A 55,954-nucleotide genomic window follows, 5' to 3' on the forward strand; every position below is an offset into this window, starting at 1 on the left:
CGGGCTCCGCCGGCGCTGACGGCGACGTAGTCGTGCTCCAGCCGGGTGGTGCCGCCGACCGCGGTGCCCAGCGACACCCCCACGCGCCAGGGGTCCTCCTTCTCCGGGTCGAACCCGGCGTCGGCGAGGGCCTCCCGGGCGGCCACCATCGCGAACTGGACGTAGCGGTCCGCCCGGGCGACCTGGTCGGCGTCCAGCCCGTGCGCCACCGGGTCGAAGTCGCACTCGGCGGCGATGCGGGAGCGGAAGCCGGTGGGGTCGAAGAGCGTGATGCCGCGGGTCGCGGTCCTTCCGTTCGCGAGAAGGTCCCAGAAGGCCGGTGCGCCGATGCCACCGGGCGCGACGACACCGACGCCGGTGACCGCCACGCGTCGGGTCATGAGGGGGCCTCCGTCCGCTCCGGCGGCATGACGCGCTCGGCGGACCCGGTGTGTTCGGTGTCGACGTGGCCGAGTTCCGGGCGCGGGGCGAGCGGGCCGAGATGGAAGACCATGCGTGCCTCGACATCACCGACGTTGCGGAACCTGTGACGTACGTGGGGAGGGATCAGCAGCCCCTGGTCGGGCCGCATCCGGTACGGCTCGTCGTCCAGGTCCACCTCCAGCAGGCCGTCGACGACGTACACGAACTCCTCGGAGTACGGGTGGTAGTGCTCGCCGATGCGGTCGCCGGGCTGGACGATGGCCAGCCCCATGAAGCCGCTCGTGGCTCCCACCGCCGTCGGGGTGAGCATGGCGCGGAGGTCTCCCCCGCGCCTGCGGTTGGGCTGCGTCTCGCTGAGGTCCACGATGCGTGGCCGGTGCGTGGTCATGTCTGCTTTCCTCCTGGCACATTGCGCGTTGTAGTGACGGGTCGAGCGAGAACCCCCCAGGGGGCGCGGATGCCCGGGTCAGGACTCCGAGGCCCGCCGATCGGTGATCAGGGTCATCTCGGCCCTTCCGAGGAAGTCCGGGATCAGACCGTCGTCGGTGGGGACGGCGTTCGCGGCACCGTCGAGGAGACGTCCGAGCCGGGCGAGCTTGCCGGGGCCGTCGATGCCGACCGCCTGGGCGGGGTGCGCGCCGATGGGTCCGGCCGCTTCGAGGAGGCGGACCACGACGTCGTCGCGCTGGAAGATGGTGCTGCTGTCGATGATGCTCGCCGGGTCGTCGGCCGCCTCCTCGTCGTGCGCGGCGAGCAGCCGGGCGAGTGCCATGCCGCAGCCCTCCTTCGCCTGGTAGAAGAGCGCGCGCCGATGTACGTCCTCGGCCTTGTGCCGGCCCGCGCTGACGTGGTGGACGGTCGGGAGCGCCGCCCGGGTGAAGAACATCCGCGCGGAGTCCGGGTCGCTGAGGTCCCGGTCCTGCTCCAGATACGGGTTGATGGCCTCTTCGACGGCCCGGACCTCGGGCTGCCTGGCGACGTGGCGCAGGGCCGCGAGGAGGTCGCCCTCGACCTCGACGGCCCGCACGACGCGGTTTCCGTGCATGAAGAGCGAGGTGCGGCGCAAACGGGTGTCCTCGTCGACACGCGCGTTCGGGGACTCGTAATCGGCGAGGATCTTGGCCACGATGTCCTCGCTGCCGGGCTGGACGGTGAACGTGAGCGCGTGGCGCACCACCCCGTCACCCAGGCGGGGGGACGCCTGAAGCTTCCCCTTGACCGTCTCGGGCGCCGCCTCGAACGCCTTTCCGGTCTCCCGCAGGACGCTGAAGCGCAGCGAACGGGTGTCGCGCACGCAGTTGTGCAGCGGCTGGACCGTCGCCACGTGCTCCTCGCTGTTCACCCAGGCGAGGAACGGCGGGGCGCTCTCCCACTCGCTGGTGATCAGCCACTGCGAGGGGTTCTCGATGGACTGGCACAGCTGGTCGCTGATGTGCCCGGGGACGGACGCCACCTGGCTGCGCATGTGTTCGTACGCCTCCAGGAACTCCTTCTGGGCACCGTCGTACAGGTCCAGCAGCAGCACGACCCGCAGCCTGGACCCGTCGAACGCGGACTGGGAGATCCGTTCCGAGAGGGTGCTGGTCATCATTCGGTCTCCTTCGAGACGGTGTGGTGGGCAGCGCGGAGGGCATGCCGTCCACCGTCGGTTGGCGAGTGGATTCGGAGCGGGGACTCTCCCGGCGGATGTGAGCGGGCCGCCCTCGTCACGGCGGGCATCGTCTCCGTGACCGATCGTGAAACGCTGGTCCGGGTGGCGCGAGATTTATGAACCGTTCAGGTGAGCGGCCGTCCGAACCCCTGCGACGAGGGCATGGAACTAGTGCTGCGACCGGAAGACCTCACCGGCTCGCGACTCCCGGCACGACACCTCGCCGCGTTGTCGCATCGCCCGAGTGCGTGTCTCGTACGAGGGTGGCTCCCCGCCCCGCGAGGCGCCGCGCCGGACGCCGCGAGCTTCCCCCCGGAACCCTGCTTCCGGACACAGCGTCAGGCAACCGAACGGCGTCCGAGCTGGAGCAACTGATGAACGAGAACGTCGACATCCGCGTACCTGTCCTCATCGTGGGCGGCTCCCTGGTGGGCCTGTCCACGTCACTCTTCCTCGGCCGGCTCGGCATCGAGCACCTGCTGGTCGAGAAGCACCGGTCCACCTCGACGCATCCGCGTGGCCGGGGCAACAACGTGCGCACGATGGAGGTGTTCCGCACGGCGGGCGCCGAGCCGGGCATCCGGGCGGCTGCGTCGGTGCTTGCCGACAATCACGGCATTCTGCAAGCGGGCTCGCTGACCGGCGACGACCAGGAGTGGCTGTTCAAGGAGATCGACCCGGGGGGCGGTCTCGCCCGCTTCAGCCCGACCGGGTGGTGCCTGTGCAGTCAGAACGACCTGGAGCCCGTGCTGCTGGACCTTGCCCGCGAGCAGGGCGGTGACCTGCGCTTCCGCACCGAGTTGCAGAGCTTCGACCAGGACGCCTCGGGGGTGGACGCGGCTCTCAAGAGCCGGGAGACCGGTGAGCACATCAGTGTCCGGGCGGACTACCTCGTCGCGGCGGACGGGGCGCGCAGCCCGATCCGTGAGCAGTTGCGCATCGGCCGGACCGGTCCCGGCGATCTCTTCCACAACGTCAGCATCACCTTCCGTTCACGGCGGCTCGCCGAGGTCCTGGGCGACCGCCGTTTCATCGTCTGCTACCTGACCAACCCCGCGGCGGACGGTGCCCTGCTGCCGGTCGACAACGAGAAGGAGTGGGTGTTCCACGCCCCGTGGCAGCCCCAACTCGGTGAAATGCTCGATGACTTCACCGACGAGCGGTGCGCCGGGCACATCCGTGCGGCGGTCGGCGCTCCGGACATCGACGTCGAGATCACCGGGAGGGCGCCGTGGCACGCGGCCGAACGGGTGGCACAGCGGTACGGGTCCAGAAGAGTGTTCCTCGCCGGGGACTCGGCGCACGAGATGTCACCCACCGGCGCGTTCGGTTCCAACACCGGCATCCAGGACGCGCACAACCTCGCCTGGAAGCTCGCCGCCGTGCTGAGGGGCGAGGCGGGTCCCGGGCTGCTGGACACCTACGAGGCGGAGCGGCTGCCGGTGGCGCGGGCGACGAGCGCGCGCGCCTCGGCCCGGTCGAGCGAGCACAGCCACCCCGGATACTCCCCGGCCCCGGGCGCGGGCGGCGGCGGCAGACAGGGCGGCATGCTCACCGTGGCGCTGGGCTACCGCTACGTCCGGGGCGCGGTGCTGGGCGCCGACCCGGACCAGCCGGTGGTGCCGGAGAGGATGGAGCTGGACGGCCGGCCCGGCAGTCGCGCGCCGCATCTGTGGGTACGTCAGGCAGGTGTGCGCAAGTCGACGCTGGATCTGTACGAGAGCACGCTCGTCCTGCTCGTCGACGGCACGGACACGGTCTGGCGGCGGGCGGCCGAGCGGGTCGCCGCGCGCCTGTCGGTCCGGCTGCGGGTGTACGGCTTCGGCCCGGGGGCCGATCTGGAGCCCGAGGGCGGGGCCGACTGGGCCGGGGCCCACGGCACGACCCCCGAGGGAGCCGTGCTGGTACGCCCCGACGCCTTCGTGGCCTGGCGGTCGACGGGTCCCGCCGCGGATCCGGAGAGCACGCTCCAGGAGGTCCTGACCTCGCTGCTGCACCGGTCCTGACCGGGCCGGGGCGCTCCCCGGCCGACGCGGTACGTCCAGCCCGGACGTACCGCGGGAGGGGCGAGGCGAACCCGCCGCGTCGCCCCTCTTGCCACGGGCCGGAACATCCTGCATTACTTCTCCCGAAAGATCGACCGAATGATCGGTCGCCTGCTCGGAAGAGGGAGATCCGGATGACGGCTCTGCTGGACTCGGCGGAACGACTGGGCCGGGACGAGCTGGAGGCGCTCCAGCTGGAGAGGTTGCGGACCACGCTGCGCCACGCGTACGAGAACGTCGGTCACTACCGGGCGGCGTTCGACGCGGCCGGACTGCGCCCGGACGACTGCCGCTCGCTCGCCGGCCTGGCGCGTTTCCCCTTCACGACCAAGGCGCATCTTCGGGACAACTACCCCTTCGGCATGTTCGCCGTGCCCGAGGAGCGGGTGGCCAGGATCCACGCGTCCAGCGGGACGACGGGCCGCCCGACCGTCGTCGGCTACACGCGGCGGGATCTGGACACCTGGGCGGATGTGGTGGCCCGCTCGATCCGCGCCGCCGGGGGCCGCCCCGGGCAGAAGGTCCACGTGGCCTACGGGTACGGCCTGTTCACCGGTGGCCTGGGGGCGCACTACGGGGCGGAGCGGCTCGGCTGCACGGTGATCCCCGCCTCCGGAGGAATGACGGGGCGTCAGGTGCAGCTGATCCAGGACTTCCGGCCCGAGATCATCATGGTGACGCCGTCGTACATGCTGACCCTCCTCGACGAGTTCGAGCGCCGGGGTGTCGATCCCCGGTCCACGTCGCTGAAGGTCGGGATCTTCGGCGCCGAGCCGTGGACCGAGGAGATGCGGCGCGAGATCGAGGAGCGGTTCGCGATCGACGCGGTCGACATCTACGGGCTGTCGGAGGTGATGGGGCCGGGCGTCGCGCAGGAGTGCGTGGAGACCAAGGACGGGCTGCACGTCTGGGAGGACCACTTCTATCCCGAGGTCGTCGACCCGGTCACCGGGGAGGTCCTGCCGGACGGCGAGGAGGGCGAGCTGGTCCTCACCTCGCTCACCAAGGAGGCGATGCCGGTGGTCCGCTACCGGACGAGGGACCTCACCCGGCTGCTGCCGGGCACCGCGCGGGTGTTCCGGCGGATGGAGAAGGTGACCGGGCGCAGCGACGACCTGGTGATCCTGCGCGGGGTGAACCTCTTCCCGACGCAGATCGAGGAGATCGTGCTGGGCACCCCGGGAGTGGCGCCGCACTTCCAGTTGCGGCTGACCCGCGAGGGCCGCCTGGACGCCCTGACCGTACGGGCGGAGGCGCGGGCGGATGCCGCACCGGAGCAGCGGGTGGCCGCCGCGTCGTCGATCGTCGCCGCGGTGAGGGACCGGATCGGGGTGTCGGTCGGGGTCGAGATCGTCGATCCCGAGACGCTGGAGCGCTCGGTCGGGAAGTTCCGGCGGATCGTGGACGAGCGCGGCGGGCGGTAGGCGCCACCGTACGGTTCCCGGGGCATCGTGGCCGCCCCGGGAACCGCACGGCACTGGTCGCGGCACTACGCGAACCGGTCGCGCAGCTCCCGCTTGAGGATCTTCCCGCTGGCGTTGCGCGGCAGCCCGTCCACGAACAGGACCCGTTTGGGGGCCTTGAAGCGGGCGAGCCGTTCTCGCGCGTGGGCGAGGAGTTCGGCCTCCGTCGTCTCGCCGCGCAGCACGACCACGGCGGTCACCGCCTCGATCCAGCGCTCGTCGGGCAGCCCCACGACGGCGACCTCGGCGACCGCCGGGTGGGTGTAGAGGGCGTCCTCGACCTGGCGGGAGGCGACGAGGACACCGCCCGAGTTGATGACGTCCTTCACCCGGTCGACGACCGTGAGGAAGCCCTCCGCGTCGCGCACGGCCAGGTCGCCGGAGTGGAACCAGCCGTCCCGGAACGCCTCCGCGGTCTCCTCCGGCTTGTCCCAGTAGCCCTCGCACAACTGGGGCGAGCGGTAGACGACTTCACCTGCCGTGCCGTCGGGCACCTCCTTGCCGTCCTCGTCGACGACCCTGGCCTCGACGAACAGCACGGGTCTGCCGCAGGAGTCCATCCGGCCCTCGTGCTCGTCGGGTCCGAGGACGGTGGCGAGCGGCCCGATCTCGCTCTGTCCGAAGCAGTTGTGGAACGCGAGTCCGGGCAGCCGGTCGCGGAGTCGTTCCAGGACGGGCACGGGCATGATCGAGGCGCCGTAGTACGCCTTGCGCAGGCCGGAGAGGTCCCGGGTGGTGAATCCGGGGTGCTGGGAGATGCCGATCCAGACGGTCGGCGGGGCGAAGACGCTGTCGGCCCGTCCCGTCTCGATCAGGTCGAGGAGCCGGTCCACGTCGGGTGTGTCGAGGATGGTGTTCGACGCGCCGACCGCCAGATAGGGCAGCAGGAAGACGTGCATCTGCGCCGAGTGGTACAGCGGCAGCGAGTGGACGGGCCGGTCGTCGGCGCGCAGGTCGAGCGCCGTGATGGCGCTGACGTACTCGTGGACGAACGCGCCGTGGGTCATCATCGCGCCCTTGGGGAGCGCGGTGGTGCCCGAGGTGTAGAGCAGTTGGACGAGGTGTCCGGCGGACGGCTCGTGTTCCGGGACGAACGGGCGCGGGGTGGCGAGGGCGTCGAGGAGGGATCCGGGTGCGTCGCGCAGCGCGCGCACGGCGAAGCGGCCCGGCACCCGGTCGGCGAGGTCCGGGTCGGTGAGGACGAGGGCGCTGCCTGACTGGTCGAGGAGATACGCGAGGTCGTCGCCGATGAGGTTCTGGTTGACCGGCACGTGGACCAGGCCCGCGCGGGCGCAGGCGAGGAAGCCGATCAGGTACGCGTCCGAGTTGTGCGCGTAGGAGGCGACCCGGTCGCCGGGGTGCAGCCGGTGCTCGGTGGTGAGGACGGCCGCCGCCGTGCTCACCACCGCGTCAAGTTCGGCGTAGCTCCAGGACCGCTGCCCGTACCGGACGGCGGTGCGCCCGGGGGTGCGGCGGGCGCTGCGGGCCACGACACCGTCGACTGTGCTGCTCCGTACACCTGTCATGGCGTGATCCTGTGCGGCCGGGCACCGGTGGTCAAGGGGCGCGACGCCGGCCCGGTCCGGCGGAGGGAACGGAGCGGTGGTGCCGGGGCCCCGTCAGAGGAATGCGGCGAGGGCGGTCGCCGTGACGGCGGCGACCACGCCGCCCACCGCGGCGACCAGGACCTTGACGTGACGCAGGCCGAACGAGGGGGCGCGGGTCGTCGCGTCCTCGGGGTTCCGGGCGCTGTAGTACACCGTCTGGAGATCGCCCTCGGCCAGGGAGAGGCGTGCCTGCCGTTCCTCGAAGGCGACGGTCCGTCCGTCGGCCGTGCGGAACTCCAGGGTCGGATGGGTCTGGACGATCGGGACCCCCTCGACGTCCTGGATCTCCTCGGTGCGCAACCGTGTGCACCGGGCCTCGGCGGTGAGGCCCTCCGCCCAGGCGGCCCGCAGCCGGGGGGCCTCAAGCTGCCGGTCCAGGGCCCTGCCGTAGGCCACGGCCGCGCCCGTGGAGGCAACGAAGTAGACGAGGGCGATGACCATGGTTCTCCCGGAACTCTGTCGGCTCTGTCGACGTCTGCGCCGTCGAACGGCCGGACGACGCCTGGGCCGTCATGATTCCGTGGACGGCGGCGAATCGGCAAGGGCCGGTCCCGCCGCGACACGGTCGTGCGCGCGGTCTCCTCGCCGGTGCGTCACACGGCGCCCGGCCGGTCCTCCCAGTACGGCTCGCGCAGCCGCCGTTTGTACAGCTTGCCGTTGGGATCGCGGGGCATCTCCTCGATGAAGTCGATGCTCCGGGGGAGCTTGTATCCGGCGAGGCGGTTCTCGCAGTGGCGCAGGATCCCGGCGGCGAGGGTGTCCCCCGCCTCATGGCCCGGTGCCGGTTCGACGACGGCTTTGACCGCTTCGCCCCAGTCGGGGTGGGGGATGCCGAAGACCGCCGCGTCCGCGACCGCGGGGTGGCCGAGCAGGACGCCCTCGATCTCGGCGGGGTAGATGTTGACGCCACCGGAGATGATCATGTCGATCTTGCGGTCGCGGAGGAAGAGGTAACCGTCCTCGTCGAGGATGCCGAGGTCGCCCACGGTGAAGAAGTCGCCGATCCGGTTCTTCGCCGTCTTGGCCTCGTCCTTGTGGTAACGGAAGCCGCCGGTGCTCATCCGCATGTAGACGGTGCCGAGTTCACCGGGCGGCAGGCGGTTGCCGTCGTCGTCGAACACGGCGAGTTCGCTGATCGGCCAGGCCCTGCCGACGGTGCCCGGCTTCTTCAGCCAGTCCTCGGCGGTGGCGAAGGCGCCGCCGCCCTCGCTCGCCGCGTAGTACTCCTCGACGCATCCGCCCCACCACTCGATCATGGCGCGTTTGACGTGGTCCGGGCAGGGCGCGGCGCCGTGGACGGCGTGGCGCATGGCCGTGACGTCGTGGCGCCGCTTCACCTCGTCGGGGAGGGCGAGCAGACGGTGGAACTGGGTGGGGACCATGTGCGTGTGGGTGCACCGGTGGGTGTCGATGAGCCGCAGCATCTCCTCGGGTTCCCATTTGTCCATCAGGACGAGCCGGTGGCCGATGTGCAGCGACGCGCCCGCGAACTGGAGGACGGCCGTGTGGTACAGCGGCGAGCAGACCAGGTGGACGTTGTCGGCGAAGGGTTTGATGCCGAAGATGCCGAGGAAGCCGCCGAGGTGGCTCTCCTCGGGGAGCCGGCCGGGCAACGGGCGGCGGATGCCGCGCGGTCGGCCGGTGGTGCCGGAGGTGTAGTTCATGACCCAGCCGAGGGTGCGGTTCTCGGGCGGGGTGCCGGGCTGTCCGTCGAGCAGGTCGGCGTACGGCCGGAAGCCGTCGACCGTGCCGACGGCGTAGCGGTGCGCGGCCGGGAACCCGGCTTCGTCGGCGGCGGCGATCGCCGCCGCGGCGAACCGCTCGTGGGCGATGAGGACCTTGGCTCCGGAGTCGGAGACGATCCAGGCGATCTCGGGGCCGACGAAGTGGTGGTTGACGGGGACGAGGTAGAGGCCCGCCTGGGCGGCGGCGAGGTAGGCGGTGAAGAACTCGACACCGTTGGGCAGGACGACCGCGAAGGCGTCGCCGCGGCGCAGTCCGGCGGCGCGCAGTCCGTGGACCAGGCGGTTGGCCGCCGCGTGGAGTCGTCCGGCCGTCCAGTCCTCGCCGTCGGGCGCGGTCAGTACCGTGCGGTCGGGGTCGGCGGCGGCCTGGGCCCAGAATCCGTTGGGGGGCTGTGTCATGAGACGCTCCGTCCGGCGATGCGGTTGATCCGTTCCACGGCGCGTTCGAACCCCCGGGTCAGGTCGTCGAAGACGGCTTGTACAGGGCGTTCGCTGTTCATCCGGCCGACGATCTGGCCGACCGGGGTGCCGAGCAGTGCTCCGGTCTCGTACTTCTGGATGCGGGACACCGCCTCGGCGACCAGCAGCCCCTGGAGCGGCATGGGCAGGGTGCCGGGGCCCGACGGATCGTCCCAGGCGTCGGTCCACCCGGTGCGCAGCTGGCGGGCGGGCTTGCCGGTGAGGGCGCGGGAGCGGACCGTGTCGCCGGAGCCCGCGGCGAGGAGTTTTCGGGTCAGCGCACGGGAGTGCAGGTCGGCCTCCGTCGTGGTCAGCCAGAGCGAGCCGAGCCAGACGCCCTGGGCGCCCAGGGCGAGTCCGGCGGCGATCTGTTCGCCCGATCCGATGCCGCCCGCGGCGAGGACCGGGAGCGGTCCCACCGCGTCGACCACGTCCGGGACCAGGACCATGGAGGCGATCTCGCCGGTGTGGCCGCCCGCCTCGTAGCCCTGGGCGACGACGATGTCGATGCCCGCGTCGGCGTGGTGGCGGGCGTGCCGGGCGCTGCCGGCGAGCGCGGCGACGGGGACGCCCCGGTCGTGGGCGCGGTCGACGACGTCGGCGGGAGGTGATCCCAGCGCGTTGGCGAGGAGTTTGATGGGGTGGTCGAAGGCGACGTCGAGCTGGTTGCGGGCGACGTCCTCCATCCAGCCGGTGATGCGCCAGCCGGATGCCTCGCCCTCGTCGAGCTCCGGTACGCCGTGCTCGGCCAGGGTGTCCCGGACGAACTGACGGTGTCCGGCCGGGATCATCGCCTCGATGTCGTCCTCGGTCACCCCTTCCACCTTCGTGGCGGGCATGACGACGTCGAGGCCGTACGGCTTGCCGTCGGTGTGCTTCTGCATCCAGTCGAGGTCGCGCGCGAGGTCGTCGGGGGCGGTGTAGCGGACCGCGCCGAGCACGCCGAATCCGCCGGCCCGGGTGATGGCGGCGGCCACCGCCGGGAAGGGCGTGAAGCCGAAGATGGCGTGCTCGACTCCCAGTTTCTTGCTCAGCTCCGTCTCCATGGGGCGCAGGATGCCGCAGCCGGACCACCGAGGGAAGAGGTTTTCTGATGCAGTGTCAGATTCTTTGTGCGGCCGGAGTCCTCCCCGGCGGCGGCGGTGACAGTAATCTCTGCGGCGGAAAGAAGTTTCATCATCGGACGTGATTTCGAAAATTACTTTCGCACGGTGGGAAGGGGTTCCGGATGACCGAGGACGCGACGGGCGGCAGAGGGATCAGCCGACGTGGGCTGGGCGGTGGCATGCTGGCCCTGGGCGGGGCACTCGCCCTGGCACCGCTCCCCTTCGCGGGGCAGGCGTCGGCCACGGAACCGGGGACGGGTTCGGCGGGAAGAGGCGCGGAAGTGGGAGCGGAGACGGCGTCCGGGCGGTCCCGGCCGACGCTGCGGCGCGGATCCGCGGCCCGGGCGGGGCTGTTGGGCGAACACCTGGACCACCTGGTGGCCGACGCGGAGAAGTACCTCGCCCCCTCCCCCGAACACCCCTGGTACGCGGGTGCGGTGCTGCTGGCCGGCCGGGGCGGCACGGTCGCCCTGCACCGCCCGGTCGGCAAGGCCGTCCGCTACGCCGCGTACGACGAGAAGACCGACACCGGGGTGGAGTTCCCGCCGGAGCGGCAGATCGCCATGGCCGAGGACACCGTCTTCGACCTGGCCTCGGTGTCCAAGCTGTTCACCTCGATCCTCGCCGTGCAGCAGATCGAGCGCGGGACGCTGGAGCTGGAGGCGAGGGTCGCCTCGTACCTGCCCGATTTCGCCGGTGGCGGCAAGCAGGACATCACGATCCGGCAACTGCTCACCCACACATCGGGGTTCCGGTCCTGGATCCCGCTGTACGACGCCCCGGGCCGGGAGGGGAAGCTGGAACTGCTGTGGAAGGAGGCGCCGGCCAGTCCGCCCGGCACGGTCTACCTCTACTCCGACCTCAATCTGATCTCGCTGCAACTGGTGCTGGAGAAGATCACCGGCCGCGCCCAGGACGTCCTGCTCCGCGAGGAGATCACCGCTCCGCTCGGGATGCACCGCACCCGGTACAACCCGCCGGCCTCCTGGAAGCCGAAGATCGCGGCGACGGAGGACGCCCGCGCCCCGTGGTCCGGCCTGGACCGCGGACTGGTGTGGGGCGAGGTGCACGACGAGAACGCGTACAGCCTGGACGGAGTGGCGGGACACGCCGGGGTCTTCTCCTGCGCCTGGGACCTCGCGGTCCTCGCCCGCACCCTGCTCAACGGAGGGGTCTACGGCCGCGCCAGGATCCTCTCCGAGGAATCGGTGGACCTGCTGTTCACCGACTTCAACACCGCGTTCCCCGGTGACGCGCACGGTCTCGGTTTCGAGCTCTACCAGCACTGGTACATGGGCGCGATGGCGACACCGCGCACGGCCGGACACACCGGCTTCACCGGCACCAGCCTGGTCCTGGACCCGACCACCGACTCGTTCCTGATCGTCCTCGGCAACTCGGTGCACCCGGTGCGGAACTGGCGTTCCGGCAGCGCGCCGCGCGTCGCGACCGCCAACCGGATGGCACGGGCCGTCGCGGTCCGTCCCACCACCGGACGCACGGCGTGGTTCTCGGGCATGGCGAGCGCCGCCACCGCCACCCTCACCCTGCCCGCACTGCGTCTCGCCGCGTCCCGGACGGCCCGGCTGCGCTGTGCCCTGTGGTGGGACACCGAGCCCGGCTCCGACTTCCTCTTCCTGGAGGCCTCAGCGGACGGCGGAACGACCTGGCGGCCGGTGCCGTTCACCACCGCACCGCGGGCCGGGCACGGCCGTCCGGCGCCCGAACCGCATCCGGCCGGGTCGGTCTCCGGCTGGTCCGGCCGGATCTGGCACCGGCTGGACGCCGACCTCGCCCCGTGGCGCGGCAAGGAGGTCCGGCTGCGCTGGCGTTACACCACGGACCAGTTGTACGTCGGGCGCGGGGCGTACGTGGACGCGGTCCGGGTCGAGAGCGGCGGCCGCACGGTCTTCGACGAGAACAGGCATGCGGACGCGGCCCGGATCGAGGCGCTGGGCTGGACCGCCTCGGCGGACTGAGGGGCCGGCCACAGCACCAGTGGGCGACGCGGGTGCGGGCCGACCGGTCCGCACCCGCTCCGCACGCCGCCGCCCGGTGCGGGAGAATGCCCCGATGACCACATCCGCGCGGAACTGGGCACGTGCCGAGCGCCTCGACGCCCACCGCCTCTCGGAGGCCCTGTACGCGAGGACGGGTGTCCGGCTGACGGTGGAGGGGGCGTGTCCGGGCGGCGAGGTGGGTGCCGCGTACGTGCGGTGGCCCGACGGGCGGCGATCCGTGCTGAAGTCGCGGCCGGACACCCGGATCGAGGAGTTGCGGACGGGTGCGCTGGCGGTCTGCGAGGTGCTGCGGGAACGCGGGTACCCCTGTCCGTCGACGGAGTTGGCGGTCCAGGTGGGCAGCGCGGCGGTCCTGGTCCAGGAGCTGCTGCCGGGCACACCGGTGACGCGTCCGGACCACACGGATCTGGACCGGGCGCTCGCCCTCAACGAGGCGCAGACGGGGCTGCTGGCCGACCGCGCGGACATCCCGGAGATGAACCTGTACCTCCTCGACGACGGTCCCGGCTACTGCCTTCACGAGCCGCTGCGCCGGCACGGTCGGCGCAGCGGTGACCTGGAGCGCCGGATCGCCGCGCTCGGGGCCTCGCATCCTCGTCGGCTGTCCGGCCGGGACGTCGTGCACCACGACTTCCACCACGGCAACCTGCTCCGGACAAACGGTGCGGTCACCGGTGTCATCGACTGGGACGGGGCCTGTCGCGGGGACCGCCGTTTCGACCTGGTCACCCTGCGCTTCGGTCTGCACGCGGACGAGCAGGCCCCGGGGATCGTCGACCGCCTCGACGAGATCCTCGACGGTCTGCCCGACGACGTCCTGCGCCTGTCGTGGGCGCACATGGGGCTGCGGATGGCCGACTGGGCCATCCGGCACTTCGCCCCGGGGGACGTGGACCACTGGCTCGACCTGGCCGAGCAACGCCTCTGACCCGGGCGCGAGCCGACGCCCGGAGCATGCCGCCTCCGCTCCGGCGCCGTCGTGGCGGCGGCGGTCCTCGGCCTCCGCGTGCGCGACGTGTACCGCGTCAGCCGTCTCCGAGCCCGGGGCCCGCACGGCGCCGCGCCCCGGCGGGCCGGCCTGCGTGGCGGCGGGGCTCAGTAGGAGTGGTCGGCGGTGACGTCGGCCGACAGGTGGAGGGTCCGTCCCGCCGCGGCACAACGGAGCGAGAACAGGGTCTGGGCCAGCGCGCCGACGGCGACCAGACGGGCGATGCGGCTGGCCGTGGCCTCCAGCCCGAAGACGGCGTCGCGGAGAGCGAACCCGTCACCGGCCCAGCGCCGCCATCGCGGCGTTGTGGCCGGGCACCCCACTGACCCCGCCGCCGCGCACCGCGCCCGCCCCGCACAGCAGGATGTTGGCACGGTCCGTCTCCACCCCCCACCGGCCGGTGGACCCGGTGGCGTGCGGGAACGCGAGATCGCGATGGAAGATGTGGCCGCCGGGGAGTCCCAGTTCCCGTTCCAGGTCGAGCGGCGTCTTCGCCTCGACGCACGGCTCGCCGTTGCCGTCGACGGCAAGGCAGTCGGCGATCGGCTCCTCCAGGTGCGCGTCGAGCTGGGCGAGCGTGGCGGCCAGCGACTCGGCACGGGCCGCCGCGTTGTCGGCGGCGAACAGCCGGGCGGGGGCGTGCAGGCCGAAGAGGGTGAGGGTGTGGTGGCCGCGGGCGGCGAGATCGGGGCCGAGGATCGAGGGGTCGGTCAGCGAGTGGCAGTAGATCTCGGAGGGAGGGGCGGCGGGAATCCGGCCGGCCGCCGCCTCCCGGTAGGCGGCGGCGAGTTGCCCGTATCCCTCGGCGATGTGGAACGTCCCGGCGAACGCCTCGCGCGGGTCCACGGACCGGTCGCGCAACCGGGGCAGCCGGGTGAGCAGCATGTTCACCTTCAGCTGTGCGCCCTCGGCCGGGGCGGGCGGATCGTCGCCGAGCAGGGCCGCGAGGGCCTGCGGCGACGCGTTGACGAGGACCCTGCGGGCCGCGACGACGTGTTCCCCCTCGGGTGAGCGGACGGTGACCTCGGCCCGTGTCCCGTCGGTGTCGATGCGGGTCGCCTCGTGCCGGACGCGAATCCGTGCCCCCGCCCGCCGGGCGGCGAGGGCGAGGGCGTCGGTGAGCGCCCCCATCCCTCCGACCGGTACGTCCCAGTCGCCGGTGCCGCCGCCGATGACGTGGTACAGGAAGCAGCGGTTCTGGCGCAGCGACGGATCGTGCGCGTCGGCGAAGGTGCCGATCAGCGCGTCGGTGAGCACGACACCGCGGACCAGGTCGTCGTCGAAGCAGCGCTCGACGGCGACCCCGACGGGCTCCTCGAAGAGTGTCCGCCAGGCTTCCGCGTCACCGATCCGTTCCCGCAGCGCGTCCCGGGTGGGCAGGGGCTCGGTGAGTGTCGGGAAGACCCGCTCGGCGACGCCGCTCATCATGCCGTGGAACCGCTGCCACGCCTCGTGCTCCCGGTCCGAGCCGGTGAGCGCGGCGAAGGAGTCCCGGGTGCGGCCCGCGCCGACGAGCAGCCCGGTGGCCCGGCCGCCCCGCACGGTCGGGGTGTACGAGGAGATGGTCCGCCGGCGGACCGCGAAGTCCAGACCGAGATCACGGACGATCTTCCGGGGCAGCAGGGACACCAGGTACGAGTAGCGCGACAGCCGGGCGTCGACGCCGTCGAAGGGCCGGGTGGAGACGGCCGCTCCCCCGGTTCCGGCCAGGCGTTCCAGGACCAGGACGGACTGTCCTGCGCGGGCGAGGTAGGCGGCGGCGACCAGGCCGTTGTGGCCGCCGCCCACGATCACCGCGTCGTAGCGGTCGGGTGCGGGCATGGCCCTTGGTAGCACGTGGCACTCATCCGTGACCAGAGGCGGTGGTGTCCGGGCCGCGCGGCGCCCCGTCGGGCCCGCCGCGCAGTGCCGCGACCCGGCGGTACAGGTCGACGGCCTCCGTTCCGCGGCCCACCTGTTCCAGGCAGTGCGCCTCGTCGTTGCGGGCGGCGAGGGTGTCGGGGTGGCCGGCGCCGAGTACGCGCTCGCGGGTCTCCGCGACCTGTCGGTAGCGGACGAGGGCGTCGCTCCAGCGGCCGAGCCAGCCCAGACCGACGGCGACCTCGCGGTGGCTGACCAGGGTGTCCGGATGCCCGGGGCCCAGAACCCGTTCCCGGATCGCGCAGACCTCGCGCGCCTCGGCGAGCGCCTCCTCCCAGCGGGCGAGACGTCCCAGGTTGACGCCGAGGCCGTGCCGGGCCCGGAGCGTCTCCGGGTCGGCGGGGCCACCGACCCTGGTCCGGTCGTCGACGAGGGCGCGGTACAGCTCCAGGGCCTCGGCGCTCCGGCCCAGTCGGCCGAGCCCGATTCCGGCCTCGTGACGGGCGGCGAGGGTGTCGGGGTGGTCGGGCCCCAACGTCCGGACCCGGCCCCGGACGACCTCCTGATAGGTCCGCAGCGCTTCCGTCCACCGTCCCAGCCGCCCCAGCGCGTACCCCACCTCGTAGAGCGTGATCAGGGTGTCGGGGTGGTCGGCCCCGAGCACCCGGGCGCGGGCGGACGCCACGTCGCCGGCCATCCGGTGGGATTCCTCGAGGCGGCCGAGCCGGCTGAGGTTGAAGGCGAGATTGTGGCGGCAGCGCAGGGTGTCGGGGTGGTCGGGACCCAGCGAACGCTCCCGGGAGGCGAGGACCGCGGCGTACACCTGGTGGGCCTCGACGTGCCGGCCGAGTTGTCCCAGCGCGTACGCCGTCTCCTGACGGGCCGCCAGGGTCTCCGGGTGGTCGGGGCCCAGGGCCCGCTCCCGGCCCCGGGCCGCCCGGCCGAACTCCCGCAGCGCGTCCTGCGGCCGGCCGGTGCGGGCCAGGGTGAACCCGGTCTCGTACCGGCTGGAGAGTGTGTCGGGGTGGTCGGGGCCCAGGACGCGCTCGCGTTCGGCGGCGACCGCGCGGTGCACCTCGCCGGCTTCCTCCCAGTGGCCCAGTCGGCCCAGGTTGAGGCCCGCGTCGTGCCGACTGGCCAGGACGGAGAGGAGTTCCGGCGCGGGGGTGGGCCGTTCGGCCCCGGCCGACGGCAACTCCTCGACGGGGCCGCTGAGGTGCCGCGTCCCGAAGGCGGTGGTCCACACTCCGGTGAGAGCCGGGGCGTGGCCGGTCGGGGTGCCCTCCGCGAAGCCGCCCACCACCTTGTGTCCGGTGGTCATGCCGCGGGTCCATCCCGGCAGTTCGGGCTCCGGGCGCATGACGGGCACGGGCGCCGCGAGCGGGACCCCGGCACCGGGCCGGTGCTGTTCGCCGATGCGGCCCGTGACGATCCGCCGGCGCAGGTCGCCCGCGTCGGCGGGCCGCTCGGCGGGGGCCTTGGCCAGCAGGTCCAGCACGACGCTGTCGAAGAATCCGGGGAGTTCGGCGCGGCGGGTGCGTGGCGGCTCCGGCTCGGTGTCGCGGTGTCCGACGAGCACGCCCCAGGTGTCGTCGAGGTCGAACGGCGGGGCCCCGGTGGCGATCTCGTACAGGACGCAGCCCAGGGAGTAGAGGTCGCTGCGGTGGTCGACCTGGCCGCCGCTGATCTGCTCCGGCGACATGTAGTGCGGGGTCCCCATGGCGATGCCGGTGCCGGTGAGGCGGGAGGTGAAGCCGATGTCCCGGCCCAGCCTGGCGATGCCGAAGTCGCAGATCTTCACCGTGCCGTCGGTGAGACGCATGATGTTCGCGGGCTTGAGGTCGCGGTGCACGATGCCCTGCTGGTGGGTGTAGCCGAGGGCGTCGGCGACCTGCTCGGCGATGTCGACGACGTCGGGCACCGGCAACGGGTGCCGCTCGTTGTCCTCCAGGAGCTGGCTGAGGTTGCGGCCGTCGAGGAGTTCCATCACCAGGAAGAGGACGCCCTCGTCCTCACCGAAGTCGTGGACGACGGTGACACCGCGGTGCTGGAGAGAGGCGGCCACGCGGGCCTCGCGGCGGAAGCGCTCGCGCAGGACACGGGTGAACGACTGGTCGTGCTGGGAGCCCAACGGCTTGAGGCACTTCACGGCCACCTGGCGGCCCAGCGACTCGTCGCGGGCCCGCCACACCTCGCCCATGCCTCCGCGCCCGATCAGATCGAGCAGTCGGTACCGGCTCTGGACCAGCCTGGTGTCCGCCATGTCCTGTTGTCGCCCCCGTCGCTGTGCCCACTACCTCTGCGCCCTCCCCGGCCCGTCCAGTATGGCGGCCCGGCTGCGCAGTTTGTACGCGGCGGGGCGGCTTCCGGGACCGAGTCGGGCCATCGCGTTCATGATGTGTCCGGGCGGAAGACGCCAGCGGAGCCGGGAGGGAACGCGGCGCAGCACGGCCCCGGCGGTGCGCAGTCGGCGGTCGACGCGGGGAGCGGGGGGCGCGGCCCGCCCGTAGAGCTCATGGGCGTACGGGGGCAGTGACTGGTAGGCGAGCGTGGCGACGTGTCGCCACAGCAGGGCGCGCGCCGGGACGAGCGGTGCCGGAACCGGTGGCCGGCGCAGGAAGTCGTCGACGTCCAACGCCTCCGGGGTGGTGGCGAGTCGGGGCCGGACCGCTTCGAAATAGGCGGCGAGTTGCGCGGTCGTGGCCGGTACGTCGGCGGGGTCGAGGCCGACGAGCCGGGCGCTGTGGCGGTGTTCGTCGACGTAGCGGTCGGCCTGCGGGCCGGTGAGCGGGAAGCCGGAGCGGCGCTCGACCTGGAGATAGGAGTCGACCTCCGCGCAGTGCACCCACAGCAGCAGTTCGGGCTCGTCGACCCCGTACGTCTCCCCGGTCGCCGGGTCGGTGGCCTTCAGGAGGCGGTGGATCCTGCGGACCCGGGCGCCCGCCCGCTCCGCCGCCTCCGTGGTGCCGTAGGTGATCGTTCCGACGAAACCGGCCGTCCGCATCAGCCGTCCCCAGGCGTCCTGCCGGAAGTCGGAGTTCTGCATGACACCGCGCACGGCGCGCGGGTGCAGCGCCTGGAGGTAGAGGGCACGTACCCCGGCGACCCACATCATCGGGTCGCCGTGCATCTGCCAGGTGACGGAATCGGGCCCGAACAGCCCGGGGTCGGCGTCCTCCACGTCCGTTCGCTCCTCCCGGATCGGCGGCTCCACCCGAGGATAGGACCGGCGGACGGCGCGCGGGACCCCCGGGCACCGGGTTGCGTCGCGGTCAGTCGGACGCGGGCCCGGCGGGGGTGCCGCGGGTGTGCGTGAGGAAGATCGCGCCGCTGTCGAGGACGTGGAGTCCGGCGAGCTGCCGGGTCCGCGGGCCGAAGCCGTGGCCGTGGTGGCCGAAGAGGGGGATGCCGGCGCGGAGGGTCATCGCACCGCGGAGCGCCTGCGCCTCAGCGGCGGCCGGATCAGCCAGACCGTCGCGAAGCCCGAACGCCGCACCGGCTCGCCGCTGTTCGAGCGGAACAGCCGCCAGGTGCGGCCTACCGAGATCGGCCGCCGTCCGTACGACGACGTCGCGCCGCTTCACCGGGCGATCCGTGCGGCGTTCGCGCGGGCCGCGTCCGCCGAGCACGCCGCCCGCGACGCGCTCCGGGTGGGGTTCCCGATCCCCGACGGCGCCCCCGCCGAGTTCGCCCCGGTGTGGTCCGCGGCGCGCGAGAACGAACAGATCCGCGCCTTCGCCGCCGCGGCCCTCTCCCTGCCCGGCCGGTGACGTCCCGTCGGGGCGTGGGCGGGGGTCCGGTCAGCCGCCGACGTAGGCCGCGAGGTGCTCGCCGGTCAGGGTGGAACGGGCGGCGACGAGATCGGCGGGCGTGCCCTCGAAGACGATCCGCCCGCCGTCGTGGCCGGCGCCGGGTCCGAGGTCGATGATCCAGTCGGCGTGCGCCATGACCGCCTGGTGGTGCTCGACGACGATGACGGACTTGCCGGAGTCGACGAGCCGGTCGAGCAGACCGAGCAACTGCTCGACATCGGCGAGATGCAGGCCGGTGGTCGGCTCGTCGAGGACGTAGACGCCGCTCTTGTCGGCCATGTGGGTGGCCAGCTTGAGCCGCTGCCGCTCGCCGCCCGAGAGGGTGGTGAGCGGCTGCCCGAGGCTGAGGTAGCCGAGCCCGACGTCGGCGAGCCGTTCGAGGATGCGGTGCGCTGCCGGTGTGCGCGCCTCGCCGTCGCCGAAGAACGCCGCGGCCTCGGTCACCGGCATGGCGAGCACCTCGCTGATGTCACGGCCCGCGAGGTGGTGGTCGAGCACCGAGGCCTGGAACCGCTTGCCCTCGCACTCCTCGCAGGTGGCGGCGACCCCCGCCATCATCGCCAGGTCGGTGTAGACGACGCCGATGCCGTTGCAGGTGGGGCAGGCACCCTCGGAGTTGGCGCTGAACAGCGCCGGCTTCACGCCGTTGGCCTTGGCGAACGCCTTGCGGATCGGGTCGAGCAGACCGGTGTAGGTCGCCGGGTTGCTCCGGCGGGAGCCGCGGATCGGACTCTGGTCGACCGACACCACGTCGGCGCCGGCGGGGATCGATCCGTGCACGAGTGAGCTCTTGCCGGACCCCGCGACGCCGGTGACGACCGCGAGCACCCCGAGCGGGATGTCGACGTCGACGTCGTGCAGGTTGTTCGCCGTCGCGCCCCTGATCCCCAGCACGCCGGTGGGCTCGCGCACCGCCTCCTTGACGGCGACCCGGTCGTCGAAATGACGGCCGGTGACGGTGCCGCTGCCCCGCAGTCCGGCGACCGTGCCCTCGAAGCAGACGGTGCCGCCCGCCGTTCCGGCGCCGGGGCCTAGGTCGACGACGTGGTCGGCGATGGCGATGGTCTCCGGCTTGTGCTCCACGACGAGCACCGTGTTGCCCTTGTCGCGGAGCCGCAGCAGCAGGTCGTTCATCCGCTGGACGTCGTGCGGGTGCAGGCCCGCGGTGGGCTCGTCGAAGACGTAGGTGACGTCGGTGAGCGAGGAACCGAGATGGCGGATCATCTTGGTGCGCTGCGCCTCACCGCCCGACAGCGTGCCCGACGGCCGGTCGAGCGAGAGGTAGCCCAGCCCGATCTCCACGAACGAGTCGAGTGTCTGCCGGAGCGACGCGAGCAGTGGCGCCACCATGGTGTAGCCGCCGCCCGTGGAGTGCGGGGAGGACGTGCCCAGGCCGCGGACCCAGGCGGCCAGGTCGCTGATCTGCATCGCGCAGGCGTCGGCGATGCTGATGCCCTCGATCTTCGACGACCGGGCCGCCTCGGCGAGCCGGGTGCCGTCGCACTCGGGGCAGGTGGTGAACGTGACCGCCCGGGCGACGAACTCCCGGATGTGCGGCTGCATCGCTTCCGGGTCCTTGGAGAGCATCGACTTCTTGAGCCGCGGGATCAGTCCCTCGTAGGTCATGTTGATGCCCGCGATCTTCATCCGGGTCGGTTCGAGGTGCAGGAAGTCCGCCAGTTCCTTCTTCGTGTAGGCGCGGATCGGCTTGTCGCGGTCGACCAGTCCCGATTCGCTGTAGAGCCGGTGGTTCCAGCCGCCCGCCTTGTAACCGGGGATGGTCAGCGCGTCCTCGGCGAGCGACTTGGAGTCGTCGTAGAGCTGGGTGAGGTCGATGTCGGAGACCGTTCCCCGGCCCTCGCAGCGCGGGCACATGCCGCCCGTGCGGTTGAACGTCGCCTTCACCGCCTTCTTGGCACCGCGCTCGACGGTGATCGCGCCGCTCGCCCTGACCGAGGGGACGTTGAAGGCGAACGCGCCGGGCGGGCCGATGTGGGGCTCGCCCAGTCGGCTGAAGAGGATGCGCAGCATCGCGTTGGCGTCGGTGGCGGTACCGACCGTGGAACGGGGGTCGGCGCCCATGCGCTGCTGGTCGACGATGATCGCGGTCGTCAGCCCGTCGAGCACGTCGACCTCGGGCCGTGCGAGCGTCGGCATGAAACCCTGCACGAAGGCGCTGTACGTCTCGTTGATCAACCGCTGCGACTCCGCGGCGATCGTGTCGAAGACCAGCGAGCTCTTGCCCGAGCCGGAGACACCGGTGAACACCGTCAGCCGGCGCTTCGGTATCTCGATGCCCACGTCCTTGAGGTTGTTCTCGCGCGCGCCGTGCACGCGGATCATCTCGTGGCTGTCCGCGACGTGCGGCTCGGGCGGCGTGTCCGGCGTCGTGGCCGTGCTCATCGTCTCTCCATCTGTTCGTGCGGGACCGTCGTCGTGTGCGTGGGGGGCCGTCGTCGTGGACCGGCACCGACCGAGGGTACGCGCGGCGCGCGGCCCGGGCGTCCGTACCGCTTCCGCCCCCGGGCCGCCGATCGGCGCGGACGGGCCGGTCGGCGGTCGTCGTGTTCCGGTGTCACCGCTCGCGGGGCTGGGTGAGGCGCACCATGTTGCCGGCGGGATCGCGGAAGGCGCAGTCACGGACGCCGTAGGGCTGGTCGACCGGTTCCTGCAGCACCTCGCCGCCCGCGGCGCGGACCTGTTCGAAGGCGGCGTCGCAGTCGTCCGTGCCGAAGACGACTCCGCGCAGCAGGCCCTTCGCCAGCAGTTCCGCCAGGGCCTGCCGGTCGGCCGGCGAGGCGTTCGGGTCCGCGAGGGGAGGTTCGAGGACGACGCTCACGCCGGGCTGGGAGGGCGCGCCCAGGGTCACCCAGCGCAGCCCCTCGAACCCGACGTCGTTGCGTACCTCCAGGCCCAGGGCGTCCCGGTAGAAGGCGAGCGCCTTCTCGTGGTCGTCGACGGCGATGAAGCACTGTGAAATGTTGATCTCCATGCGCTTCACGCTACGGGCGCGAGAGGTGTTTGGCTTCTCCGTTCCTGACCGGTCGCGTATAGATCTTGGCGATGCAGGCCGGGACGGCGGCACCCTCGTCGTGGCGGCGGGCCCGGTACGCGCTCGGGCTCTCCCCGACCAGTTCGGTGAAGCGGGAGCTGAACGACCCCAGCGAGGTGCAGCCGACCTCGAAGCAGACCTCCGTCACCGTCCGGTCGCCCCGCCGGAGCAGTGCCTTGGCCCGCTCGATCCGGCGCGTCATGAGGTAGCTGTACGGCGTCTCGCCGAAGGCGGCGCGGAAGCTGCGCGAGAAGTGGCCCGACGACATGAGCGCGACGCGCGCCAGGGCCGGGACGTCGAGCGGCTGTGCGTAGTCGCGGTCCATCAGGTCACGGGCCCGGCGCAGCCGGACGAGATCCTCCACCATCATCCGACCACCCTCCCACACGGCCGGACGTCGAAGGGCCCGGCCCGGGCCCGCACCGGCGGTACCCGGGCTCCGCCGGTGGCACCGGGAAAGTCCGGTACGGGCCCGCCCGTGGCCGCGGTCGCCGTGCCCGTCGGGCGGGTCCGTCCGTCAGCGGGCCGTCAGGCCGAGTGCCGCCAGTTGCCGGGCTTCCGTCGCCTCGACGCGTGCTGCCTGCGGCCGCGTGAGCACGTCGCACACCCAGTCCCAGTGCAGGGACACCACGTCGCCGCGGGCGAGCCCCGGGATCAGCGAGCGGCCGCCCGTCGACCAGCGCACGGACTCCGGGCGCGGGGCCCCGTGGACCAGGTGGCCGCCCGTCCAGCGCAGGGGGCGGGACTCCACCGTGGCGAACTCTCCGCCGACCGAGCGCACCACCCCGGTGCGGATGCGGCACCGGTCGAGGACGTCCAGCGGTGCCCGGCTGTCCGAGGTGCCGAGCAGGCGGGCCCAGGGGTACACGTCGAAGACCTGGAAGCTGTGGTGGGCGCGGGCCCGGTCCGCGGCGTCCTGCCACGTCCCGCCCCACTGGCCGCGGAAGCGGTCGCGCAGGCGGGCCAGCAGGGCGGCGGGATCGGTCCGGTCCAGGAGTTCGTTGCCGATCCAGTACGCCTCGACCACCCGTTCGTCCAGGGGATCGGGGAGCCCGGCCGTCTCGGCGAGCAGTTCGAGGTAGCACCAGGCTCCCTCGAACCGGCGGGCGTGGCGCTCGACGAGTCCGGTGTCCTCGGGACGGAGCAGTGCCGTGGCGTCGGCCGGGCCGCAGTAGCCGAGTTCGTTGGGCGGATAGGCGTACCGGGCGAAGAGGACGGCGCCGCGCTCGCTCACTCAGCAGATCCTCGGGAGTTGCTCACCGACCGGCAGTCCGACCACGCGGGAGCCGCCGAGACCGGTCCTGGCCACCACCATGCCGGGATGGTCCGGCACACAGGTGCCGATCCGTCGGGCCGCCCGGCCCAGCGGGTGCGAGGTCAGGGCCGACAGGACCTGCTCGGCGGATTCGGCGGGCACGACGGCGATCAGTCTGCCCTCGTTCGCCACCTGGAGCGGGTCGAGCCCCAGCAGGCCGCACGCGTCGCGCACGGCGGCCGGTACGGGCAGGTCGCGCTCGACGAGTTCGACGCCCACACCGGCGGCGCGGGCGATCTCGTTCAGCGAGGCAGCGACGCCGCCGCGGGTGGGATCGCGCAGGACGTGCACATCGGCCCCGGTGGCGAGCATCGCGGCGACGAGGCCGTGCAGCGGGGCGGTGTCGCTCTCCACCGACGTGCCGAACTCCAGGCCCTCCCGGCAGCTCATCACCGCGATTCCGTGCAGCCCGATGTCCCCGCTGATCAGCACCGCGTCCCCCGGTCTCGCGCGTTCGGGGCCGATGCGGACCCCGTCGGGGACCGCGCCGATACCGGAGGTGTTGACGTAGACGCCGTCGCCGCTGCCGGTCTCGACGACCTTGGTGTCGCCGGTGACCAGCCGGACCCCCGCCCCCTGCGCCGCCGCTCCCATGTCCTGTGCGATCCGCCCGAGGTCGGTCAGGGCGGTCCCCTCCTGGAGGATGAACGCGCAGGACAGGAAGAGCGGCACGGCGCCCGACATGGCGAGGTCGTTGACCGTCCCGTTCACCGCGAGGTCGCCGACGGACCCGCCGGGGAAGAACATCGGCTTCACCACGAACGAGTCGGTGGAGAAGGCGAGTCGTGTGCCGTCGCCGACGGTCAGCACGGCCGAGTCGCCGAGTGCGGGGGCGGCCGCGGAGCCGAAGGCGGGGAGGAAGAGGTGCTCGACGAGTTCGGCGGTCATCGCCCCGCCGCCGCCGTGGCCCATCACGACCATCGGGGTCTCGCGCAGGGGAACGGGGCAGACCCAGCCCTCGAAGTCCGGACCTGTGGTGGGGGCCGGGGCCGGTGCGGGTACCCGCTTCGTCGTCTCAGTCACTTCGCATCGACCAGTTCCAGTCGGCGGTACGCGTGGTACGCGGCACACGCGCCCTCGGAGGACACCATGGTGGCGCCCAGGGGATTTCTCGGGGTGCACTCCTTGCCGAACGCCTGGCACTCGTGCGGTTTGATCAGCCCCTGGAGCACCTCGCCGGAACGGCACAGCGACGACTCGGTGGTACGGATCGCCGCCACGTCGAACCGGCGTTCGGCATCGTATTCCGCGTACTTCGGGGACAGCCGCCAACCGCTCCCGGGAATCATCCCGATGCCGCGCCAGGTCCGGTCGGTGACCTCGAAGACGTCGCGCAGCATGTCGATGGCGGGGGAATTTCCCCCGTCGGGCACGGCCCGGGGATAGGCGTTCTCCACCTCGTACCGGCCCTCTTCGAGCTGGAGCACCGTTCTGCGGACGCCTTCGAGGATGTCGAGCGGCTCGAATCCGGTGATCACGATGGGAACCCGGTACTTCTCGGCCAGCGGTGGGTATTGCGAGGTCCCCATCACACTGCACACGTGTCCGGCGGCCAGGAACGCCTGCACCCGGCAGGTGGGGGATTCCATGACGGCCGCCACCGCGGGCGGTACGAGAACGTGCGAGACGAGCAGGGAGAAGTTGCGCACGCCCAGCCGCCGCGCCTGATGCACCGTCATGGCGTTGGCGGGGGCGGTCGTCTCGAAACCGATGCCGAAGAAGACGACTTCCCGGTCGGGGTTCTCCCGGGCCACCCTCAGCGCGTCGAGCGGGGAGTACACGACACGTACGTCGGCGCCCGCGCTCTTCACGGTGAACAGGTCCTGACCGCTGCCGGGCACCCGGAGCATGTCGCCGAAGGAGCAGAAGATGACGCCGGGGCGGGCGGCGATGGCGAGCGCCCGGTCGATGGTCTCCAGCGGGGTCACACAGACGGGGCATCCGGGGCCGTGGATCATCTCGACGCAGTTGGGGAGCAGTTGGTCGATGCCGTGCCGGATGATCGAGTGGGTCTGGCCGCCGCAGACCTCCATCATCACGGCCGGCCGGGTGGCGGCCGCGTGGATCTGGTCGAGCAGTCGTTCGGCAAGTCGGGGGTCGCTGAACTCGTCGAGGTATTTCACCGGTCGGTTCCTTCTCCCGGGACGTGTTGTCGGGCGGCCGAGGCCAGGCCGTCGCCGAACTCCTCCTCCAGGAGTCCGAGCCTCTCGAAGTTGGCGAGGGTTTCCCTGGCCGAGGCCTCGTCGAGCCGCTGAATGGCGAAACCGACGTGGACGATGACGTATTCGTCGGTCGTCGCGTCGGGTACGTACTGGAGGCAGACCTCCTTGCGCACACCGCCGAAATCGACCTCCGCCATCGGGACGCCGTCGACCTCGACGGTACGGAGCACGCGCCCCGGGACTGCCAGACACATGGTGTCTTCCTTCTCTGCGGGTCTTGTGGATTGGCTCGCGGGCATCAGCCGGATGCCGCGATCAGCAGTTGCCCGAAGGCGAGGCCGCCGTCGTTGGGCGGCAGCAGCCGGGGGCGCAGGACGGTGAAGCCGTCCGCCGACAGGGAGGACTGGGCCGCTTCGAGGAGAACGGCGTTCTGGAAGACGCCGCCCGACAGCGCCACCACGTCGATCCCGGTCCGCTCCCGGCACAGGGCGGCGAGATCGGAGACGAGGAGGGCGACCGCCGTGTGGAACCGCGCGGCGATCAGCCCGGACGGCACGCCGGACCGCACGTCGGACACCACCGCGCGGATCACCGGTCCGGGGTCGGCGATCACCGGATCGTCGGCGCCGCCCGCGGTTCTCGTGCCGAACGCGTAGCCGTTGCCGACGGGTTGCGGTGGCGCGGCCCTGGCCAGGCCCTCCAGCAGGATCGCCGCCTCCGCCTCGTACGCCGCCTCGTGCCGGACGGCGGCCAACGAGGCGACCGCGTCGAAGAGACGGCCCATGCTGGACGTGGGAACACACCCGAAGTCCGTCTCGAACTGGTGGGCCAGTACGACGCGTTCGGGCTCCGGGCAGGCCGCGACCGGGGGCAGGCGCTCGTCCCAGGCGACACCCGCGGCGTGCAGGTGGGCGAGTGCCATGCGGTACGGGCGCGCCACACTCGTGTCGCCCCCCGCCAGCGGCACGTACGCCAGGTGGGCAGCCCGCCGGTAGGACGCGTAGTCGGCGATCAGTACCTCGCCGCCCCACACCGCGCCGTCGGCGCCGTGACCGGTGCCGTCGAAGGCGAAGCCGATGACCCGCTCGCCCCGTCGCACCCCGTGCTCTCCCAACACGGACGCGATGTGGGCGTGGTGGTGCTGCACGGTCCGCACCTCCCGGCCCCCGGCGTGGGCACGGGCCCAGGCGCCGGTGTGATAGCCCGGATGGCGATCGGCGACGAGTCGTCCCGGTTCGACGCCGGTCAGCAGTGCGAGGTGGTCCGCCGTGCGGGTCAGTGTCTCCAGTGTGGAGAGGTCGCCCATGTCACCGATGTGCTGGCTGACCCAGGCGCGGGAGCCCTCGCCGAGCGCGCAGGTGTTCTTCAGGTCGGCGCCGACGGCCAGCAGCGGCGGCACCTCGAAGGGCAGGGCGAGTGGGAGCGGCGCCCTGCCGCGCGATCGGCGCACGGGCAGTTCGGCCCCCGCGACGAAGCGGCTGACGGAGTCGTCGCACGGCACCTGGATCGGTCGGTCGTGCCGCAGCCAGGCATCGACCAGCGGCGCCAGCTCGGTCAGCGCCCTCCCGTCGTCCGTGACGATCGGTTCGCCCGAACGGTTGCCGGAGGTCATCACCAGTGCGTCGGGGCCGGGGGCGTCGCCCTCGATGCCGAGCAGAAGAACGTGCAGGGGGGTGTACGGGAGGAGCAGTCCGAGGTCCGGGCTGCCCGGCGCGACGGCCTGTGCGACACCGGCCGCGGGTGCGTCCCCGCGGCGGGGCAGCAGCACGATGGGCCTCCTGGCGTCGGTGAGCAGGCCCTTCTCGTCCTCCGTCATGGTGACGAGTTCCCCCGCGACGTCGAGGTCGGCGACCATGACCGCGAAGGGCTTTCCTCCGCGGCGCTTGCGGCGGCGCAGTCGGCCGACGGCGGCTTCGTTACGGGCGTCGCACGCGAGGTGGTAGCCGCCGAGCCCCTTGACCGCGACGATCCGCCCCCCGGCGAGCAGCTTCCGGGCCTCCCGCAACGCCTCGTCGCGGTGGAGCGGCGCCCCGCCGCCCTTCCGGACCAGTTCGAGACGCGGGCCGCAGGAGTGGCAGCAGATCGGCTGGGCGTGGAAGCGGCGGTCGTGGGGGTCCCGGTACTCCTCCCGGCAGCTCTCGCACATCGCGAAACGCGCCATGGTCGTCGCCGCGCGGTCGTAGGGGAGGCCGGTGACGATCGTGAAGCGCGGCCCGCAGTGGGTGCAGGTGATGAAGGGGTGGCGGTGACGACGATCGGACGGGTCGCGCAGTTCGGCCAGGCATTCCCGGCAGGTCGCGGTATCCGGGGAGACCAGGGTGCGCGCCCGGTCGCTCGCGCCGGATTCCTCGATGGTGAATCCGGCACCGCCGCAGAGCGGCCGGTCCGTCTCGGTGACGGACTCCACCATCGCCAGCGGTGGTGGTTCGGCCCGCAGCCGCCGGCCGAGCTCCGCCACCGCGTCGATGTCGCCCTCCGCCTCGACGACCACCCCGTCGGCGGTGTTGGCCACCGATCCGGTGAGGGCGAGGTCGGCCGCGGCGACATGGACGAAGGGCCGGAAACCCACGCCCTGCACGACCCCGCGCACCTCGAACCGGCGGCGGACGGCGCCTCGTCCCGGATCCTCGGCGGCGTCCTGCCGGACACCGCTGCCCATCATCGTCAGCCCCGACAGGGCGGACGCCGCCTCGGCCTCGCCGATGACCCGCAGGGCGAAGCCCATGTGGAGCAGCACCCAGTCGTCGGCGGCCGGAGGCGCGTCGAGCATGCCGATGTTGACACGTCTGCGGACGCCCTCCACGTCGACGAGGGCGAGCTGGCCCGCGTATCCCTCGACGATGTCGACGACTCGCCCGGGGATGCCGAGACACATGATCAGGACCTCCGGAGCGGGTGGGGTGCGGGAGCGGCCTCCCGGCCGGTCGGGACCGGGGAGAGCCGTCGGGTCAGCGTCCGAACCGCGTCCACCGCCCGCGGGACGGCCGCGGCGACCGCGCCGCTGAGACCGATGCCCTCGCCGGTGTCGGCGGGCACGCAGCCCACGACGTGAGTCAGCGGAAGCGTACCGCCCAATTGATCCAGATTTGCCAGCACTGCTACCGGATTCATCCCATGTGCATCGAATGCACCTGTGCCGAGATCGTCCGGCCCCACTTCCAGGATGGTCAGGCTCCCGGGCGGCCCGTCGCCCGGGCAGGCGTCCACCAGCACCAGCGCGTCGTATCCGTCGAGCAGGTCGTACGCGAGATGCATGCCCCGGATGCCGTAGTCGACGACGCGGACCCCGTCCGGAAGCGACGGCGGCCCGGGGTCGGCGGCCAGACGGCGCACGACCTCCGGGCCGAAGCCGTCGTCACCGAGGAAGAGGTTGCCGACGCCCGCCACGAGCACTCGCCCGGGCACGTCAGGGCCCTTCCGCCGCGGGCGTCGTGCGGTCCTCCCGGGTGCGTGGCGCGTTCACATGGAGCGCATTTCGAGGTACCTGCGGATGTCGGGGATCGACCGTACGCCGATGACGACGGCGGCCACCGCGAGGGCGGCGGCCACCCCCGTCGTGACCAGTCCGATGGTTTTCACGAGGAGGTCTCCTTCTGGGACGACGAGGGGTCGGGGGCGTCCTGCCCGCTCCCCGCGACGGGCAGCGGTTCCAGTTCGTCGGGGGTGAAGTAGAAGTAACGGCCGTACCAGTCGTGCAGGTCGGCGGCCGGGTCGTCGACGAGCACCAGAGCCACGTGCACCCCGCCGTCGACATCGCGCAGCACTTTGGTGACCCGTGCGGTCCGGCCGGCGAAGAAGAGGTCCTGCGCGTCGGCGCGCCGGGTGGGACGCACACGCACCAGGCTCCCCCTGGCCACACGCACACCGGCGACCGGGACGGAGTCGGACTCCGGCGGCACCGCGGCCCCGGCCGCCGGATCCCACCAGGGGGTGTCGTCGATGTCCGGTCCCGTCGAAGCGGTCCGCGCGGCGGGCGTGTCGGGCGGGGCGTGCGGATCCCGGAGCAGTCCGTGGAGCAGGTGCAGGTCTCCCGGCTCCGTCGCGTCGCACCGGTCGACGATCTCGCGGGCCCGGGGGTCGGTGGCCCGGGCCTCCGCCTTCTCCTCCTCCGTCATGGTCATCACCCTCAGCGTCAGGATCTCGTCGATCTCGGTGGAGTCGAACAGGTCGCCCGCGCTCTGCTCCGCGATCTCCGGATGGTCGTAGAGGATGATCGGGGCGCCCATCACCGTGTCCGTGGCTCCCTTCGGCCCCGCCAGGACCGGCCAGCATCGCCGCTGTACGCACCGGGCGGCGGCCGGGGCCGCCTCGTCCGGGGGCTCGCGCAGGGAGACGAACCGCGCGCCGTGCGCGTGGAGGAGCAGGTGCGTGCCGATCAGCGACACGCGGAGCGCGGATTCCTTGTCACCGGCCGTACCCGCGTGCGCGTTGTCCACCGACACCGAGAGCCGTACGAAGCCGTCGTCCTCGGTCACGTCGGTCCGGATCCTCACCGTCAGCGGCTCGCGCCGCCGGACGATCCGCCCGGCCTCGGCCCCGGACGCGTCGGTGAGCGGCTCGGTCTCCTCGCCCCCGGCGACCGAGCAGACCCGATCGGTCGGCCCGGTCAACGGGACCGGGCCCGCCTCGATCTCCCGCTCCACCGCCTCGTCCCAGCTCAGCACCGTCGTGCCGTCCACCGTGAGTTCGGCGACGTCGGTGTGGCCGCCGCCCTCCTCACGTCTGCGCACCCGGCGCACCTGGTGCTGGAGGAAGCGCAGGCGGAGCGTCACCCCGGCCGTCCCCGGCGCGTCGTCCGGGACCGAGAGCAGGCACTGCATGGCCATGCCCGGTTCCTCCGCGAAGCACGCGGGCGCCGCCGAGGGCGGCCCGAGGACGCCGAACTGCCAGCGGGACCTGTTCTTGCGGGCGCTGGCGCGGTACGGGTAGAGCAGATAGCCCTCGTACAGCACCGCGTCGGCGATCCGGCGCACCTGATCGAGGTCTGTCGGGGACGTCCGGGTCACCGGTTCACCTCGCTGGGCTCTGCGGCGGTGCCGTCGCTCGTTTCCGACAGCAGCGTGCGGACCGTCTCGTCCCAGCTGATGAGTCCGCGCCGTTCGCGGAACGCGGCGAATTCGGCGAGGACGTCGTGGTCCATCCTGATCCAGCCCGTGTGGGGGAAGTGGAGGGAGATCATCTGCCGCCATACTCCGACCGGCAGTTGGTAGCCCGCCTCACGGTCCCAGGGAATCTGCCGCACGCCGAAGCCGCCGCGGTCCCCCGGCCCGGTGAAGACGGTGCCGGAGAAGAGCAGGCGGACGGGTACCGCCCCGCCGCCGAGTGCGTGCAGATACCGGGAGCCGACGACGTCGAAGTCGTAGCTGCAGGGCAGCGCGAGGTCGGTCTCGGTCGATCCGGTGAATCCCTGCACCGTCGTGTCGCACTGCATCCACAGGAGCGGGCGCATGGTGTCCGCCCACCGCGCCGGTTCGCCGAACAGGCCCCGGAGCGCCTCCTGTTCGGCCCGGTCGTAGGCACGGCGCCGCGGTTCGATACGGACCTGGCAGCGCAGGACGATGGCGTGCACGCGCTCGCCGGTGCGGTCCTCGATCCGCAGTCGCGCGGTGAGACGCGGCGTCGCCGTGTAGGGCTCGGCGACGATGTCCCGTACGGAGAACTCCGGGCCGGGTGCGTCGGGCCGGTTCATGAGGGCCCCTCCGGGTGCGTCGTCCGCGCGGTGTCCGCGGGACGGCTGCGCGCCCGGACCCGTGCGAAGAACGCGTCGATCGCGGCGTGGGCCTCCCGCCCGCCGTCGAAGCCGCGCCACAGGGTGCGCAGCCGGCCGACCAGTTCGTAGCAGGCGTCGATCGGGACCAGATGGCACGACGTCACGTCCTCGCGGCCTCCGCCACCGGTCCGGCGGACGAGGAGTGCCTCGACGTCGGGGCGCAGTACCGACAGCTCGGGGGCGGTCGCCAGCAGCGTGGACCAGGCGTCGAGAGGCAGCTCGGACTCCGTCGCCCCGGCGGGGCCGGGATAGAAGGCGACGGTGCGGCCCCGGGCGGAGTGGTGGAACAGGAAGGCAAGGCCCACCGGGATCTGCAGTTCGTCCCATGTCCGGGCGTCCGTCGGGACTCCCCCGAAGTGCAGGTACCTGTCGGGAACCGTCCGGTGGCGCAGCCTCGCCCCGTCGGCGGTGAACAGCAGGCAGCAGGGCCGGCAGCAGCACAGCAGCCGGCGGCTCTCCAGGTCCACCACGTGCTGGTGTTCCTCGCCGAGGGGCTGGGCGCACATGTCGCAGCGCTCCGCGGCGTCCGGCTCCGGGCGTCCGCGGCGCACCCGGAGCAGTGCGGCGACCGGGGATCCGGAGCGCCCGGCGGGCGCGCTCACGCGGTGGCCACGGGCGCGGTCGGTACGGCGACCGAGACCGAGGCCCCGTCCGCCAGCAGGGGCAGCGGGTCCAGGTGCGCCCCGTCGGCGTCCGCGTCGAGACAGGCTCCGGCCCGCCGGACGTCGTAGTGCGCGCGGCACCGGGAGCACCGCAGGACCCCGTCGCCCGGGTCGCCGCCCAGTCTTCGGGCCAGCGTCGCCCCCTCCATGGGGCGCTCGCAGCGGGCGCAGCGGTCGCGGAAGGCGAACAGTTCGGCGCCGAGCCGGCAGGCCACCAGCGGGAACCCTTCGGCGCTCAACCGCGCGACCCCGCCGGGTTCGAGGCCGGTCAGGGCCGGCAGCGGCTGCCAGAGCGCGCCGTCGCCGTCCGCCCCGGGTGCGCGTGTCTCGTGGAGTCGGGAGAACAGCGAGTCCACCGGCAGCAGCGGGCCCGGCGCCCCGGTGGGCTCCGACGCGGGCTCGACCTCGATCGCGGTGATCTCCGGTGCCGCGGCCTCGACGGCGCCCCGCACGGCGAGCCCGAGCGTGGCGGACGAGGACGGGCAGCCGTCGCAGGTGCCCACCAGCCGCAGCCGCGCCGCCCCTTCCTCGGTGATGCCGAGCAGTTCCACGTCACCGCCGTGCGAGGCGAGGTACGGCCGGACGCTCTCCAGCGCGCCCTCGACGCGGTCCGCCACGCCGTACGGGTGCAGACCGTGCACCAGGAGCAGTCCGGCCACCAGCTCGTCGGCGGCGAACGCGTCCAGGACCCGGTCGGACAGCCCTCCGTGCTCATGAACGAGGTCGAGCAGTCGTTCCAGTCCGGCGCCGTAGAGGTCGGTGACGAGCCTGACGAGTTCCTCGCCGCGCTCGCGGGCCGCGGCGCCGCCCGCCGCACCGGCGTCGATCAGCTTCTCGATGCGCTCGCCGGTCCCCCGCCAGGTCTCGGGCGGCGCGGACGGTGAGGTCGGCTGCTCGGTCATGTCATTCACTGCCCGCGGACTGGGTGGGCGTGTGCAGCAGTTCCAGCTTCTTTCCTCCGCCGAGGTACATGTGCACGCCGCAGGGCAGGCAGGGGTCGAAGCTGCGCACCGTGCGCATGATGTCGATCCCCTTGAAGTTGTCCCGGTCGTTCTCCTCGAAGACCGGCTGACCCTGCACCGCGTCCTCGTAGGGTCCCGGGGTCCCGTAGGTGTCGCGCGGGCTCGCGTTCCACGGGGTCGGCGGATAGGGGTGGTAGTTGGCGATCTTGCCGTCCCTGATCACCATGTGGTGCGACAGCACACCGCGTACGGCCTCGGTGAAGCCGCAGCCGATGCCCTCCTGCGGCACGTCGAACCTCTCCCAGGTCTTCGTCCGGCCGGCCCGGATCTCCGCGAGCGCCTTCTCGGCGAAGTGCAGCGCGCAGGCCGCCGCGTACGCCTGGAAGTAGGTGCGGGCCCGGTTGCGCTCCAGGGTGTTGCTCCACCGCGGGATGTGCCACTCCAGCTCCACGGGCCCCTTGAGCGCCGTCTTGGGAAGATGGATCTTCACACTCCTGCCGGTGGCCCGGACGTACCCGATGTCCACCAGGCCCGCCAGCGCCGTGGACCAGAGCCTGGCGAGCGGTCCGCCGCCGGTGTCGAGTGCGAGGTAGTCCTTGCCGTCGAACCAGCGGGGCGACATCACCCAGCTGTACTTGTCGTCCAGGTCGCGCTTCTGCGGCTGCGGGTTGGTGTGCTGGTTCCAGGGGTGCCGCCGGTCGACCGGGTTGCCGAGCGGGTCGTGCGTCACGAACATCTCCTGCTCGTCCCAGTCGTTGTAGTACGACGAACCGAGCAGGATGCGGATACCGAGGTTGATCTTCACCAGGTCGGTGGTGACGAGCTTGCCGTCGACGACGACGCCGGGGGTCACGTACATCCTGCGGCCCCATTCCGTCATGTCCCGGTACTCGAAGTTGCAGTGCTCCGGGTCCTGGAAGGAGCCCCAGCAGCCGAGGAGGACGCGCCGGTTGCCGACCTGCTCGTATCCGGGCAGTGCCTCGTAGAAGAAGTCGAAGAGGTCGTCGTGCATGGGCACGACCTTCTTCATGAACTCCACGTACCGCTGGAGCCGGGTGAGGTAGTCCGTCATGAGCTGGACGGTCGCCACCGTGCCCACGCCGCCGGGGTAGAGCGTGGAGGGGTGCACGTGGCGCCCCTCCATGAGGCAGAACATCTCACGGGTCATGCGGCTGACCTGGAGCGCCTCACGGTAGAACTCGCCGGTGAAGGGGTTCAGCGAACGCATGATGTCGCCGATGGTCCGGTATCCGTGGTCCGCCGCGTGCGGCGACTGCGTGCGATTCGCCTGTTCGAGTACCCCGGGGTTGGTCTCCGCGACCATCTTCTCGCAGTAGTCGACCCCGACCAGGTTCTCCTGAAAGATGTTGTGGTCGAACATGTACTCGGCGGCCTCGCCGAGATTCACGATCCATTCGCCGAGGTGCGGCGGTTTCACGCCGTACGCCATGTTCTGCGCGTAACAGGAACAGGTGGCGTGGTTGTCACCGCAGATTCCGCAGATGCGACTCGTGATGAAGTGGGCGTCGCGCGGATCCTTGCCCTTCATGAAGACGGAGTATCCACGGAAGATCGAACTCGTGCTGTGACACTCGGCGACGATTTTCTGCTTGAAATCGATCTTCGTGTAGATGCCGAGACTGCCGACAATGCGGGTGATGGGATCCCACGCCATCTCCACCAGTTCGCCGTTGTCCTGGCCGGTCGTCGTCATGGGGGCGCCTCTTCTTCTGTTCAGGTGCGTTGCCGGGCGGGTCCCGGACAGGGAATTACCAGGTGCGGGTGGCGCCGCTCATCAGTTCTTCGCCGCGCCTGCGCCACTTCGGTTCGCGGTCCAGCGTGTGCGTGGTGATGCGCCGGAGCCGGCGCATGGTCGACCCGTAGGGGGCAACCGCACGAGTGGAGAGTCTGCCCCCCGGCGGCTCGTCCATGAAAGGCATGAATTTGTCGGGGAATCCCGGCATGGTGCAGCCGATGCAGATGCCACCGACATTCGGGCAGCCACCGATTCCGTTCATCCAGCCCCGCTTGGGCACATTGCATTTGACGGCCGGTCCCCAGCACCCGAGTTTCACGATGCATTGCGGCGACCCGTACTCCGTCGCGAAATCGCCCTGTTCGTAGTAGCCGGCCCGGTCGCAGCCCTCGTGCACGGTGGCCCCGAAGAGCCAGGCCGGACGCAGTGCCTCGTCCAGCGGAATCATCGGGGCCTGGTCCGTGGCCATGTAGAGCAGATAGGTGAGCGTCTCCGACAGGTTGTCGGGCTGAATGGGGCAGCCGGGGACACACACGATCGGCACGCCCGCCTTGGACTTCCAGTCCCAGCCGAGGTAGTCCGGGACGCCCATGGCCCCGGTGGGATTGCCGGCCATGGCATGGATGCCGCCGTACGTGGCGCAGGTGCCGACCGCGACGACCGCGGTGGCCTTGGGGGCGAGCCGGTCGAGCCACTCACTGGTGGTCATCGGCTGACCGGTCGCCGGGTCGTTGCCGAAGCCCGACCAGTAGCCCTCGTCGTGCAGCCTCTCGTTGGGGATCGAACCCTCGACGACCAGCACGAACGGTTCCAGTTCGCCGCGATCGGCCCGGAAGAACCATTCGAGGAAATCGTCGGCCCCGCCGTTCGGGCCGCACTCGAAGTCGATGAGCGGCCAGTGCACCGCGATCCGCGGCAGGCCGGGCAGCGCCCCGAGCGCGATCTCCTCGATGCTGGGCTGGGTGGCCGCGGTCAGGGCGACCGAATCTCCGTCACAGCTCAGTCCCGCGTTGATCCACAAGACATGAATGAGCGTGCTCTCCGCTTTTATCGCCGCTTCTGTCGGCATGATCCACTGCCCTCCGGTACCGAACCGACCGATACCAAACACAATCGGTGTGGTGTCACATGATTACCATCTGGGATCCGTTGGACCGTCCTGTCAACATGGGATTCTCCGGGGTGTGGTGATTTCCCTCCAGGCGGCCGCGTCCGCACGAGTGAACGCGAGAAGTGAGCGCTGATGCATGAATTGTCAATCACCCGGAGCGTCGTCGACGCGGTATGCGAACGCGCCGCCGGAAGGCCGGTACTGGAAGTCAGGGTCCGAGTGGGAATACTGACCTCCGTGGTCCCGGATTCGATGCGCTTCTGCTTCGACCTGGTCACCGCGGGAACGCCCGCGGAAGGCGCGCTCCTGGAGGTGGACCACACAGCCGGAAGAGGGCATTGCCGGGCGTGTGAGCAGGACTTCCCCATGAACGACCTTGTATTGCTGTGTCCGTGCGGCAGTTTCGACGTGGATGTCACGGCCGGGCAGGAATTGCAGATCGTCTCTATGAGAGTGGGCTGACGTCATGTGCGGAACGTGTGGTTGCGGCGACGGCGGAGTCGGCGACGAGGTCCGGATCACCCGGCCGCACGGCCACGACCGGGGGGCCGAAAACGGTCACGGTCACGATCACGGCCACGCGCACGGCCGTGTTCACGCCCTCGTGCGGAATCCGGCGCCTGCCGGGGCGGCGGCCGGAGGGAGCGGAACCGTCACTCTCGAACAGCGGGTACTCGCCAGGAACGACGGACTGGCCGCGGGGCTCCGCTCCCGGATCGCCGAGCGGGGCATGGTGATGGTGAACCTGATGAGTTCACCCGGCGCCGGCAAGACCACGCTCCTCGAACACACCATCGGGGGCCTGACCGGCCGCGGCCGACCGGTCGCGGTGATCGAGGGCGACCAGGAGTCCCTGCTCGACGCCGAGCGGATCAGGAGCGCGGGCTGCCCGGTCGTGCAGGTCAACACCGGGGCGGGATGCCACCTCGACGCACGGATGGTGGGGGACGCCCTCACGGCTCTGGAACCGGGGCCGGGATCGCTGATCATTGTCGAGAACGTGGGCAACCTGGTCTGTCCCGCCCTCTTCGACCTCGGCGAGTGCGCACGGGTCGTGATCATCTCCGTCACGGAGGGGACGGACAAGCCGGCCAAGTACCCGCACATGTTCGCCGCAGCGGATCTCGTCGTCATCAACAAGACCGATCTGCTCCCGTACGTGGACTTCGACATCGATCGGTGCGAGAGGTACGCCGAGTCGGTCAACCCCGGCGTCCGGTTCCTCAGGGTCTCGGCGCTCACCGGAGAGGGAATGCCGAGCTGGTACGCGTGGTTGGACGAGCGGTACCGGACATCGCGACGAGGGACGGACCGGGCGCACCGGTCTCGGCAAGGGCCGGACCGCCGCGGCCGGACGGGGCCGGACGGAACCGCGGCGGGGCCGGTCGGCCCATGCGCGTGAACCGGACGCACGGCGATGCTGGCTCCGGACCGCAATCCACAGGAGGCTGTCGATGAGCACTTCTCCGACCCGTGTCACCGCCCTGCCCGCCCAGTACCGCACCCGGCTGCTGCGCGTGGGCCGGGACGTCAACTTCGATCAGGGGGTCCGCCTCTTCGACGAAGGGGACGTCGCGGACCGTTTCTGGATCCTGCGCTCGGGCACCATCACCCTGGACTTCCGCGTCCCCGGCGATCGCACCGCGGCGATCGAGAATCTCGGGCCTGGTGAGCTGGTGGGCTGGTCCTGGCTCTTCGAGCCCTGTCTCTGGCATCTCGGCGCCGAGACGATGACCCCGGTCCGCACCCACGAGTTCGATGCCGCGACCATTCGGATGATGATGGACGCGGACCCCGCCTTCGGCTCCGCCGTCGGCCACTGGGTCGGGCAGGTCCTCGCCCACCGGTTGCAGGCGGCACGGATCCGTCTTGTCGATCTCTACGCACCGCACGGCGGCGACGGCTCCGTGTGAGCGCCGCAGCCCCTCCCAGGTGCTGAGCCCGGTGGCCGTCGTGGTACCGGTACGGCCCGGCCGGCGTGCCGGGGCGTTCGTCCGCCGGCGCGACGTGCTCCGTTTCACGGCCGGGCGGAAAGCCGCCCGGCCAGCAGCACCGCACAGGCCCCCGACGTCAGCAGCCCGCCGGCGAGGAAGGTGGCCCGTACACCGGCGAACGGGAGGATCAGTCCGCCCAGGGCGGCGCCCGCCGCGATCCCTGCGTTGTAGAGGCCGGAGTTCGCCGCGAGGGCGAGGTCCGTGCGGCCCGGTGCGCAATGCAGCATCGCGTTCTGGGTGGTCATGAACACCGGTCCCAGCGCACTGCCCATCAGCACCAGGAACACCACCGCCGCTCCCGGGCGGGGGCCGGCGGCGTACAGTCCGAGCATGCCCGCCGCCTGGGCAACGACGGCCGTGGCCAGTGCGGACTGCGGAAAGCGGTCCAGCACGGTGCCGGTGACACTCACTCCGGCCAGGCACGCCACGCCGAAGGCCACGAGCAGGACGCCGACCGCGCCCGGAGTAAACCCGCTCACGTCGCCCAGGAATTTCACGATGTACGTGTATCCCGTGAACGCGCCGGTGGCGGACAGGGTTCCGGCCGCCAGCACGATCCCGAACCTACGGGCGTCGGGACCGGTTCCGCGGGCGGCGCGCTCCTCCTCCGGGCGCGAGGCGGGCAGCAGCGCGGCGATCGTCACCAGCGAGGCGAGCCCCAGCGCGGCCAGGACGGCGACGGGCACCCGCCAGTCGCTCTGCCGGGCCAGCCAGGTGCCGGCGGGTACGCCGAGCACCAGGGCGAGCGAACCGGCGACGGACAGCGCCCCGACCACACGCCCGCGGGCCTCCGGGACGAACTGGCCGACCGCCACCGGACCCATCACGGCCCAGAACAGGGCCTGGGCGAGCGCGGTCAGCAGCCGTGCCCCGAGGAGCAGCCGGTAGGAGGGGGCCACTGCCGCGATCAGGCTGGACACGACGAGCGCGGCCAGTAGTCCCGTGAGCACATGCCGCCGGGCCACATTCCGGGTGACGTGGGCGAGCGGCACCGACGCGACGGCCACCGCCACGCCGTAACCGGTGACCAGGAGACCGACCGCCGACAGGGACACCCGCAGGCTCCCGGAGATGAGGTCCAGGAGACCGATCGGCAGGTTCTCCGCGGTGTTGAACGTGAAGGCGGCCAGCATCAGGGCCCCGAGCACCGCCGGCCCGTGCCGCGGAGCCGGGGGTTGCCCGGTGATCGCCCGGTCTCCTCCGGCCCCGGCCCGTCGCGGCTGCTCCGTGACACCGTCCATGGACGTACCCCACACGGCTCACCGGCCCCACCGCAACCCGGTTCCCCCTCCCGGGCACGGATGGGGCCCGGAGCGCCGGGCGCGGCCCGCGGGCCCGGTCCGGTGCCGGACGGGAGGCCCGGTCGCGGGCACTCACCGTCGTACGCGCGGCATCCCCAGGCCGATCCACGAGATGATCTCGCGCTGGATCTCGTTGTTCCCGCCGCCGAAGGTGAAGATCACGGCGGACCGGTAGCCGCGTTCCAGTTCACCGTGGAGCACGGCACCGGCGGAGCCCTCCTTGAGCGGTCCGGCCGAGCCGACGGCCTCCATCAGCCAGGCGTAGGCGTCGCGTCGCGCCTCGGAGCCGTAGACCTTGACGGCGGAGGCGTCCTGCGGGGTGAGGGTTCCGTCCTGGACGGCGGAGACCATCTGCCAGTTGAGCAGCTTCATGGCGTCGAGCCTGGTGTGGGTGCGGGCGAGGAGGGTGCGGACCCAGCCGAGGTCGATGACGCGGCGGCCGTCGGCGAGCCGGGTCCCCGCGCACCAGCGGCGGACGTCGTGGAGGGCGCGGACGGCCATGGTGCCGTGGGCGGCGAGAGTGACGCGCTCGTGGTTGAGCTGATTGGTGATCAGCCGCCAGCCCTTGTTCTCGTCGCCGACCCGGTGGGAGACGGGGACGCGGACGTTCTCGTAGTAGCTGGCGGTGGTGTCGTGCGAGGCGAGGGTGTTGATCAGGGTGCAGGAGTAGCCGGGGTCCGTGGTCGGGACGAGCAGCATGGTGATGCCCTTGTGCGGGGGCGCCTCCGGATCGGTGCGGACGGCGAGCCAGACCCAGTCGGCGGTGTCACCGTTGGTGGTCCAGATCTTCTGTCCGTCGACGACGTAGGTGTCGCCGTCGCGCACGGCCCTGGTCCTCAGCGCGGCCAGGTCGGTGCCCGCGTCGGGTTCGCTGTAGCCGATGGCGAAGTCGATCTCCCCGGCGAGGATCTTCGGCAGGAAGAACGCCTTCTGCTCGGCGGTGCCGAACCGCATGATCGTCGGACCGACGGTGTTGAGGGCCATCAGCGGCAGCGGGACGCCTGCCTGGGCCGCCTCGTCGAAGAAGATGAACTGCTCCATCGGGGACATGCCCCGGCCGCCGTACTCCTCGGGCCAGCCGACCCCGAGCCAGCGGTCGGTTCCCAGGCGCCGAATGGTCTCGCGGTAGAACGTCTTCTGAGCCGCGGGGTCGAAGTACCGGACGGAGGCGTCGTCGGGAATCAGCGCGGCGAAGTACTCGCGCAGTTCGGTGCGCAACTGCTGCTGCTCAGGCGTGTATTCGAGGTGCACGGCCCCTCCGGGAGTCTCGCGGTCGCGTCGTCCGTGTGCGGCGGCGCACACAGTAGAACGTGTTGCAAGAATCCGGAAGGGGCGTGGCACGCCCGGCCCCGGTCAGCGTTTGACGGCTCGCAGGACGACGAATTTCGGGTCCCCCGCGACCGTGGCGCAGTTGCCGAAGATCCGGCGCAGCCGGAGGTGATGGCCGAGGTGCCGATTGCCGACGACCCACAGTTCGCCGCCCGGGCGCAGCGCGGCGTGCGCGCCGTGGAACATGGTGCGGGCCGTGGCGTCGGTGGTGGCCTGGTGGGAGTGGAACGGCGGGTTGTTGAGCACCAGGTCCACGCTGGCGGGCGGCATCTGCGCCAGACCGTCGCCGACCACGAAGTCGGCCTCGGCGCCGGGACCGGTGTTGGCCCGGAAGGTCTCCTCGGCGGAGGCGACCGCCTGGTACGACTCGTCGACGAAGGTGACCCGCGCCGCGGGGTTGGCGAGTGCGGCGGACAGGCCGACGACGCCGTTGCCGCAGCCGAGGTCGACGACCCGGTCGGGGCCGCTGCGCTCCGGGAGGTGGCCGAGGAAGAAACGGGTGCCGATGTCGAGGCGCTCGGCGCAGAAGATCCCGGCGTGGTTGGTGACCGTGCGGCCCGAGGCCGGGCCGATGTCCCCGGGCAGGTCGTACCGGTACGGCCAGGGGCTGGGGGTGCGGGATACCGCCGGGTCGGGGGCGCAGAAGATGAGCCGGGCCTTCTTGACCGCGAGAGAGGTACGGGTCGGGCCGATGATCCGCTCGAAGAGCCTGAGGGTGGAGGTGTGGATCTCCTTGACCATGCCGGCGCCGATGACGACGGTGTCCGCGTGGACGGCCGGTGCCAGCCGGTGCAGTTGGTCCTCCAGGAGCGCGAGGCTCTTGGGTACACGCACCAGCAGGACGTCGATCCGGCCGGGCGGGGTGTCCCTGGTCGACAGCAGGCGTACCGCGTCCGGGGCGGCGCCGTTGCGCTCCAGGTTGGCGCGGGTGGCACGCTGCGCCAGGTAGGAATCGGTGATCTGCACGGGCCGGTGTCCCGCCAGGACGGTGCTCAGGGCGCCCCAACGGTCACCCACCACGGCCAGGGTTCCCGACAGGTCGACGCGCTCCGACTCGTCCGTCTCCCCCTCCAGCCGCCGCAGCAGGTACTCGTCGGCGGCGTCCCAGGCGCGGAACGGGTCGCGCGGGTGCTCGGGGAAACGGGCCAGCCGGTAACCGGCCCCTGACGTCGTCAAACGGTTCATCGTGCACCCAGGCTAGCCGAGCCGCGGGGAGCGCCCGCACACTCCCCGCCACCGGCCGCCGGGCTCCGCTCCCTACGGCAGCGTCTTGTCGATCGCCGATCGGCCCTCCCTGGCGAGCCGGCCCTCGGCCCACTGGAGGTTCTCCGGGGTCAGGTCCCGCCCGGAGGCGAGCACCAGGTCCTCCGCGGACGGATGGTCGCTGCCGCCCGTGTGCAAGAGGCTGTCGGGGGTCACTCCCCGGACTGCGGATATGGATTCGGGCTCGTCGCTCATGCCGCCTCCTCGTCCTTTCGGTCATTCTCGCCCCGCGCCCGAGCCGTCGCATCCGATGCCCCCACGTCCCGTTCCCGGCACCGGCAACGGCCCTCACTTGACCTGCACATGATAGGTACGCAGCGTTCACACCATGGTCACGGTGCGTGTGGAAGGCTCCCGCTGACCACGAACGACAGGACCGCCGCGGCTCCGCCCCCACCATGTGACCGGTGTCGCGGCGCCCGCTTTTCCGGAGAGGACACCCCACATGTCCCGTCTTCATCCGCGTCATCGACGCCCGCTCCTGGCGACGCTCGCCGCGTTCGCCGTGCTCGCCGGCACCGCGGCCGCCGCCCCGGCAGCCACCGCCGGGACCGCTCCCGCCTCCGCGACGCCGCTGCGGACGCTCGACGACTCGTACTACCAGGACGCGATCGGCAAGTCCGGCACGGCGCTCAAGAGCGCCCTGCACACGATCATCAGCAAGCAGACCAAGATCTCCTACAGCCAGGTCTGGGACGCGCTCAAGGACACCGACCAGGACCCCGCCAACTCCTCCAACGTGGTGCTCCTCTACTCCGGGCGCTCGATATCCAAGAACAACAGCGGCGGCTCGGTCGGCCAGTGGAACCGCGAGCACGTATGGGCCAAGTCCCACGGCAACTTCGGTACCGCCACCGGGCCCGGAACCGATGTCCACCATCTGCGGCCGGAGGACGTCCAGGTCAACTCCATCCGCGGCAACAAGGACTTCGACAACGGCGGCAGCGCGGTCAGCGGCGCACCGGGCAACTACACCGACAGCGACTCCTTCGAACCGCGCGACGCGGTCAAGGGCGACGTGGCCCGCATGATCCTCTACATGGCGGTGCGCTACGAGGGCGACGACGGCTGGGCCGACCTGGAGCCCAACGACCGGGTGTCGAACGGATCGGCCCCGAACATCGGCCGTCTCTCGGTCCTGAAGGCGTGGAGCCAGCAGGACCCGCCGGACGCCTTCGAGAAGCGGCGCAACGACGTCATATTCGACAAGTACCAGCACAACAGGAACCCGTTCATCGACCACCCCGAGTGGGTCGGGTCCATCTGGTAGAAGCGGTCCCGCCGGGTGGGTGCCGATGTGCCGCGAGGGCACATCGGCACCCACCCGTCGTCGCACGGCAGGCGTGCGGGACCGCGGGGGCACTGGGACACTGGAGTGGGCCCCGCAGGAGTCGCGGAACGGCTCCGGGGGCGATCCCGCGGAGAGGAGTGAGCGCACCGTGCCACGTGGATCCAGTGCCAAACGGGAACGGCAGTACGAACACATCAAGGAGAGCGCGCAGGAGCGCGGGGTGAGCGAGGACCGGGCCGAGGAGATCGCCGCGCGCACGGTCAACAAGGAGCGCGCCCGCGCCGGCGAGTCGAGAACCGCGAGCCGCACGTCCCTCGACGACATGTCCTCCGCGCGACGCGGCGGGCTCCGCTCCCACGGCGGGGCCGCTGGCCCCACCCGCGACCAGCTCTACGAAGAGGCCAGGAAGAAGAACGTCCACGGCCGTTCGAACATGACGAAGGACCAGCTGGCGCGCGCGCTCGGCCGCTGAGTTCCCGTCCCGCGGCCGGAACTCGCGTCACCGGCTCCCGCGTCACCGGCCGCCGGGCCGCGTACGGGTCCGGCGGCCGGTGACGCCCGGCCTCAGCCGCCCCGGGTCCAGTCGGCCACCTCGGGCAGGTCCACACCGTGTTCCCGGATCCACGCGTGGTGGCGGGTGCGGGCGTCGGCCATCGTCTGGCGCACGGCCACGGCCCGGACCCCGAGTCCCGGCACCCGGTCGATGACGTCCATGACCAGGCGGAAGCGGTCCAGGTCGTTGCGGACCACCATGTCGAAGGGCGTGGTGGTGGTGCCCTCCTCCTTGTAGCCCCGTACGTGCAGGTGGGCGTGACCGGCCCGCCGGTAGGCCAGCCGGTGGATGAGCCAGGGATAGCCGTGGTAGGCGAAGATCACCGGGGCGTCCCTGGTGAACACCGCGTCGTACTCCGGGTCGGGCATGCCGTGCGGATGTTCCTCACGGGGCAGCAGCCGCGTCATGTCGACCACGTTGACCACCCGTACGGCCAGTTCCGGCAGATGGCGGCGGAGGAGATCGGCGGCGGCCAGCGTCTCCAGGGTGGGCACGTCCCCGGCGCAGGCGAGCACCGCGTCCGGTTCGCGGCCGCCGTCCTCGGTGCCCGCCCACTCCCACACGCCGACCCCGCGGGCGCAGTGCGCGCGGGCCCGGTCCAGGGTGAGCCAGTCGAAGGTCGGCTGCTTGCCGGCCACGATCACGTTGACGTGGTCGCGGCTGCGCAGGGCGTGGTCGGCGACGCAGAGCAGGGTGTTGGCGTCCGGCGGCAGGTAGACCCGGACGACCTCGGGGCTCTTGTTGAGGACGTTGTCGACGAATCCGGGGTCCTGGTGGGAGAACCCGTTGTGGTCCTGGCGCCAGACGTGCGAGGTGAGCAGGTAGTTGAGCGAGGCGACGGGGCGGCGCCAGGACAGCCTGCGGGAGGTCCTGAGCCATTTGATGTGCTGGTTGACCATCGAGTCGACGATGTGGGCGAACGCCTCGTAGCAGGAGAACAGGCCGTGCCGTCCGGTGAGGAGGTATCCCTCCAGCCACCCCTGGCAGAGGTGTTCCGAGAGCACCTCCATGACGCGGCCGTCGCGGGAGAGGTGCTCGTCGGTCGGCAGGAGCCCTTCCTGCCAGGCCTTGCCGGTCGCTCCGTAGAGGGCGTCGAGCCGGTTCGAGGCAGTTTCGTCGGGGCCCATCACGCGGAAGTCTCGGCGTTCGGCGGTGGCGGCCATGACGGCCTCCAGCAGTCCGCCGAGCACCCGGGTCGGTTCGTGCAGCACGGTACCGGGCCGGTCGACGGCGACGGCGTGCTCGTCGAGCGGTGGGAGGGGCAGCTCGCGCAGGAGCAGACCGCCGTTCGCGTACGGGGTCGCGCCGAGCCGGGCCTCGCCCTCGGGCACGCAGCCGAGCACCCGGGCGGTGGGGCGCCCCTGTGCGTCGAAGAGTTCCTCCGGCCGGTAGGAGCGCATCCACGCCTCAAGCTGCCGCAGGTGGTCGGGGTTGTCGCGGACGCCGGGCAGCGGCACCTGATGGGCGCGCCAGGTGCCTTCCACGGGCACACCGTCGACCTCGGCCGGTCCGGTCCAGCCCTTGGGGGTGCGCAGCACGATCATCGGCCAGTGCGGGCGCCCGGCGCCGGTGCCGGCACGGGCGGCGGTCTGGAGCTCCCGGACGCGGTCGACGGCCAGGTCCGTCGCGGCGGCCATCGCCCGGTGGACGGTGAGCGGGTCGTCGCCGTCGACGTAGAGGGGGTCGTGCCCGTATCCGCGCAGCAGTGCGTCGAGTTCGGTCTCGGGGAGGCGGGCGAGAACGGTCGGGTTGGCGATCTTGTAGCCGTTGAGGTGGAGGATCGGGAGGACGGCTCCGTCGTGCACCGGGTCGAGGAACTTGTTGGAGTGCCAGGACGCGGCGAGCGGGCCGGTCTCGGCCTCGCCGTCCCCGATGACGCAGACGACCAGCAGGTCCGGGTGGTCGAGGGCGGCGCCGTAGGCGTGGGTGAGCGCGTAGCCGAGTTCGCCGCCCTCGTGGATGGAGCCGGGGGTCTCGGGCGCCACGTGGCTGGGCACCCCGCCGGGGAAGGAGAACTGCTCGAACAGCCGCCCCATCCCGCGCGCGTCCCGGCCGACGTCCGGGTACGTCTGCGCGTAGCTGCCCTCCAGCCAGGAGTTGGCGAGGACGGCTGGCCCGCCGTGGCCGGGGCCCCAGACGCACAGCGCCCGGACGCCGCGGGAGGTGATGACGCGGTTGAGATGGGTGTGGACCAGGTTGAGTCCGGGTGAGGTGCCCCAGTGGCCGAGCAGGCGCGGCTTGATGTGCTCCCGGGCCAGCGGCTCGGTCAGGAGCGGGTTGGCCCTGAGGTAGATCTGGCCGACGGTCAGGTAGTTGGCGGCCCGCCAGTGTGCGTCGAGGGCGGCGATCTCCTCGTCCGAGGGCCCGGCTGCGGTCGCCCGGTGGGCGGCGTGGTTCATGCTGCCCGCCTCTCAGATCGTCCTGGCCGGGGCGTCGGCGGCCTCGGGGCCGTACCAGACCGTGGTCGCGTTGCAGAACTCCCGGATGCCGTGGCCGGCGAGTTCGCGGCCGTAGCCGGAGCGCTTGACACCGCCGAACGGCAGCGCGGGATGGGAGGCGGTCATGCCGTTGAAGAAGACGCCGCCCGCCTCCAGGTCGCGCACGCAGCGGCGGGTCTCGTCGGCGTCGCGGGTCCACACGTTGGAACTGAGGCCGAACGGGCTGTCGTTGGCGAGGGCCACCGCCTCCTCCAGTGATTCCACGCGGTACAGCGTCGCGACGGGACCGAAGGCCTCCTCCCGGTGGATGCGCATCGCGGGGGTGATCCCGGCGAGGACGGTGGGGGCGTAGAACCAGCCGTTCGCCAGTTCCGGGTCCAGCCCCTCGGGCCTGGACCCGCCGCACAGCACGCTCGCCCCCTGCCGTACCGCGTCGTCCACCAGCTCCTCCAGGTCCGCGCGGCCCCGTTCGCCGGAGAGCGGTCCGACGTCGGTGGAGTCCTTCATCGGGTCGCCGACCGTCAGGTCCCGCATGCCCACGGTGAAGCGTTCGGCGAACTCCTCGTAGACCTGCGTGTGCACGATGAAGCGTTTGGCGGCGATGCACGACTGGCCGTTGTTCTGCACCCTGGCGGTCACGGCGGTGCGCGCCGCCCGCGCCACGTCGGCCGACGGCAGGACGAGGTACGGGTCGCTGCCGCCCAGTTCCAGGACGGTGTGCTTCACCTCGTCGCCGGCGATCGACGCGACGGAGCGTCCGGCCGGCTCGCTGCCGGTGAGGGTGGCGGCGGCGACCCGGGGGTCGCGCAGGATCGCCTCGACGGCGCCGGAGCCCACGAGCAGGGTCTGGAAACATCCCGTCGGGTAGCCGGCCCGGCGGAACAGGCCCTCCAGGTAGAGGGCCGTCTGCGGGACGTTGGACGCGTGCTTGAGCAGGGCGACGTTCCCGGCCATCAGCGCGGGGGCGGCGAACCGTACGACCTGCCAGAGCGGGAAGTTCCACGGCATCACGGCGAGGACGGCACCCAGCGGCCGGTAGTGGACGCGGGCCGCCAGTGCGCCGGAGTCCGCGACGTCGGCCGGTGCGGGGTACTCGTCCGCGAGGAGTTCCTCGGCGTGGGCCGCGTACCAGCGCATCGCCCTGGCACATTTGGCGGCCTCCGCGCGGGCGGCCGCGAGGGGTTTGCCCATTTCGGTGGTCATGGTGCGCGCGATGTCCCGCCGGTCCTCGTCGAGCAGGTCGGCGGCCAGGCCGAGCAGACGGGCCCGCTCGTCGAATCCGGTGGTGCGGTAGTGCCGGAAGGCGGTTTCGGCGGCGGCGAGCCGTTGCTCGATCTCCGCCGGCCCCAGCGCCTCGAACGTTCTGAGGGTCTCGCCGTTCGCGGGGTTGACCGTCGCGATGGGCATGGCTGTGCTCTCCTTGCCTCGGTACTTCGACCGTGCCGCGCCGTGCGCCCCGCCGCAACGCGGGCCCCGTCACGCCCCACCGGCGCGGTCCGTGTGCGGTGCGGCACGCACGGACCGCGCCGGTGGGGCGTGGGTGAGCCGACGGGACCTGTGCCGGTGCCGGGCTCAGACGAGAACGGGAGCGGCGCCGGACGACGTCGTGGTCGCGGCGGCCGCGTCCGGGACGGCGACGGGCGGCCGGCGGGACTCCCGCCCTCCGGGCAGCGGCGCCGGAGGCACCGTCTCCGCGGTGCGCGGTTCCTTCGCGTACCGGGTGAACCACACCACCTTGCCCTCGGTGGTGCGGCAGGTCCCCCAGCTGTCGCTCAGCGCCATGACACGGCTGAGACCGCCGCCCCCGTTGCCGAGCAGCCGCGGCATCTCGGCGCTGTTGTCGGCGACGGAGACCGTGAGATGCCGCCCCGACCAGCGGAGTTCGACGACACAGTTGTTGTCGTCACCGACATGCCGGTGGACATTGGTCAGCAGCTCCTCCACGCCCCGGCACACGGGGCGGACGTGGAGTTCGAGACTCCAGTGGCGGAGGTGCGCGGCGATGATCCGCCGCAGTTGCGAAACACGCTCTGCCGAAACCTGGAATTCGACCAGATAGTGCCGGTCGAGTGGAACGGTCATCGTCGAGGCTCCTCACATCGAGGCCCACTGACTTCGCCTCATCGAACCAACGACCCCCGAACACGAAGAGTGAGCAGATGTCACTTCTGGGTCACTCCACAGAGTGACCCGGTCGGGCGGTTCCCGCAACACGAGAATGTGGCGCCGGTCACACATCGCGGGCGGGCGGGTCAGAGCAGATACGGCAGCAGCGTGTCCGGGGTGAGCGGAAGGGAGCGCAACCGGACGCCGGTGGCGTGCCGGACGGCGTTGCCGACGGCCGCCGCCGCACCCACGATGCCGATCTCGCCGATGCCCTTGCTGCCCATCGGATTGAGGTGCGGGTCGTGCTCGTCGATCCAGTGCGCCTCGATCCGCGGCACGTCGGCGCAGACCGGCACGTGGTAGGAGGCGAGGTCGTTCTCGACGAAGTCGCCGAAGCCGGGGTCCAGGGCGCAGGCCTCGGTCAGGGCCATGCCGATTCCCATCGTCATCCCTCCGATGAACTGGGATCGCGCGGTACGGGGATTGAGGATGCGGCCGGCGGCGAAGACGCCGAGCATCCGCCGGACCCGTGTCTCGCCGGTCCGGGAGTCGACGGCGACCTCCGCGAAGTGGGCGCCGAACGCGTGCCGGGCGTACGGTGGCTCCGCGGCGGTCTCCCGCCCGGTGTCGGCGACGACCGTCAGGCCTTCGGGGGGAAGCGGCCCGGTGTGTGCGCGCAGTTCCCGCAGGAGGCCGGTACATGCCTTGTGCACGGCCCAGCCCCAGGAGGCCGTGCCGGAGGAGCCCCCGGCCAGCGGGGCGTCGGGCAGCTCGCTGCTGCCGATGTCGATCCGTACGCGCGTCAACGGGGTGTCCAGCGCTGCGGCCGCGATCTGCGCGATCACGGTGCGGGCGCCGGTGCCGATGTCGGTGGCGTTCACCCGGACGTGGTACGTACCGTCGGGGGCCGCGTGCGCCGAGGCGCCGGAGGCCGAGATGTACACGGGGTAGGTGGCGGAGGCGACGCCCGTGCCGATGAGCAGCGGCCCCTCCTCGTGGACGGCGGGGCGCGGGTCGCGGTCGCGCCAGCCGAAGCGGGCGGCCCCCTCCTCCAGGCAGGCGGCGAGGCCGCGGCTGCTGAACGGGCGGCCGGACTCGGGATCGTCCACGGGATCGTTGCGCAGGCGCAGTTCGATCGGGTCCATGCCGAGGGCCGAGGCGAGTTCGTCCATGGCGGACTCCAGGGCGTACATGCCCGGGGCCTCGCCCGGTGCCCGCATCCAGGACGGGCTCGGCACGTCCAGGGCGACCACCCGGTGGGCGGTGCGGCTGCACGCGGAGCCGTACATCATCCGGGTCGGCACGGCCGCCTGCTCCACGAACTCCTTGATCGTGGAGGTGTGGGTGTCGGCCTCGTGGACGATCGAGGTGAGGGTGCCGTCGTCCTCGGCGCCGAGCCTGATCCGCTGGACGGTGGGCGCGCGGTGGCCGACGACGGCCGGCATCTGCCGTCGGGGCAGGGCGACCTTGACGGGGTGTCCGGTGCGGAGTGCGGCCATGGCGGCCAGGATGGTCTGCGGGCGCGGGGTGCCCTTGGAACCGAAACCGCCGCCGACGTGCTCGGAGACCGCGGTGACCTGCTCCGGGCGGAGACCGAACGCGGCGGCGAGGCTGTCGCGGACCGTGGTGGAGCCCTGGCTGGAGTCGTGGACGGTCAGGTGTCCGTCGTCCGTCCACCATGCCGTGGTGGCGTGCGGTTCCATCGGGTGGTTGTGCAGCGGTCCGGTGGTGTAGGTCGCGTCGATCTGGACGGGTGCCGTGCCGAAGGCGCGTTCGGCGTCGCCGCGCCGCCGCACGGCGGGGTAGCCGCCGTTGACCGTCTCCGGGGTGTACAGCCCGGAACGGTTCGCGGTCAGCAGGACGTCGTGCGGGGCGGTGTCGTAGGCGATCCGCAGGGCCGCGGCCCCGGCACGGGCCTGTTCGGGGGTGTCCGCGACCACCAGGGCGACGTACCAGCCCCGGTGCGGAACCCGGTCGTCCTGGAGGACGGCGAGGATCGGGTCGTCGGGCTCCTTCAGCGTCGGGGCGTTGTCGTGGGTGAGGACGGCGCGCACACCCGGCAGGGCGAGGGCCTCCCCCGGGTGGACGGAGCGGACGCGGCCGCGGGCGACGGTGGCCGGCACGGGCCTGCCGTACAGGCAGCCGGGCGGGGTGTGTTCGGCGGCGTAGCGGGCGGCGCCGGTGACCTTGTCCCGGCCCTCGTGGCGGACGACGGGGCTGCCCAGCGGTGGAGGTGCCTGGCTCATGGCGGGGTCCTCAGGTCTGCGGGTCGGCGTGGCTGCGGTTGTTCCGCCCGTCGGCGGCGAGTTCGGACAGCGCGTCGACGGCCAGGCTCCGGGCCAGGTCCACCTTGAACGCGTTGTCGCGCAGCGGCCGGGCCGCCGCGAGTTCGGCGTCGGCGGCCCGGACGAAGGTCTCCTCGGTGGCGGGGGCACCGCGCAGTACCTCCTCCGCGCGGCGGGCGCGCCAGGGCCGGTGGGCGAGCCCGCCGAAGGCCAGCGCCGCATGGGCGATCCGGCCGTCGCGGACGCGCAGCACGGCGGCGACGGAGGCGAGGGCGAAGGCGAACGAGGCGCGGTCGCGCACCTTGCGGTAGAGGGAGTCCGTGCCGTCCGGGAGGGGCGGCAGGGTGATCCCGGTGATGAGTTCACCCGGCCGGAGCTCGGTGTCCAGGTCCGGGGTGTCGCCCGGCAGCCGGTGGAACTCGGCTGCCGGTACGGTCCGTTCGCCGTCCGGGCCGTGGAGTTCGACGGTGGCGTCGAGGGCGGACAGGGCGACGGCCATGTCGGACGGGCAGGTGGCGACGCAGTGCTCGGAGTGGCCGAGTACGGCGAGGTCGCGATGGGCGCCCTCGCGGGCGGGGCAACCACTTCCGGGGACCCGCTTGTTGCACGGCTTGGAGACGTCCTGGAAGTAGGGGCAGCGGGTGCGCTGGAGCAGGTTGCCGCCGGTCGTCGCGGTGTTGCGGAGCTGTCCGGAGGCCCCGGACAGCAGCGCCCGGGACAGCGCGGGGTAGCGGGTGCGCACGGCGGGGTGGGCGGCCAGGTCGCTGTTGCGCACGGTCGCGCCGATCCGCAGGCCGCCGTCGGCGGTGTCGGCCACCTCGTCCAGTGGCAGCCGGCTGATGTCGATGAGCAGGTCGGGGGTCTGCGCACCGAGTTTCATCAGGTCGACGAGGTTGGTTCCGCCGCCGAGGAAGGCGGCGCCGGGGTGGGCCGAACTCTCGCGGACCGCCTCGGCGGCGGTCCGGGCACGGAGGTAGGCGAAGGGTTTCACGGCGCCACGTCCCCGATCGCCTCGACGATGCGCGGGTAGGCGCCGCAGCGGCACAGATTGCCGCTCATCCGTTCGCGGATCTCGGCGGCGTCGAGCCGGGCCGGTGCGGCCGCGGCCGCGGTGGGTGCGGTGGCGTGGGAGGGAAACCCGTGCGCCGCCTCGTCGAGCATGCCGACGGCGGAGCAGATCTGGCCGGGAGTGCAGTAGCCGCACTGGAGGGCGTCGCGGTCCAGGAAGGCTTCCTGGAGGGGGTGGAGCCGGTCGCCGTCGGCGAGGCCCTCGACGGTGGTGACGCGGGCCCCGTCGTACGCCACGGCGAGCAGCAGGCAGCTGTTGGCGCGCCGCCCGTCGACGAGGACGGTGCACGCCCCGCACTGTCCGTGGTCGCAGCCCTTCTTCGCGCCCGTGAGGTCGAGGTGCTCGCGCAGCGCGTCGAGGACCGTGGTGCGGTGATCGAGCGTGAGGGTCCGCTCGGCGCCGTTGACGTGCAGGGTCAGGGTGGATCGGTCACCGGGGGCTCCGGTTGCTCCGGGCTGCCGCGCGTCGTCGTCCCGCCCGTGTGAGGGGTCCACTCGCTCGCACCTTTCAGGGGGCATTTTTTCCGTTTTCTACCAGATGACGGTGTCATTTCCGGGTCATCGCCCCGCTGCCGGGCAGCCGCACCACTCCGCTGCCGGGCCGCCCCCTCATCGCGACCCCGGTCCGGGGTCCGGGCGCCCGGGACCCCGCGGCCCGGCCTGGGGGCTGTCCCGGTTGTCCAGGCGGAGACGCACCTCTTCCTCCTGGTCCCCGGAGACCGTCCCGACGACCCGGACGTCGAAGGCGTGCGCCAGGCTCCGACGGAGCCGTTCGACCGCCCAGTAGCCGCCCTGCACATCGATCGACAGGGGCGCGCCGAGCGGGGCCGGCCCCGAGACCACCCGCTCCTCGGTGACATCGACGGTCGCCACCCACGCGGTGGGGCGCGTCCTCGCGAGCTTCCTCGGCACGTCGGCCGAGGCCCGATCGGTGGCGAAAGCGGCCCGCAGCGCGTCGAACACCATGCGCGCGTCGGCCGTGTCGCAGCCGCTGATGACGACCGAGACGTCCTGACCGTGCGGACTGTCGTCCGTCCGCCTCTCCTTGATGCCGTTCACCGTGGTTCCTCCGCTCCGTGTCGCGCGACGGGTCCCGTCGCGCCCTGCTCCCGGCGATCGGGGGACGTCTCCAGACTCGCCCCGCGGCCGGGCGACGGCGACACGAGCCGTCGGCGGGCCGCGGCTCGTCCCGAACGGAACCCGCACCGCCGCACCACCGCCTCCACGCCACCGAAACTCTTTAAGGTTTATATCCACTTAAAACATGAATTCCCCGTCATGACCGACTGAGGGCTCTCCCCCGGGGTATCCGGGAGGCATGGACGTATCGAACGGAGATCTCGGTTCACTTGCCCTGTTCCTCGCCGACGGGCGGGGTGCCATCGGCGCGGTGCTGGGCGTCATCGGAATCGCGCTGGTGGCCATGCTGATCGGCGCCTTCTGGCTGGGCAAGCGGCGCAGGGCCCAGGAACTGCCGCCACCGCGCCCCGACGAGCAGCCGCCGCACCCCGACCATCGCAGCCATGTCGAGGAACGCGATGTGCACGGCGACGACAGTTTCCCGGCCGACGGCAGGGGCCTGTCGCCCTACGAGCTCGGGGACCACGGGAACGAGGCCATCCACCGGGAGACCGGCGAACAGCGCGACTGACCCCGTCGGGGCACGGCACGGGAGCCCGCCCGGCCGGCTCCCGGCGCGGACCCGCGGCGCGCGGGGGCGCCGCGTGTTGCGGGTGCGTTCGCCCGCGGTGAGGCTGGTGTGGCCCCGACGGCCGCGGGTACGCGCGGGCCGCACCACCGATGGAGGCAGTGGGACCATGACCGCAAGCCGTCCCGGGGCGGTGTCGATGCCGGCGCCGCTGACCGGGTCCGCAGCACCCTGCTGGGTCAATCTCATGACCCGCGACCTGGAATCGGCGCAGCACTTCTACGCCGCCGTGCTGGGCTGGAGCTTCCGACCGGGCAGGCTGGGACAGGAGTTCTCCGTCGCACGCCGCGGGGACGTGCCGGTGGCCGGTATCGGCGCGGTGGCGACCGCCTACCGCGTGGCCGTGGCGTGGACCCCCTATTTCGCGGTTTCCGACGCCGACGCGGCGGCGTCGCGCATCCGCGAGCGCAGCGGGACGGTCGCGGTGGGACCGCTCGCGCTCGGGAAGGGGCGCGGCGCACTGGCGGCGGACCTCGACGGCGCGGTGTTCGGCATCTGGGAGCGCACCGAGCCCGCGACCTCGCCACCCGCGCCGGACGGCCACTCGCACGCCTGGCTGCGCCTGCACACCAGGAACGCCTTCGACGCCGCGATCTTCTACGGCGGGGTGCTGGACTGGGCGAGCGGGCGCCCCGGGTGCTGTGAGGTGTCCTACGAGAAGGACGAGGTCATCGTCGACTGCGGGGGGCGCAGGCTGGCCCGGATCAGCTCCGGCGCGGTGGAGGCCGCCCCCGACCCGCTGGTCCGCCCGCACTGGCAGGTGCACTTTCCCGTCGCCGACCTGGACGCCTCGGTGGAGGCGGCCCGGAGGCACGGCGGCTGCCTGGTGGAACGGCGCCCGCTGGGGGACGGCGGCGAGGCGACCCTGCTCGACCCGGACGGCGGGCTCTTCACCGTCACGGACGTCCAGGGCCCCGACGCGACCTGAAACGGAACGTCCCGCACCATGGTCACCTTCTGCGCTCGCGCGGAGGGCCGGGCCGCCCGGGCAGCCGCGCGGACGAGGAACGGGCCAGCAGCCAGACAGGAAGGACGAACCAGCAGGTCAGGAACCACAACGCCATCGCGCCGACCAGCCACGGGACGAGCGCGTCGTGCAGCGCGACCCGCAGGATGAGCAGCAGCGCCGAGCACATGGTGCAGAACAGCAGGACGAGCCCGACCAGGGTGAGCCGGGCCGCCATGGTGACCATCTGCGGCTTGAGCCTCCGTCCGGCGAGCAGACGGTGGTACGAAACCGGACCGATCAGCGCGGCGGCGGTGGCGGATCCCAGCATCACCGTGACGACGTAGATGGCCCGGTCGGTGTCCGACAGTTCGGCGAAGCGTGGCTGGAAGACGACGGCGAGCAGGAGGCCGAAGAGGATCTGGACGCCCGTCTGGGCGACCCTCAGTTCCTGGAGCAGTTCGGTCCAGCGCCGGTCCGCACGTTCGTCGGGTGTCTCGTGATGGTCCGTGCCGGGGCCGCCGGAACCGCGGGAAGAACGAGAGGGCGAGCTCACTGTCGGGCCCCATCCGGATGCGGAGAGTACGTGAGGTCACCCTACGGGCCGCCGGACCGCTGCGGCCGGAACCGCGTCGAGCGGTCCGGATCCGTCTCCGGCCGGATCACGGCCACTTGACGGCGCGGCCTAGAATTCCGAGTACGGCATCGCGCGCCGGTCACCGGCCCGGTGAAGGTGTGGAGGTGCCCGGGAGATGCCTGCTGGAGGCATTCCGCCATGTCAGTCGAGTTGAACCACACCATCGTCCACGCCCGGGACAACCGCGAGTCCGCCGGATTCCTCGCGGACATACTGGGGCTGGAAGTCGGTGACGAATGGGGCCCGTTCATACCCCTCGCCACCGCGAACGGGGTCACCCTGGACTTCGCGACCGTTCCCGAGGAATCGATCATCACGCAGCACTACGCCTTCCTCGTCTCGGAGGCGGAGTTCGACACCGCGTACGCCCGCGTCAAGGAACTCGGGATCACGTACTACGCGGATCCGCACCAGAAGCGTCCGGGCGAGATCAACCACAACGACGGCGGCCGGGGCGTGTACTTCCCCGATCCCGTCGGTCACATCATGGAGATCATCACGCGCCCGTACGGGGGCTTCCCCGCGTGACGCGCACGACACCGTAGCGCGCACGACACCGGACACGTCACGGCGCGGCGGGGCACGGCACGCGGGGATCGGGCACGGGGACGGGGTCCGGCGAGGGCCTGCGGCCCGCTCCGGCCGCCCCACGTGTCACGCCCCCCGGCCGACCGGCAGCAGCAGCTCGGGCCGGTCCCACATCACGGCGGGCGGGGCGGCGGCGAGCGTGCCGGTGCGCCGGGCGCCCACGCTCCGGTAGAAGCCCTCGGCGGGCGGATGCGAGACGACGCGTACTCCGGTCAGGCCGGCGCTCCGCGCCTCGTCGCGCAGGTGTCCGATGAGCAGTCGCCCCACGCCGAGCCCCTGCGCGTCGTCGGCGACGAACATGAGGTCGAGCTCCGGCGGGGCGAGGATCAGCGCGTAGAAGCCGAGGATCCGATCGGTGTCGGTCCCGACGGCGGCGAAGACCCTGTGGTGCTCGATGTAGTCGGGTCCCACCCGGTATCCGGCGACCATGGCCGCATAGTGCCCCTCGTAGGCACGGGACGTCCTGACCAGCCGGGT

At 72.0% G+C, this 55,954-nt stretch carries 53 protein-coding genes (2 of these 53 running past the window's edge); 13 read left to right on the plus strand and 40 right to left on the minus strand.

Annotated elements, in window-relative coordinates; translation table 11 throughout:
* From ACF1CT_RS16585 to ACF1CT_RS16595, 3 genes are all read right to left on the minus strand, one after another.
* Positions 1-380, minus strand: partial view of a beta-ketoacyl-[acyl-carrier-protein] synthase family protein gene (locus ACF1CT_RS16585; RefSeq protein WP_391784547.1) — the 5' portion only. The gene continues 889 nt to the left of window position 1, outside the view; 380 of the gene's 1,269 nt are visible here — the first part of the coding sequence; it begins with the start codon at positions 378-380; its stop codon lies beyond the left edge, outside the window.
* Positions 377-811 carry a cupin domain-containing protein gene (locus tag ACF1CT_RS16590; RefSeq protein WP_391784548.1) on the minus strand — a complete coding sequence of 145 codons (435 nt, stop codon included), beginning with the start codon at positions 809-811 and terminating at the stop codon, positions 377-379. Before ACF1CT_RS16590 ends, ACF1CT_RS16585 begins: the two co-directional genes overlap by 4 nt.
* A 78-nt stretch (positions 812-889) precedes the next feature.
* Complete coding sequence (locus ACF1CT_RS16595; RefSeq protein WP_391784754.1) at positions 890-2,011, minus strand: SchA/CurD-like domain-containing protein; 1,122 nt, start codon at positions 2,009-2,011, stop codon at positions 890-892.
* 437 nt (positions 2,012-2,448) lie between these two features.
* On the opposite strand from ACF1CT_RS16595, the gene ACF1CT_RS16600 reads away from it, so the two are divergent.
* Together ACF1CT_RS16600 and paaK are read left to right on the plus strand one after the other, a co-directional pair.
* Positions 2,449-4,080 (plus strand): FAD-dependent oxidoreductase, encoded by a 1,632-nt coding sequence (locus ACF1CT_RS16600; protein ID WP_391784549.1) that lies wholly within the window; start codon positions 2,449-2,451, stop codon positions 4,078-4,080.
* 173 nt (positions 4,081-4,253) lie between these two features.
* Positions 4,254-5,543: a phenylacetate--CoA ligase PaaK gene (gene paaK, locus ACF1CT_RS16605; protein ID WP_391784550.1), complete on the plus strand. Its 1,290-nt coding sequence runs from the start codon at positions 4,254-4,256 to the stop codon at positions 5,541-5,543.
* Positions 5,544-5,608: 65 nt separating this feature from the next.
* On the opposite strand, the gene ACF1CT_RS16610 is transcribed toward paaK, so the two are convergent.
* From ACF1CT_RS16610 to ACF1CT_RS16625, 4 genes are all read right to left on the minus strand, one after another.
* Complete coding sequence (locus tag ACF1CT_RS16610) at positions 5,609-7,108, minus strand: acyl-CoA synthetase (protein WP_391784551.1); 1,500 nt, start codon at positions 7,106-7,108, stop codon at positions 5,609-5,611.
* Positions 7,109-7,201: 93 nt separating this feature from the next.
* A complete protein-coding gene (locus ACF1CT_RS16615) occupies positions 7,202-7,630 on the minus strand; it encodes a DUF3592 domain-containing protein (protein ID WP_391784552.1) in 429 nt (142 codons plus the stop codon).
* Positions 7,631-7,782: 152 nt separating this feature from the next.
* On the minus strand, positions 7,783-9,333 hold the full coding sequence (locus ACF1CT_RS16620) for an acyl-CoA synthetase (RefSeq protein ID WP_391784553.1): 1,551 nt from the start codon (positions 9,331-9,333) through the stop codon (positions 7,783-7,785).
* Positions 9,330-10,439: an NAD(P)H-dependent flavin oxidoreductase gene (locus ACF1CT_RS16625; protein ID WP_391784554.1), complete on the minus strand. Its 1,110-nt coding sequence runs from the start codon at positions 10,437-10,439 to the stop codon at positions 9,330-9,332. Before ACF1CT_RS16625 ends, ACF1CT_RS16620 begins: the two co-directional genes overlap by 4 nt.
* A gap of 182 nt (positions 10,440-10,621) precedes the next feature.
* On the opposite strand from ACF1CT_RS16625, the gene ACF1CT_RS16630 reads away from it, so the two are divergent.
* The gene (locus ACF1CT_RS16630; RefSeq protein ID WP_391784555.1) at positions 10,622-12,478 is read left to right on the plus strand and encodes a serine hydrolase; all 1,857 of its coding nucleotides are present in this window, start codon (positions 10,622-10,624) and stop codon (positions 12,476-12,478) included.
* A 94-nt stretch (positions 12,479-12,572) separates the two neighbouring features.
* Complete coding sequence (locus ACF1CT_RS16635) at positions 12,573-13,448, plus strand: aminoglycoside phosphotransferase family protein (protein ID WP_391784556.1); 876 nt, start codon at positions 12,573-12,575, stop codon at positions 13,446-13,448.
* Positions 13,449-13,615: 167 nt separating this feature from the next.
* Here the strand turns inward: ACF1CT_RS16635 and ACF1CT_RS16640 are convergent, their stop codons facing one another.
* Genes ACF1CT_RS16640 through ACF1CT_RS16655 form a run of 4 tightly spaced genes read right to left on the minus strand, consistent with a single transcriptional unit; the run spans position 13,616 to position 18,549 of the window.
* Positions 13,616-13,831 (minus strand): hypothetical protein, encoded by a 216-nt coding sequence (locus ACF1CT_RS16640; RefSeq protein ID WP_391784557.1) that lies wholly within the window; start codon positions 13,829-13,831, stop codon positions 13,616-13,618.
* Complete coding sequence (locus ACF1CT_RS16645) at positions 13,785-15,329, minus strand: phytoene desaturase family protein (protein ID WP_391784558.1); 1,545 nt, start codon at positions 15,327-15,329, stop codon at positions 13,785-13,787. Before ACF1CT_RS16645 ends, ACF1CT_RS16640 begins: the two co-directional genes overlap by 47 nt.
* A gap of 22 nt (positions 15,330-15,351) precedes the next feature.
* A complete protein-coding gene (locus ACF1CT_RS16650; protein ID WP_391784559.1) occupies positions 15,352-17,631 on the minus strand; it encodes a tetratricopeptide repeat protein in 2,280 nt (759 codons plus the stop codon).
* A gap of 30 nt (positions 17,632-17,661) precedes the next feature.
* Positions 17,662-18,549, minus strand: a complete 888-nt coding sequence (locus tag ACF1CT_RS16655; RefSeq protein WP_391784560.1) for an oxygenase MpaB family protein — start codon at positions 18,547-18,549, stop codon at positions 17,662-17,664.
* A gap of 127 nt (positions 18,550-18,676) precedes the next feature.
* On the opposite strand from ACF1CT_RS16655, the gene ACF1CT_RS16660 reads away from it, so the two are divergent.
* Positions 18,677-19,138: a LysR family transcriptional regulator gene (locus ACF1CT_RS16660; protein ID WP_391784561.1), complete on the plus strand. Its 462-nt coding sequence runs from the start codon at positions 18,677-18,679 to the stop codon at positions 19,136-19,138.
* Positions 19,139-19,168: 30 nt separating this feature from the next.
* Here the strand turns inward: ACF1CT_RS16660 and ACF1CT_RS16665 are convergent, their stop codons facing one another.
* From ACF1CT_RS16665 to ACF1CT_RS16740, 16 genes are all read right to left on the minus strand, one after another.
* The gene (locus tag ACF1CT_RS16665) at positions 19,169-21,583 is read right to left on the minus strand and encodes an ATP-binding cassette domain-containing protein (RefSeq protein ID WP_391784562.1); all 2,415 of its coding nucleotides are present in this window, start codon (positions 21,581-21,583) and stop codon (positions 19,169-19,171) included.
* A gap of 172 nt (positions 21,584-21,755) precedes the next feature.
* A complete protein-coding gene (locus ACF1CT_RS16670; protein WP_391784563.1) occupies positions 21,756-22,172 on the minus strand; it encodes a VOC family protein in 417 nt (138 codons plus the stop codon).
* A 10-nt stretch (positions 22,173-22,182) separates the two neighbouring features.
* Positions 22,183-22,602 carry a helix-turn-helix domain-containing protein gene (locus ACF1CT_RS16675; RefSeq protein ID WP_391784564.1) on the minus strand — a complete coding sequence of 140 codons (420 nt, stop codon included), beginning with the start codon at positions 22,600-22,602 and terminating at the stop codon, positions 22,183-22,185.
* Positions 22,603-22,749: 147 nt separating this feature from the next.
* The gene (locus ACF1CT_RS16680; protein WP_391784565.1) at positions 22,750-23,466 is read right to left on the minus strand and encodes a DUF6390 family protein; all 717 of its coding nucleotides are present in this window, start codon (positions 23,464-23,466) and stop codon (positions 22,750-22,752) included.
* Positions 23,467-24,570 carry a hydrogenase expression/formation protein HypE gene (gene hypE / locus ACF1CT_RS16685; RefSeq protein WP_391784566.1) on the minus strand — a complete coding sequence of 368 codons (1,104 nt, stop codon included), beginning with the start codon at positions 24,568-24,570 and terminating at the stop codon, positions 23,467-23,469. It abuts the gene before it with no gap.
* Positions 24,567-25,670 (minus strand): hydrogenase formation protein HypD, encoded by a 1,104-nt coding sequence (gene hypD, locus ACF1CT_RS16690; protein WP_391784567.1) that lies wholly within the window; start codon positions 25,668-25,670, stop codon positions 24,567-24,569. The genes hypE and hypD overlap by 4 nt, the downstream gene beginning before the upstream one ends.
* A complete protein-coding gene (locus tag ACF1CT_RS16695; protein ID WP_391784568.1) occupies positions 25,667-25,963 on the minus strand; it encodes a HypC/HybG/HupF family hydrogenase formation chaperone in 297 nt (98 codons plus the stop codon). The genes hypD and ACF1CT_RS16695 overlap by 4 nt, the downstream gene beginning before the upstream one ends.
* A 44-nt stretch (positions 25,964-26,007) precedes the next feature.
* Positions 26,008-28,584 (minus strand): carbamoyltransferase HypF, encoded by a 2,577-nt coding sequence (hypF, locus tag ACF1CT_RS16700; protein ID WP_391784569.1) that lies wholly within the window; start codon positions 28,582-28,584, stop codon positions 26,008-26,010.
* A 2-nt stretch (positions 28,585-28,586) separates the two neighbouring features.
* Entirely contained in the window at positions 28,587-29,114 is a 528-nt protein-coding gene (locus ACF1CT_RS16705; RefSeq protein ID WP_391784570.1) for a hydrogenase maturation protease, read from the minus strand.
* A gap of 54 nt (positions 29,115-29,168) precedes the next feature.
* Positions 29,169-29,288, minus strand: a complete 120-nt coding sequence (locus ACF1CT_RS16710) for a DUF6893 family small protein (protein ID WP_391784571.1) — start codon at positions 29,286-29,288, stop codon at positions 29,169-29,171.
* Positions 29,285-30,715 carry a hypothetical protein gene (locus ACF1CT_RS16715; protein WP_391784572.1) on the minus strand — a complete coding sequence of 477 codons (1,431 nt, stop codon included), beginning with the start codon at positions 30,713-30,715 and terminating at the stop codon, positions 29,285-29,287. The genes ACF1CT_RS16710 and ACF1CT_RS16715 overlap by 4 nt, the downstream gene beginning before the upstream one ends.
* Positions 30,712-31,398: a DUF6084 family protein gene (locus ACF1CT_RS16720; protein WP_391784573.1), complete on the minus strand. Its 687-nt coding sequence runs from the start codon at positions 31,396-31,398 to the stop codon at positions 30,712-30,714. The genes ACF1CT_RS16715 and ACF1CT_RS16720 overlap by 4 nt, the downstream gene beginning before the upstream one ends.
* Positions 31,395-32,081 (minus strand): DUF5947 family protein, encoded by a 687-nt coding sequence (locus tag ACF1CT_RS16725; RefSeq protein WP_391784574.1) that lies wholly within the window; start codon positions 32,079-32,081, stop codon positions 31,395-31,397. Before ACF1CT_RS16725 ends, ACF1CT_RS16720 begins: the two co-directional genes overlap by 4 nt.
* Positions 32,078-33,043: a NifU family protein gene (locus tag ACF1CT_RS16730; RefSeq protein WP_391784575.1), complete on the minus strand. Its 966-nt coding sequence runs from the start codon at positions 33,041-33,043 to the stop codon at positions 32,078-32,080. The genes ACF1CT_RS16725 and ACF1CT_RS16730 overlap by 4 nt, the downstream gene beginning before the upstream one ends.
* Position 33,044: 1 nt before the next feature.
* Positions 33,045-34,817 carry a nickel-dependent hydrogenase large subunit gene (locus tag ACF1CT_RS16735; RefSeq protein ID WP_391784576.1) on the minus strand — a complete coding sequence of 591 codons (1,773 nt, stop codon included), beginning with the start codon at positions 34,815-34,817 and terminating at the stop codon, positions 33,045-33,047.
* 55 nt (positions 34,818-34,872) lie between these two features.
* Positions 34,873-35,928, minus strand: coding sequence for a hydrogenase expression protein HypE (locus ACF1CT_RS16740; RefSeq protein WP_391784577.1), 1,056 nt, complete (start codon positions 35,926-35,928; stop codon positions 34,873-34,875).
* 174 nt (positions 35,929-36,102) lie between these two features.
* Here ACF1CT_RS16740 and ACF1CT_RS16745 point away from each other — a divergent pair, with 174 nt between their 5' ends.
* The 3 genes from ACF1CT_RS16745 (at position 36,103) to ACF1CT_RS16755 (ending at position 37,883) form a co-directional block, all read left to right on the plus strand.
* A complete protein-coding gene (locus tag ACF1CT_RS16745) occupies positions 36,103-36,432 on the plus strand; it encodes a hydrogenase maturation nickel metallochaperone HypA (RefSeq protein ID WP_391784578.1) in 330 nt (109 codons plus the stop codon).
* Positions 36,433-36,574: 142 nt separating this feature from the next.
* Entirely contained in the window at positions 36,575-37,372 is a 798-nt protein-coding gene (hypB, locus tag ACF1CT_RS16750) for a hydrogenase nickel incorporation protein HypB (protein WP_391784579.1), read from the plus strand.
* 52 nt (positions 37,373-37,424) lie between these two features.
* Positions 37,425-37,883 carry a Crp/Fnr family transcriptional regulator gene (locus tag ACF1CT_RS16755; RefSeq protein ID WP_391784580.1) on the plus strand — a complete coding sequence of 153 codons (459 nt, stop codon included), beginning with the start codon at positions 37,425-37,427 and terminating at the stop codon, positions 37,881-37,883.
* Between the two features lie 104 nt (positions 37,884-37,987).
* Here the strand turns inward: ACF1CT_RS16755 and ACF1CT_RS16760 are convergent, their stop codons facing one another.
* The 4 genes from ACF1CT_RS16760 to ACF1CT_RS16775 all read right to left on the minus strand — a co-directional run bounded on the left by ACF1CT_RS16760 (position 37,988) and on the right by ACF1CT_RS16775 (position 42,052).
* Positions 37,988-39,097 carry an MFS transporter gene (locus ACF1CT_RS16760; protein WP_391784755.1) on the minus strand — a complete coding sequence of 370 codons (1,110 nt, stop codon included), beginning with the start codon at positions 39,095-39,097 and terminating at the stop codon, positions 37,988-37,990.
* A gap of 240 nt (positions 39,098-39,337) precedes the next feature.
* Entirely contained in the window at positions 39,338-40,516 is a 1,179-nt protein-coding gene (locus tag ACF1CT_RS16765; RefSeq protein ID WP_391784581.1) for an acyl-CoA dehydrogenase family protein, read from the minus strand.
* Between the two features lie 102 nt (positions 40,517-40,618).
* Entirely contained in the window at positions 40,619-41,779 is a 1,161-nt protein-coding gene (locus ACF1CT_RS16770) for a methyltransferase (protein WP_391784582.1), read from the minus strand.
* 72 nt (positions 41,780-41,851) lie between these two features.
* Positions 41,852-42,052: a hypothetical protein gene (locus ACF1CT_RS16775; protein WP_391784583.1), complete on the minus strand. Its 201-nt coding sequence runs from the start codon at positions 42,050-42,052 to the stop codon at positions 41,852-41,854.
* A 250-nt stretch (positions 42,053-42,302) separates the two neighbouring features.
* Here ACF1CT_RS16775 and ACF1CT_RS16780 point away from each other — a divergent pair, with 250 nt between their 5' ends.
* Both ACF1CT_RS16780 and ACF1CT_RS16785 read left to right on the plus strand, forming a co-directional pair.
* Positions 42,303-43,127, plus strand: a complete 825-nt coding sequence (locus ACF1CT_RS16780; protein ID WP_391784584.1) for an endonuclease I family protein — start codon at positions 42,303-42,305, stop codon at positions 43,125-43,127.
* Positions 43,128-43,296: 169 nt separating this feature from the next.
* Positions 43,297-43,620: a plasmid stabilization protein gene (locus tag ACF1CT_RS16785; RefSeq protein WP_391784585.1), complete on the plus strand. Its 324-nt coding sequence runs from the start codon at positions 43,297-43,299 to the stop codon at positions 43,618-43,620.
* A gap of 92 nt (positions 43,621-43,712) precedes the next feature.
* Here ACF1CT_RS16785 and ACF1CT_RS16790 read toward each other — a convergent pair whose 3' ends face one another.
* The 7 genes from ACF1CT_RS16790 to ACF1CT_RS16820 form a co-directional block, all read right to left on the minus strand.
* Positions 43,713-46,100, minus strand: coding sequence for a phosphoketolase (locus ACF1CT_RS16790; RefSeq protein ID WP_391784586.1), 2,388 nt, complete (start codon positions 46,098-46,100; stop codon positions 43,713-43,715).
* Positions 46,101-46,112: 12 nt separating this feature from the next.
* Positions 46,113-47,546: an NADP-dependent succinic semialdehyde dehydrogenase gene (locus ACF1CT_RS16795; RefSeq protein ID WP_391784587.1), complete on the minus strand. Its 1,434-nt coding sequence runs from the start codon at positions 47,544-47,546 to the stop codon at positions 46,113-46,115.
* 165 nt (positions 47,547-47,711) lie between these two features.
* A complete protein-coding gene (locus tag ACF1CT_RS16800) occupies positions 47,712-48,221 on the minus strand; it encodes an ATP-binding protein (protein ID WP_391784588.1) in 510 nt (169 codons plus the stop codon).
* Positions 48,222-48,391: 170 nt separating this feature from the next.
* Positions 48,392-50,491 carry a xanthine dehydrogenase family protein molybdopterin-binding subunit gene (locus ACF1CT_RS16805; protein ID WP_391784589.1) on the minus strand — a complete coding sequence of 700 codons (2,100 nt, stop codon included), beginning with the start codon at positions 50,489-50,491 and terminating at the stop codon, positions 48,392-48,394.
* 10 nt (positions 50,492-50,501) lie between these two features.
* Positions 50,502-51,521 (minus strand): FAD binding domain-containing protein, encoded by a 1,020-nt coding sequence (locus tag ACF1CT_RS16810; protein WP_391784590.1) that lies wholly within the window; start codon positions 51,519-51,521, stop codon positions 50,502-50,504.
* Complete coding sequence (locus ACF1CT_RS16815; protein WP_391784756.1) at positions 51,518-52,018, minus strand: 2Fe-2S iron-sulfur cluster-binding protein; 501 nt, start codon at positions 52,016-52,018, stop codon at positions 51,518-51,520. Before ACF1CT_RS16815 ends, ACF1CT_RS16810 begins: the two co-directional genes overlap by 4 nt.
* Before the next feature lie 189 nt (positions 52,019-52,207).
* Positions 52,208-52,657, minus strand: a complete 450-nt coding sequence (locus ACF1CT_RS16820; RefSeq protein WP_391784591.1) for a hypothetical protein — start codon at positions 52,655-52,657, stop codon at positions 52,208-52,210.
* A 259-nt stretch (positions 52,658-52,916) separates the two neighbouring features.
* Between ACF1CT_RS16820 and ACF1CT_RS16825 the strand changes: the two genes are divergently transcribed.
* Together ACF1CT_RS16825 and ACF1CT_RS16830 are read left to right on the plus strand one after the other, a co-directional pair.
* Positions 52,917-53,249 (plus strand): DUF6479 family protein, encoded by a 333-nt coding sequence (locus ACF1CT_RS16825; protein ID WP_391784592.1) that lies wholly within the window; start codon positions 52,917-52,919, stop codon positions 53,247-53,249.
* 166 nt (positions 53,250-53,415) lie between these two features.
* Positions 53,416-54,234, plus strand: coding sequence for a VOC family protein (locus tag ACF1CT_RS16830; protein ID WP_391784593.1), 819 nt, complete (start codon positions 53,416-53,418; stop codon positions 54,232-54,234).
* Positions 54,235-54,256: 22 nt separating this feature from the next.
* Here ACF1CT_RS16830 and ACF1CT_RS16835 read toward each other — a convergent pair whose 3' ends face one another.
* Positions 54,257-54,808, minus strand: a complete 552-nt coding sequence (locus ACF1CT_RS16835; protein ID WP_391784594.1) for a DUF6328 family protein — start codon at positions 54,806-54,808, stop codon at positions 54,257-54,259.
* A 219-nt stretch (positions 54,809-55,027) separates the two neighbouring features.
* Here ACF1CT_RS16835 and ACF1CT_RS16840 point away from each other — a divergent pair, with 219 nt between their 5' ends.
* Positions 55,028-55,417 carry a VOC family protein gene (locus ACF1CT_RS16840; protein ID WP_391784595.1) on the plus strand — a complete coding sequence of 130 codons (390 nt, stop codon included), beginning with the start codon at positions 55,028-55,030 and terminating at the stop codon, positions 55,415-55,417.
* 126 nt (positions 55,418-55,543) lie between these two features.
* Here ACF1CT_RS16840 and ACF1CT_RS16845 read toward each other — a convergent pair whose 3' ends face one another.
* On the minus strand, positions 55,544-55,954 hold the 3' portion of the coding sequence (locus ACF1CT_RS16845) for a GNAT family N-acetyltransferase (RefSeq protein WP_391784596.1). Its footprint extends 87 nt past the window's final position; only the last 411 of its 498 coding nucleotides appear in the window; its start codon lies off the right edge, out of view; its stop codon occupies positions 55,544-55,546.

It is taken from the genome of Streptomyces sp. NPDC014734 (assembly GCF_043083325.1).
GTDB lineage: Bacteria > Actinomycetota > Actinomycetes > Streptomycetales > Streptomycetaceae > Streptomyces.

What these genes read in the sequence shown, in the direction of transcription:
- ACF1CT_RS16800 (WP_391784588.1), bottom strand. Translation starts at nt 48,221, where the DNA reads ATGACCGTTCCACTCGACCGGCACTATCTGGTCGAATTCCAGGTTTCG.
- ACF1CT_RS16625 (WP_391784554.1), bottom strand. Translation starts at nt 10,439, where the DNA reads ATGGAGACGGAGCTGAGCAAGAAACTGGGAGTCGAGCACGCCATCTTC.
- ACF1CT_RS16595 (WP_391784754.1), bottom strand. Translation starts at nt 2,011, where the DNA reads ATGACCAGCACCCTCTCGGAACGGATCTCCCAGTCCGCGTTCGACGGG.
- ACF1CT_RS16770 (WP_391784582.1), bottom strand. Translation starts at nt 41,779, where the DNA reads ATGAACCGTTTGACGACGTCAGGGGCCGGTTACCGGCTGGCCCGTTTC.
- ACF1CT_RS16755 (WP_391784580.1), top strand. Translation starts at nt 37,425, where the DNA reads ATGAGCACTTCTCCGACCCGTGTCACCGCCCTGCCCGCCCAGTACCGC.
- ACF1CT_RS16840 (WP_391784595.1), top strand. Translation starts at nt 55,028, where the DNA reads ATGTCAGTCGAGTTGAACCACACCATCGTCCACGCCCGGGACAACCGC.
- ACF1CT_RS16720 (WP_391784573.1), bottom strand. Translation starts at nt 31,398, where the DNA reads ATGAACCGGCCCGACGCACCCGGCCCGGAGTTCTCCGTACGGGACATC.
- ACF1CT_RS16790 (WP_391784586.1), bottom strand. Translation starts at nt 46,100, where the DNA reads ATGAACCACGCCGCCCACCGGGCGACCGCAGCCGGGCCCTCGGACGAG.
- ACF1CT_RS16590 (WP_391784548.1), bottom strand. Translation starts at nt 811, where the DNA reads ATGACCACGCACCGGCCACGCATCGTGGACCTCAGCGAGACGCAGCCC.
- ACF1CT_RS16675 (WP_391784564.1), bottom strand. Translation starts at nt 22,602, where the DNA reads ATGATGGTGGAGGATCTCGTCCGGCTGCGCCGGGCCCGTGACCTGATG.
- hypF (WP_391784569.1), bottom strand. Translation starts at nt 28,584, where the DNA reads ATGTGTCTCGGCATCCCCGGGCGAGTCGTCGACATCGTCGAGGGATAC.
- ACF1CT_RS16620 (WP_391784553.1), bottom strand. Translation starts at nt 9,333, where the DNA reads ATGACACAGCCCCCCAACGGATTCTGGGCCCAGGCCGCCGCCGACCCC.
- ACF1CT_RS16775 (WP_391784583.1), bottom strand. Translation starts at nt 42,052, where the DNA reads ATGAGCGACGAGCCCGAATCCATATCCGCAGTCCGGGGAGTGACCCCC.
- ACF1CT_RS16615 (WP_391784552.1), bottom strand. Translation starts at nt 7,630, where the DNA reads ATGGTCATCGCCCTCGTCTACTTCGTTGCCTCCACGGGCGCGGCCGTG.
- ACF1CT_RS16665 (WP_391784562.1), bottom strand. Translation starts at nt 21,583, where the DNA reads ATGAGCACGGCCACGACGCCGGACACGCCGCCCGAGCCGCACGTCGCG.
- ACF1CT_RS16610 (WP_391784551.1), bottom strand. Translation starts at nt 7,108, where the DNA reads ATGACAGGTGTACGGAGCAGCACAGTCGACGGTGTCGTGGCCCGCAGC.
- ACF1CT_RS16735 (WP_391784576.1), bottom strand. Translation starts at nt 34,817, where the DNA reads ATGACGACGACCGGCCAGGACAACGGCGAACTGGTGGAGATGGCGTGG.
- ACF1CT_RS16780 (WP_391784584.1), top strand. Translation starts at nt 42,303, where the DNA reads ATGTCCCGTCTTCATCCGCGTCATCGACGCCCGCTCCTGGCGACGCTC.
- ACF1CT_RS16745 (WP_391784578.1), top strand. Translation starts at nt 36,103, where the DNA reads ATGCATGAATTGTCAATCACCCGGAGCGTCGTCGACGCGGTATGCGAA.
- ACF1CT_RS16645 (WP_391784558.1), bottom strand. Translation starts at nt 15,329, where the DNA reads ATGCCCGCACCCGACCGCTACGACGCGGTGATCGTGGGCGGCGGCCAC.
- ACF1CT_RS16730 (WP_391784575.1), bottom strand. Translation starts at nt 33,043, where the DNA reads ATGACCGAGCAGCCGACCTCACCGTCCGCGCCGCCCGAGACCTGGCGG.
- ACF1CT_RS16650 (WP_391784559.1), bottom strand. Translation starts at nt 17,631, where the DNA reads ATGGCGGACACCAGGCTGGTCCAGAGCCGGTACCGACTGCTCGATCTG.
- ACF1CT_RS16635 (WP_391784556.1), top strand. Translation starts at nt 12,573, where the DNA reads ATGACCACATCCGCGCGGAACTGGGCACGTGCCGAGCGCCTCGACGCC.
- ACF1CT_RS16760 (WP_391784755.1), bottom strand. Translation starts at nt 39,097, where the DNA reads ATGCTGGCCGCCTTCACGTTCAACACCGCGGAGAACCTGCCGATCGGT.
- ACF1CT_RS16830 (WP_391784593.1), top strand. Translation starts at nt 53,416, where the DNA reads ATGACCGCAAGCCGTCCCGGGGCGGTGTCGATGCCGGCGCCGCTGACC.
- ACF1CT_RS16740 (WP_391784577.1), bottom strand. Translation starts at nt 35,928, where the DNA reads ATGCCGACAGAAGCGGCGATAAAAGCGGAGAGCACGCTCATTCATGTC.
- ACF1CT_RS16630 (WP_391784555.1), top strand. Translation starts at nt 10,622, where the DNA reads ATGACCGAGGACGCGACGGGCGGCAGAGGGATCAGCCGACGTGGGCTG.
- paaK (WP_391784550.1), top strand. Translation starts at nt 4,254, where the DNA reads ATGACGGCTCTGCTGGACTCGGCGGAACGACTGGGCCGGGACGAGCTG.
- ACF1CT_RS16695 (WP_391784568.1), bottom strand. Translation starts at nt 25,963, where the DNA reads ATGTGTCTGGCAGTCCCGGGGCGCGTGCTCCGTACCGTCGAGGTCGAC.
- ACF1CT_RS16805 (WP_391784589.1), bottom strand. Translation starts at nt 50,491, where the DNA reads ATGAGCCAGGCACCTCCACCGCTGGGCAGCCCCGTCGTCCGCCACGAG.
- ACF1CT_RS16825 (WP_391784592.1), top strand. Translation starts at nt 52,917, where the DNA reads ATGGACGTATCGAACGGAGATCTCGGTTCACTTGCCCTGTTCCTCGCC.
- ACF1CT_RS16600 (WP_391784549.1), top strand. Translation starts at nt 2,449, where the DNA reads ATGAACGAGAACGTCGACATCCGCGTACCTGTCCTCATCGTGGGCGGC.
- ACF1CT_RS16795 (WP_391784587.1), bottom strand. Translation starts at nt 47,546, where the DNA reads ATGCCCATCGCGACGGTCAACCCCGCGAACGGCGAGACCCTCAGAACG.
- ACF1CT_RS16670 (WP_391784563.1), bottom strand. Translation starts at nt 22,172, where the DNA reads ATGGAGATCAACATTTCACAGTGCTTCATCGCCGTCGACGACCACGAG.